Origin of the sequence: Nonomuraea sp. LP-02, from assembly GCF_036289125.1 — a bacterium.
Lineage (GTDB): Bacteria > Actinomycetota > Actinomycetes > Streptosporangiales > Streptosporangiaceae > Nonomuraea > Nonomuraea bangladeshensis.
Genome location: NZ_JAXCLK010000001.1, coordinates 8294649 through 8351074, shown reverse-complemented (window position 1 = coordinate 8351074; position 56426 = coordinate 8294649). Strand labels below are relative to the sequence as shown.

52 protein-coding genes and 1 tRNA gene (1 of these 53 only partly in view) are annotated in these 56426 nt (G+C 72.0%); 34 read left to right on the top strand and 19 right to left on the bottom strand.

Annotated features, from left to right (window positions below; translation table 11 throughout):
* Positions 1-41 precede the first annotated feature (41 nt).
* Positions 42-1148 (bottom strand): FAD-dependent oxidoreductase, encoded by a 1107-nt coding sequence (locus SMD20_RS39235; protein ID WP_329590949.1) that lies wholly within the window; start codon positions 1146-1148, stop codon positions 42-44.
* A 50-nt stretch (positions 1149-1198) separates the two neighbouring features.
* On the opposite strand from SMD20_RS39235, the gene SMD20_RS39230 reads away from it, so the two are divergent.
* The 3 genes from SMD20_RS39230 to SMD20_RS39220 all read left to right on the top strand — a co-directional run bounded on the left by SMD20_RS39230 (position 1199) and on the right by SMD20_RS39220 (position 3789).
* Entirely contained in the window at positions 1199-1762 is a 564-nt protein-coding gene (locus SMD20_RS39230; RefSeq protein ID WP_329590948.1) for a TetR/AcrR family transcriptional regulator, read from the top strand.
* A gap of 88 nt (positions 1763-1850) precedes the next feature.
* Positions 1851-2225, top strand: coding sequence for a hypothetical protein (locus SMD20_RS39225; RefSeq protein ID WP_329590947.1), 375 nt, complete (start codon positions 1851-1853; stop codon positions 2223-2225).
* A gap of 94 nt (positions 2226-2319) precedes the next feature.
* Positions 2320-3789, top strand: a complete 1470-nt coding sequence (locus SMD20_RS39220; protein WP_329590946.1) for a DUF2079 domain-containing protein — start codon at positions 2320-2322, stop codon at positions 3787-3789.
* Here the strand turns inward: SMD20_RS39220 and SMD20_RS39215 are convergent.
* Positions 3768-4880 (bottom strand): glycosyltransferase family 4 protein, encoded by a 1113-nt coding sequence (locus SMD20_RS39215; RefSeq protein ID WP_329590945.1) that lies wholly within the window; start codon positions 4878-4880, stop codon positions 3768-3770. The two genes, SMD20_RS39220 and SMD20_RS39215, sit on opposite strands and share 22 nt — an antisense overlap.
* 23 nt (positions 4881-4903) lie before the next feature.
* Between SMD20_RS39215 and SMD20_RS39210 the strand changes: the two genes are divergently transcribed.
* From SMD20_RS39210 to SMD20_RS39200, 3 genes are all read left to right on the top strand, one after another.
* On the top strand, positions 4904-5722 hold the full coding sequence (locus SMD20_RS39210) for a PIG-L deacetylase family protein (protein ID WP_329590943.1): 819 nt from the start codon (positions 4904-4906) through the stop codon (positions 5720-5722).
* Positions 5723-5771: 49 nt separating this feature from the next.
* Entirely contained in the window at positions 5772-6833 is a 1062-nt protein-coding gene (locus tag SMD20_RS39205; RefSeq protein WP_329590941.1) for a lysylphosphatidylglycerol synthase domain-containing protein, read from the top strand.
* A 63-nt stretch (positions 6834-6896) separates the two neighbouring features.
* Positions 6897-10289: a BTAD domain-containing putative transcriptional regulator gene (locus tag SMD20_RS39200; protein WP_329590939.1), complete on the top strand. Its 3393-nt coding sequence runs from the start codon at positions 6897-6899 to the stop codon at positions 10287-10289.
* Here the strand turns inward: SMD20_RS39200 and SMD20_RS39195 are convergent.
* Positions 10258-10770 (bottom strand): hypothetical protein, encoded by a 513-nt coding sequence (locus SMD20_RS39195; protein ID WP_329590937.1) that lies wholly within the window; start codon positions 10768-10770, stop codon positions 10258-10260. The two genes, SMD20_RS39200 and SMD20_RS39195, sit on opposite strands and share 32 nt — an antisense overlap.
* Positions 10771-10927: 157 nt before the next feature.
* Between SMD20_RS39195 and SMD20_RS39190 the strand changes: the two genes are divergently transcribed.
* Positions 10928-11470: a DedA family protein gene (locus tag SMD20_RS39190; protein WP_329590935.1), complete on the top strand. Its 543-nt coding sequence runs from the start codon at positions 10928-10930 to the stop codon at positions 11468-11470.
* Here SMD20_RS39190 and SMD20_RS39185 read toward each other — a convergent pair.
* Positions 11467-11658 carry a YegP family protein gene (locus SMD20_RS39185; protein ID WP_329590934.1) on the bottom strand — a complete coding sequence of 64 codons (192 nt, stop codon included), beginning with the start codon at positions 11656-11658 and terminating at the stop codon, positions 11467-11469. The genes SMD20_RS39190 and SMD20_RS39185 overlap by 4 nt on opposite strands.
* Positions 11659-11760: 102 nt before the next feature.
* Here SMD20_RS39185 and SMD20_RS39180 point away from each other — a divergent pair, with 102 nt between their 5' ends.
* The gene (locus tag SMD20_RS39180) at positions 11761-12597 is read left to right on the top strand and encodes a D-alanyl-D-alanine carboxypeptidase family protein (RefSeq protein ID WP_329590932.1); all 837 of its coding nucleotides are present in this window, start codon (positions 11761-11763) and stop codon (positions 12595-12597) included.
* Here the strand turns inward: SMD20_RS39180 and SMD20_RS39175 are convergent, their stop codons facing one another.
* Positions 12598-13119 (bottom strand): hypothetical protein, encoded by a 522-nt coding sequence (locus SMD20_RS39175; protein ID WP_329590930.1) that lies wholly within the window; start codon positions 13117-13119, stop codon positions 12598-12600. It abuts the gene before it with no gap.
* 118 nt (positions 13120-13237) lie between these two features.
* Between SMD20_RS39175 and SMD20_RS39170 the strand changes: the two genes are divergently transcribed.
* On the top strand, positions 13238-13531 hold the full coding sequence (locus SMD20_RS39170) for a hypothetical protein (protein WP_329590929.1): 294 nt from the start codon (positions 13238-13240) through the stop codon (positions 13529-13531).
* Positions 13532-13538: 7 nt separating this feature from the next.
* On the opposite strand, the gene SMD20_RS39165 is transcribed toward SMD20_RS39170, so the two are convergent.
* A complete protein-coding gene (locus SMD20_RS39165) occupies positions 13539-13802 on the bottom strand; it encodes a DUF4235 domain-containing protein (protein ID WP_329590928.1) in 264 nt (87 codons plus the stop codon).
* 412 nt (positions 13803-14214) lie between these two features.
* Here SMD20_RS39165 and SMD20_RS39160 point away from each other — a divergent pair, with 412 nt between their 5' ends.
* Positions 14215-14658 (top strand): hypothetical protein, encoded by a 444-nt coding sequence (locus SMD20_RS39160; RefSeq protein ID WP_329590926.1) that lies wholly within the window; start codon positions 14215-14217, stop codon positions 14656-14658.
* Between the two features lie 268 nt (positions 14659-14926).
* Here SMD20_RS39160 and SMD20_RS39155 read toward each other — a convergent pair whose 3' ends face one another.
* Together SMD20_RS39155 and SMD20_RS39150 are read right to left on the bottom strand one after the other, a co-directional pair.
* A complete protein-coding gene (locus tag SMD20_RS39155; protein WP_329590925.1) occupies positions 14927-15745 on the bottom strand; it encodes a TrmH family RNA methyltransferase in 819 nt (272 codons plus the stop codon).
* A 19-nt stretch (positions 15746-15764) separates the two neighbouring features.
* Entirely contained in the window at positions 15765-16535 is a 771-nt protein-coding gene (locus SMD20_RS39150; RefSeq protein WP_329590923.1) for a DUF4184 family protein, read from the bottom strand.
* A gap of 124 nt (positions 16536-16659) precedes the next feature.
* Here SMD20_RS39150 and SMD20_RS39145 point away from each other — a divergent pair, with 124 nt between their 5' ends.
* From SMD20_RS39145 to SMD20_RS39095, 11 genes are all read left to right on the top strand, one after another.
* Positions 16660-17295 carry a cation transporter gene (locus SMD20_RS39145; RefSeq protein WP_329590922.1) on the top strand — a complete coding sequence of 212 codons (636 nt, stop codon included), beginning with the start codon at positions 16660-16662 and terminating at the stop codon, positions 17293-17295.
* Positions 17296-17486: 191 nt separating this feature from the next.
* Complete coding sequence (locus tag SMD20_RS39140; RefSeq protein ID WP_329590920.1) at positions 17487-19259, top strand: substrate-binding domain-containing protein; 1773 nt, start codon at positions 17487-17489, stop codon at positions 19257-19259.
* Between the two features lie 101 nt (positions 19260-19360).
* Entirely contained in the window at positions 19361-20947 is a 1587-nt protein-coding gene (locus tag SMD20_RS39135; RefSeq protein WP_329590918.1) for an RNA polymerase sigma factor, read from the top strand.
* Between the two features lie 287 nt (positions 20948-21234).
* Positions 21235-21606 carry a hypothetical protein gene (locus SMD20_RS39130; RefSeq protein ID WP_091078002.1) on the top strand — a complete coding sequence of 124 codons (372 nt, stop codon included), beginning with the start codon at positions 21235-21237 and terminating at the stop codon, positions 21604-21606.
* Positions 21603-22736 carry a GNAT family N-acetyltransferase gene (locus SMD20_RS39125; RefSeq protein ID WP_329590915.1) on the top strand — a complete coding sequence of 378 codons (1134 nt, stop codon included), beginning with the start codon at positions 21603-21605 and terminating at the stop codon, positions 22734-22736. Before SMD20_RS39130 ends, SMD20_RS39125 begins: the two co-directional genes overlap by 4 nt.
* Positions 22737-22884: 148 nt before the next feature.
* Positions 22885-23718 (top strand): glycosyltransferase family 2 protein, encoded by an 834-nt coding sequence (locus SMD20_RS39120; protein WP_329590913.1) that lies wholly within the window; start codon positions 22885-22887, stop codon positions 23716-23718.
* A gap of 21 nt (positions 23719-23739) precedes the next feature.
* Positions 23740-24681 (top strand): glycosyltransferase family 2 protein, encoded by a 942-nt coding sequence (locus SMD20_RS39115; protein WP_329590911.1) that lies wholly within the window; start codon positions 23740-23742, stop codon positions 24679-24681.
* Entirely contained in the window at positions 24678-25481 is an 804-nt protein-coding gene (locus SMD20_RS39110; RefSeq protein ID WP_329590909.1) for a polysaccharide deacetylase family protein, read from the top strand. Before SMD20_RS39115 ends, SMD20_RS39110 begins: the two co-directional genes overlap by 4 nt.
* On the top strand, positions 25474-26790 hold the full coding sequence (locus SMD20_RS39105; protein ID WP_329590907.1) for a lipopolysaccharide biosynthesis protein: 1317 nt from the start codon (positions 25474-25476) through the stop codon (positions 26788-26790). Before SMD20_RS39110 ends, SMD20_RS39105 begins: the two co-directional genes overlap by 8 nt.
* A 32-nt stretch (positions 26791-26822) precedes the next feature.
* Positions 26823-29711 (top strand): hypothetical protein, encoded by a 2889-nt coding sequence (locus SMD20_RS39100; RefSeq protein ID WP_329590906.1) that lies wholly within the window; start codon positions 26823-26825, stop codon positions 29709-29711.
* 94 nt (positions 29712-29805) lie between these two features.
* On the top strand, positions 29806-30984 hold the full coding sequence (locus tag SMD20_RS39095) for a DUF418 domain-containing protein (RefSeq protein WP_329590904.1): 1179 nt from the start codon (positions 29806-29808) through the stop codon (positions 30982-30984).
* On the opposite strand, the gene SMD20_RS39090 is transcribed toward SMD20_RS39095, so the two are convergent.
* From SMD20_RS39090 to SMD20_RS39075, 4 genes are all read right to left on the bottom strand, one after another.
* Positions 30965-31696, bottom strand: coding sequence for a uridine kinase (locus SMD20_RS39090; protein ID WP_329590902.1), 732 nt, complete (start codon positions 31694-31696; stop codon positions 30965-30967). The two genes, SMD20_RS39095 and SMD20_RS39090, sit on opposite strands and share 20 nt — an antisense overlap.
* 22 nt (positions 31697-31718) lie before the next feature.
* The gene (locus SMD20_RS39085) at positions 31719-33110 is read right to left on the bottom strand and encodes a GH39 family glycosyl hydrolase (RefSeq protein ID WP_329590900.1); all 1392 of its coding nucleotides are present in this window, start codon (positions 33108-33110) and stop codon (positions 31719-31721) included.
* 108 nt (positions 33111-33218) lie between these two features.
* Positions 33219-33971 carry an SDR family oxidoreductase gene (locus SMD20_RS39080; RefSeq protein WP_329590898.1) on the bottom strand — a complete coding sequence of 251 codons (753 nt, stop codon included), beginning with the start codon at positions 33969-33971 and terminating at the stop codon, positions 33219-33221.
* A gap of 33 nt (positions 33972-34004) precedes the next feature.
* On the bottom strand, positions 34005-35030 hold the full coding sequence (locus tag SMD20_RS39075) for a phosphotransferase family protein (RefSeq protein WP_329590896.1): 1026 nt from the start codon (positions 35028-35030) through the stop codon (positions 34005-34007).
* A 157-nt stretch (positions 35031-35187) separates the two neighbouring features.
* On the opposite strand from SMD20_RS39075, the gene SMD20_RS39070 reads away from it, so the two are divergent.
* Together SMD20_RS39070 and SMD20_RS39065 are read left to right on the top strand one after the other, a co-directional pair.
* A complete protein-coding gene (locus tag SMD20_RS39070; protein ID WP_329590894.1) occupies positions 35188-36270 on the top strand; it encodes a GNAT family N-acetyltransferase in 1083 nt (360 codons plus the stop codon).
* Positions 36267-37397: a DegT/DnrJ/EryC1/StrS family aminotransferase gene (locus SMD20_RS39065; protein ID WP_329590892.1), complete on the top strand. Its 1131-nt coding sequence runs from the start codon at positions 36267-36269 to the stop codon at positions 37395-37397. Before SMD20_RS39070 ends, SMD20_RS39065 begins: the two co-directional genes overlap by 4 nt.
* Here the strand turns inward: SMD20_RS39065 and pdxR are convergent.
* Positions 37369-38757: a MocR-like pyridoxine biosynthesis transcription factor PdxR gene (gene pdxR, locus SMD20_RS39060; protein ID WP_329590891.1), complete on the bottom strand. Its 1389-nt coding sequence runs from the start codon at positions 38755-38757 to the stop codon at positions 37369-37371. The two genes, SMD20_RS39065 and pdxR, sit on opposite strands and share 29 nt — an antisense overlap.
* A gap of 71 nt (positions 38758-38828) precedes the next feature.
* On the opposite strand from pdxR, the gene SMD20_RS39055 reads away from it, so the two are divergent.
* The 8 genes from SMD20_RS39055 to SMD20_RS39020 all read left to right on the top strand — a co-directional run bounded on the left by SMD20_RS39055 (position 38829) and on the right by SMD20_RS39020 (position 47562).
* Positions 38829-39467, top strand: a complete 639-nt coding sequence (locus SMD20_RS39055) for a pyridoxamine 5'-phosphate oxidase family protein (protein WP_329590889.1) — start codon at positions 38829-38831, stop codon at positions 39465-39467.
* 85 nt (positions 39468-39552) lie between these two features.
* Positions 39553-41967, top strand: coding sequence for a protein kinase domain-containing protein (locus SMD20_RS39050; protein WP_329590887.1), 2415 nt, complete (start codon positions 39553-39555; stop codon positions 41965-41967).
* A gap of 109 nt (positions 41968-42076) precedes the next feature.
* A complete protein-coding gene (locus SMD20_RS39045; protein ID WP_329590885.1) occupies positions 42077-43747 on the top strand; it encodes a serine/threonine-protein kinase in 1671 nt (556 codons plus the stop codon).
* Positions 43748-43769: 22 nt separating this feature from the next.
* Positions 43770-45215, top strand: coding sequence for a hypothetical protein (locus SMD20_RS39040; protein ID WP_329590884.1), 1446 nt, complete (start codon positions 43770-43772; stop codon positions 45213-45215).
* A 48-nt stretch (positions 45216-45263) separates the two neighbouring features.
* Positions 45264-46352: a DUF2510 domain-containing protein gene (locus SMD20_RS39035; RefSeq protein WP_329590882.1), complete on the top strand. Its 1089-nt coding sequence runs from the start codon at positions 45264-45266 to the stop codon at positions 46350-46352.
* 69 nt (positions 46353-46421) lie between these two features.
* Entirely contained in the window at positions 46422-47015 is a 594-nt protein-coding gene (orn, locus tag SMD20_RS39030; protein WP_329590881.1) for an oligoribonuclease, read from the top strand.
* An 87-nt stretch (positions 47016-47102) separates the two neighbouring features.
* A tRNA-His gene (locus SMD20_RS39025) sits at positions 47103-47178 on the top strand.
* Between the two features lie 159 nt (positions 47179-47337).
* On the top strand, positions 47338-47562 hold the full coding sequence (locus tag SMD20_RS39020; RefSeq protein ID WP_091078046.1) for a helix-turn-helix domain-containing protein: 225 nt from the start codon (positions 47338-47340) through the stop codon (positions 47560-47562).
* 47 nt (positions 47563-47609) lie between these two features.
* Here the strand turns inward: SMD20_RS39020 and SMD20_RS39015 are convergent, their stop codons facing one another.
* The gene (locus tag SMD20_RS39015; RefSeq protein ID WP_329590880.1) at positions 47610-48275 is read right to left on the bottom strand and encodes a helix-turn-helix domain-containing protein; all 666 of its coding nucleotides are present in this window, start codon (positions 48273-48275) and stop codon (positions 47610-47612) included.
* A 139-nt stretch (positions 48276-48414) separates the two neighbouring features.
* Here SMD20_RS39015 and SMD20_RS39010 point away from each other — a divergent pair, with 139 nt between their 5' ends.
* Complete coding sequence (locus SMD20_RS39010; RefSeq protein ID WP_329590878.1) at positions 48415-49635, top strand: NAD(P)/FAD-dependent oxidoreductase; 1221 nt, start codon at positions 48415-48417, stop codon at positions 49633-49635.
* Here the strand turns inward: SMD20_RS39010 and lat are convergent.
* From lat to SMD20_RS38995, 3 genes are all read right to left on the bottom strand, one after another.
* Positions 49625-50917, bottom strand: coding sequence for an L-lysine 6-transaminase (gene lat / locus SMD20_RS39005; RefSeq protein ID WP_329590876.1), 1293 nt, complete (start codon positions 50915-50917; stop codon positions 49625-49627). The two genes, SMD20_RS39010 and lat, sit on opposite strands and share 11 nt — an antisense overlap.
* A gap of 159 nt (positions 50918-51076) precedes the next feature.
* Positions 51077-51724 (bottom strand): PAQR family membrane homeostasis protein TrhA, encoded by a 648-nt coding sequence (gene trhA, locus SMD20_RS39000; protein WP_329590874.1) that lies wholly within the window; start codon positions 51722-51724, stop codon positions 51077-51079.
* A gap of 20 nt (positions 51725-51744) precedes the next feature.
* The gene (locus tag SMD20_RS38995) at positions 51745-53277 is read right to left on the bottom strand and encodes a penicillin-binding transpeptidase domain-containing protein (RefSeq protein ID WP_329590872.1); all 1533 of its coding nucleotides are present in this window, start codon (positions 53275-53277) and stop codon (positions 51745-51747) included.
* 25 nt (positions 53278-53302) lie between these two features.
* Here SMD20_RS38995 and SMD20_RS38990 point away from each other — a divergent pair, with 25 nt between their 5' ends.
* Positions 53303-54148, top strand: coding sequence for a spermidine synthase (locus SMD20_RS38990; protein ID WP_329590871.1), 846 nt, complete (start codon positions 53303-53305; stop codon positions 54146-54148).
* Between the two features lie 138 nt (positions 54149-54286).
* On the opposite strand, the gene SMD20_RS38985 is transcribed toward SMD20_RS38990, so the two are convergent.
* Positions 54287-54862: a superoxide dismutase family protein gene (locus SMD20_RS38985; protein WP_329590869.1), complete on the bottom strand. Its 576-nt coding sequence runs from the start codon at positions 54860-54862 to the stop codon at positions 54287-54289.
* Positions 54863-54958: 96 nt separating this feature from the next.
* Positions 54959-55234, bottom strand: a complete 276-nt coding sequence (locus SMD20_RS38980) for a 4a-hydroxytetrahydrobiopterin dehydratase (RefSeq protein ID WP_329590867.1) — start codon at positions 55232-55234, stop codon at positions 54959-54961.
* Positions 55235-55298: 64 nt separating this feature from the next.
* Between SMD20_RS38980 and SMD20_RS38975 the strand changes: the two genes are divergently transcribed.
* Positions 55299-56426: the 5' portion of an alkyl sulfatase dimerization domain-containing protein gene (locus SMD20_RS38975; protein WP_329590865.1), read on the top strand. Its footprint extends 105 nt past the window's final position; 1128 of the gene's 1233 nt are visible here — the first part of the coding sequence; it begins with the start codon at positions 55299-55301; the stop codon falls past the right edge of the window.

The window sequence follows — 56426 nt, the reverse complement described above, 5'->3', positions numbered from 1 at the left end:
GCGCACCGAGTTGCTCTATCTGCGACATCGTCGGTTGGCGTTCATGAGGCTGTCAAGAGGTAGGTGCTGGCCCGGCGCAGCCAGGCGGTGTTCAGCCAGGTGGCCAGCCGGTCGGGAATCAGCCCGGCGGCCGGACGGTGCATGTCGGTGAGCTCGGTGGCGGCCAGCCGGGCCGGGCGGCGGGCGATCCGCGCGCGGGCGCGTTCGTAGCCCCGCAGGTCGTCCAGCGAGCGAGCGAGCAGCCAGGCGTCCTCCAGCGCCTGGTTCGCGCCCTGGGCCATGGTGGGCGGCATGGTGTGGGCGGCGTCGCCGGCGAGGGTCGTCGGCCCCCGCCCCCACACCTCGGGGATCGGCTGGCGATGGTGCGGGAAGAAGTCGGGCGCCGCAGGGGAGGGCCCGGAGAGGGAGTCCAGGACGGCCGGCACCGGGTCGGCCCAGTCGCCGAAACGTTCGTGCAGCCGCTCGGCGAGGCGTGGGTCGTCCGCCCAGAACGGCTCGCCGGGCGCCGAGCGCACGTCGAACCACCACAGCAGCCGCCCCTCCCCCGCCGGGATGAGCCCGCACAGCCCGGCGAGGCCCGCCATCATCACGGCCGCGCCGCCCCCGGTGAGTGACGTGGGCGCGGTGATGAAGCCCTGCCAGGTCACCCAGCGGGTCAGCTCCGCCCGGTCCTCGCCCCACAGCGCGGCGCGCACCACCGAACGCCGCCCGTCCGCGCCCACGAGGACGTCGCCGCGCACGGTGGTGCCGTCGGCCAGGCGCGCCTCGGCCCGCTCGGGGTCCACGTGCTCGACGCGGGCCCCGTAGGTGACGGGGACGCCTTCGGCGAGCAGCTCGACCAGCTCGCCGCGGGCCACGTGGACGGTGGGGTGGCCGTACTTGCGCTCGGCGGCCGTCAGGTCGACGGTGACCAGCCTGCGGCCGTCGGAGCTCCACGACTCCAGGGTCTCCAGCCGCCGCCCGACGCGGGTGTGGTCGGCCTTGAGCTCCTCCAGGATGCCGGTGCTGCCGGGCCAGAGCGTGACGGAGCCGCCGGCGGTGCGCGGCTCGGGGGACTCCTCGTACACCTCGGCGTCGTGACCGGCGGCGAGCAGGCCGCGCGCGAGCGCGAGACCCGCCACGCCGGCCCCCACCACTATTACTCTCATGGTGTTCCCTGATTGTGAGACTCGGGGTATCAGATACTAGGAGTATCAGTATGTCCGCGCGCGGCCGCAAGCCCGATCCCACCGTCGACCACCGCATCAGACAGGCCGCGACCAGGCTGGTGCTCACGCACGGCTTCGACTTCACCATGGACGACGTCGCCGAGGAGGCGGGTGTGGGCAGAGCGAGCGTGTTCCGCCGCTACCCCACCAAACGCGACATGCTCCTCCAGACCCTCGCCGGCTTCATGAACACGTACGTCGCCATCCCCGACACCGGCTCGTTGGAGGGCGACCTGCGCGTGGTGGTGACCGACACGCTCGCCCTCTGGCAGCATCCCGGGGTCGCCCGCACGGCCCGGCAGATCTACGCCGAGGCCGGCCGCGACCCGGCCGTGGCCGAGATCATCCGCACCGGCATGCGGACCAGGATGGAGCGGTCATGGGTGGTCTACGAACGCGCGATCGAACGCGGCGAGCTGCCGCCGAACGCCGACCTGTGGCTGCTCACCGACCTGTTCACCGGTCTGGTGGCCTATCGCGGCCTGCTCGACCTGCCCTTCCCCGAGCCGGAGGAGATCGTCCAGGTCCTGCTCAACGGCTTTACGCCGGCCTGACGGCCCGGATGTTAGCGGGGTGCAAGTGGAGATCAAGCTCCGGCCCTAATGTTCTCGGTGTTCGCCAACCAACGAAGGGCACCGGAAGATGACTCCCCCTCGCCGTCGCCTGGCCATCGCGGCCGCGACGCTCTCCCTTGCCGTCCTGACCACCGCCTGTGGCGCGCTGGGCCAGGCGGTCGACTGCAACTCCGCTGCCCAAGAGGCCAGCAAGATCATGACGGACTGGAGCTCGGAGGTCACCAAGAACGCCGCCGACACCAAGGCCGTCGGCACCGCCTCCGCCACCGCCGCCGACAAGACCAAGGAGCTCGCCGGCAAGTACGACGGCGAGGTCGCCGCCGCGCTCAACGACCTCGCCGCCGGGTTCGAGAGCCTGGAGAAGGGCGACCTGGCCCAGGTGTCGGAGTTCACCGGCAAGATGAACGGCTTCTCCAGCAAGATCACCTCGGCCTGTTCCTGACGGCCGGACCCGCGGCCGCCGTACCGCCTGCGGGGGGCAGGCCGGCGCGGCGGCCGCGCCACTTTCGCGCAGATTCGTTCTAGTCTTGTCGCCCGTGACGGCTGGAACCGACCTCGCGCCGGACGGCGCCGCTCCCCCCGCACGGCGGGCCTGGAGGGTCTCGCTCAGCGGCCACCGGCTGCGAGTGGGCGTGATGACGCTGCTCGCGGCGGTGGCCTACGCGGTGCTGGGGCTGGTGAAGCTGGCCTCCTTCCGCGCCACCACCCTGGACCTGGTGATCGTGGACCAGGCGGTGCGCAACTACGCGGCGTTCCGCCCGCCGTACGTCCCCGTGCTCGGCATGTTCCACGGGCGGGGGCTGGACTACGTCCAGCTCGCCGACCACTTCTCGCCGATCTACGCGCTGCTCGCGCCCCTCTACTGGATCCACGACGGGCCCGGCACGCTGATCGTGGCGCAGGCGGCGCTGTTCGCCGCGGCCGTGCCGTTCCTGTGGAACTACACCAGGCGGGTGCTCGGGGTCGCGCCCGCCTATCTGGTGGCGGCCGCGTACGCGCTGTCGTGGCCGGTCGCGCAGGCCGTCGCGTTCGACGCGCACGAGGTCATGTTCGTCCCCGTGCTCACCGCGATCATGATCGAGCGCTACCACGCGGGCAAGGAGCGGACGGCGTTCCTCGCGATGCTCGCCCTCCTCCTGGTCAAGGAGGACATGGGGCTCATGATCGCCGGGATCGGGCTGTGCCTGTTCGTCATGGGCGAGCGGTGGCGGGGGACGCTGTGCGCCATGTTCGGCCTCGGCGCCATGCTGCTCATCCGCGGGCTGGTCACCTCGGTCTTCGGCGGCAACCCGCAGGACTTCTGGGCCTACGGGCACCTCGGCCCCGACATCCCCGGCGCGCTCGTGGGCATCGCCCGCGACCCGCTGGCCGCGCTGCTGCTGCCGTTCAGCGAGGAGGCCAAGGTCGACACGCTGTTCCTGCTGACCTGGCCCACCCTGATGCTCTGCCTGCTGTCGCCGCTGTCGCTGGCGGCGCTGCCGCACGTGCTGGAGCGCATGCTGTCGGACCGCCCGCAGTGGTGGCAGGCCGACTTCCAGTACAGCGCGTTCACCGTGGTCATCATCATCTGCGCGGGCGTGGACGGCCTGGCCCGGCTGCTGCGCCGGCTCGAACGCTCCGACGACGCCACGCTCAAGCTGCTCTGGTCGGCCGCCGCCTGCGTGGTCGCGCTCACGCTGGTGCCCAGGTTCGCCTTCGACCAGCTCTACCATCCGTCCTTCTACAAGGAGCCCAAGGCGGCCGCCGCCGCCGAGGCGGTGAGCAAGGTGCCCGACGGCGTGCTCGTCGAGGCGCCCAACTCGGTCGGGCCGGCGCTCACCGACCGCGCCACCGTGCTGCTGTGGGGGCCCACCTCGCACAACGCGCCCTGGGTGATCGCCGACACCGCCCGATGGGAGTTTCCGTTCGGCTCGTTCGACCAGCAGGTCGCCAAGGTCGGCGAACTGCAGGCCCAGGGCTATGTGATCGTCTTCGAACGCGACGGCTACGTGGTGCTGCGCCGCTGATCGCGGGCCCGCTCGTACGCCGACTCGAACCCCTCCAGCACCGCCGGCCACGACCCGGCCGTGGGCGGCGTCGCCCGGTTGTGCGCCGCGATCGCCTCGCGCAGCCCGGCGTCGGCGCACAGCCGCGCCACCGCCCGCGCCAGGTCGCCGAGGCTCCGCCCGAGCAGCCCCTCGACGCCGTCGGCGACGAAGTCGGCCACCCCACTCTGCGCCCGCGCCACCACCGGCACCCCCGCCGCCCGCGCCTCCAGCGCCGCGATGCCGAACGACTCGCGCGGCGCGGGCGCCACGAAGACGTCGGCCGACTCCAGGACCTTCGCGATCTGCTCGCGGGAGTAGCGGCCGGGCAGCGACACCCAGCCGGCCATGCCGTGCCGGGCCAGGAAGCGCTCCATCTGCCCCCTGGCGGGACCGTCGCCGACGATCGTGGCCCGGACGGGGATCGCGGCGGGCACCCGGGCGCGGGCCGCCTGGAGCAGCTTCAGCAGGCGTACGGGCTGTTTGCGCGGCGCCAGCCGGCCGACCGCGACGACGTGGACCTCCTCGCGCCGCTGCGGGGTGCCCGGCGGGGGCGCCCAGCCCGACAGGTCGAGGCCGTTGGAGACCACCTTGACCGGCACCCGCGGCCCGGCGACCGCGCGGATCGGCACCGCCGCCGCGCTGCTCACGGTGGTGGCGACCAGCCCCCACCGCTGCCAGCCGTACGCCGCCCGCAGCAGCCGGTAGAGCAGCCGGGTCAGCGGATCCCACATGCTGTGGACGGTCACCACGCACGGCGCCCCGGCCCGCGCCGCCGCCCGCACGCCCATCCACGCGAACGGCGAGACCGCCCCGGTGTGCACGTGCACCACGTCGGGCCGCCCGGCGGCGATCCACCGCGTCAGATGGCCGACGCCGCGCGGGTGGACCGGCAGGTCGAAGGGCATCCTGGCGACGATCCTGCGCACGCCCTCCAGCGGCTCGCCCCTGGTCGCCGTGGCCACCGTCACCTCGTGACCGGCCGCGCGCTGCACGCGCACGAGATCGGCGACCTGGACCTCGATCCCCCCGAGTCGCGGCAGGTAACAGTCGCTCACGTGAAAGATCCGCACCCCTCCCAGACTAATCTGGGCGTGTGCCTCCACGTACCGCTGTGTTCTTCCATGCCCACCCCGACGACGAGGCCCTGCTGACGGCGGGCACCATGGCGATGCTCGCGGCCGAGGGGCACCGCGTGGTGCTGGTCACCGCCACCGCGGGCGAGCGCGGCCTGGCCGACATGGCGCCGGGCGAGGCGCTGGGCGAGACCAGGCTGAAGGAGCTCTACCAGTCGGCCGCCGTGCTGGGCTGCGCCCGCGTCGAGTGCCTCGGCTACGGCGACTCGGGCCTCAGCCCCAAGGGCGGCAGCGCCGACGAGCGGCCCGACAACGCGTTCATGGACGCCGACATCGAGGAGGCGGCCAAAGCGCTCGCCGCGATCCTCCAGGAGGAGCGGGCCGACCTCCTCGCGATCTACGACCCGGCCGGCGGCTACGGCCACCCCGACCACGTGCAGGTCCACCGGGTGGGCAGGCGGGCCGCCGAGATCGCCGGCACCGAGATCGTCCTGGAGGCGACGGTCAACCGCGACCCGCTGGTCCGGCTGCTCAAGCTCGCGACCAAGTTCTACCGGTTTCCTCCCGAGTTCGACGTACGCACCTTCGAGAGCGCGTACTCACCGGGCGAGGCCATCACCCACCGGGTCAACGTGCGCCGCTACGCCCGCCAGAAACGCGCCTCGATGTCCGCCCACGTCTCCCAGGCGAGCGGCGGCGACAGCGACCGCACGCTCGCCGTCATGCTGAAGGTCCCCGGCCCGCTCTACCGCCTGGTCTTCGGCACCGAGTGGTACGTCCGCCGCGACCTGCCGCCGGGCGCCCGGCTGCGTCATCCTTTCGAGCGGTGGCCCGATTAGTCCCTCCGAGGGATGATCGGCCGCCCGCGAGGGGGCAGACTGGGTGCCGATGAAGAACAAGTGGCTGCAGATCGTCCTTTCCGTGCTCTCGCTCGGGCTGGCGGTGCTGCTCGTGGTCTACCTGCCGCAGATCGTGCGGACGCTCACGGGCAAGCCCGTGTCCTGGACCGAGATCGGCGCGGTGTTCGGCGCGCTCGGCCTCGGCGAGATCGCCCTGATGACGGCGCTGTGGCTGCTGAGCCTGCTGGCCTACACCTTCGTGCTGACCAACTCGCTGCCCGGCCTCAACAACCTGCAGGGCCTCACGCTCAACGCGGCCGGCAGCGCGGTCAGCAACCTGCTGCCGTTCGGCGGCGCGGTCGGCGTGGCGCTGTCGTTCGCGATGACCAGGGGCTGGGGCTTCGGCAACCGGGCGATCGTGGTCATGACGCTGGTCAGCGGCATCTGGAACACGCTGTTCCGGTTCATCCTGCCGGCCGTCGGGATCATCGCGCTGCTCGTCGCGGGCGAGGCGCCCAACGCCACGGTCGCCAACGCCGGCTGGACCGGCGCGATCGCCATCCTGGCGCTGTGCGCGGCCGTGGCCGCCGCGCTCTACTGGGACCGCGCCGCCGACCTGCTGGGCCGCGCGCTCGACCGGATCACCGGGCTGCTGCGGCTGCGGGTCCGGGCCGGCGAGCACTTCCACAAGCTGCGCGCCGACACCGCCGAGATCGTCCGCACCCGCTCGCTCGGGCTGTCGCTCGGCATGGTGTTCTTCCTCGGCTTCCAGTGGGCGATCATGGCCGCCTGCATGTGGGCCACGGGCGCCTGGCCGGGCCTCGCCCAGTCGATCGCCGTCTTCGCGCTGTCGCGGGTGCTCACCAGCGCGCTGGTCACGCCCAGCGGGGCCGGGATCATGGAGAGCGGCGTGGTGTTCCTGCTCACCGCCGCCTTCCACGTGCCGGCCGCTCCGGCCACCGCGACCGCACTGCTTTTCGGCTTCTGGACTTACACTATCGAGATCCCGTTCGGTGGCCTGGCCCTGGGCGCGTGGGCGCTGCTGCGCAGGCGCGGCGGCCGGGGCACCGGCGTGGAGTCCCCGTCGGCGATCTCGAAGGCCCCCCAGTGACAATCCCAAACCCCTCAAAGACCTTGTGCGCGATTCGTAGGCCCGCATAGCGTGGCGGCTGACATGGTGGCGTTCCGAGTTCTGGGGCCAGTCGAGGCGTACGAACACGACGACGGACTCGACCTGGGCGGGTTGCGGCAGCGAGCCGTCCTCGCCCGACTCCTCGTGGCCAGGGGTCAGGTCGTCCCGGTTGACACTCTTCTTTACGATTTGTGGGACGACGACGCGGCCAAGGGCGCGCAGTCGGGCCTTCAGGTCTACATCTCGCGCCTGCGCAGGGTGCTCGAACCCGGCCGTCCGCGCGGCGGCCCCAACCGCCTGCTGGTGACCGTCGCCTCCGGCTACGCCCTGCGGGTGGCCTCCGAGCAGGTCGACGCGCTCCGGTTCGAGCAGCTCGTCCGGGCGGCGGGCGAGCACCTGGAGGAGGGCGACCCCCAGTCGGCGCGCGGCCGCCTGGAGAAGGCGCTCGGCCTGTGGCGCGGCACCCCCTACTCCGACTTCGCCGACCAGCAGTGGGCCGAGGCCGAGGTCAACCGGCTGACCGAGCTGCGGCTGGTGGCCCGCGAGCGGCACGCCGACACCGGGCTGCGCCTGGGCCTGCACGCCGAGACCGTGCCCGACCTGGAGGCGCTGACCACCGAGCACCCGCTGCGCGAGGAGGGCTGGCGGCTGCTGGCGCTCGGCCTCTACCGCTGCGGCCGGCAGGGCGACGCGCTGGCGGCCCTGCGCCGCGCCAGGAACATGCTGGCCGACGAGCTCGGCATCGACCCCGGCCCCGCGCTGCGCAAGCTGGAGTCCGACATCCTCGCCCAGTCGCCCGAGCTGGACCTGGCGCTCCCGGCGCGGCCCGCGCGCCCGGCCCCGGCCGCCGGCGACACCTGGCCGCCCCGGCCGGCCGCCGCGGTCGAGCCGCCGCCGCTCGACCCCGAGCCGTTCGTCGGCCGCGACGCCGAGCTCGCCCGGCTCACCACGGCGGCCTCGCGCACCGGCCGCTTCCAGGTGGCGGTGGTCACCGGCGTGGCGGGCGCGGGCAAGACCACGCTGCTGCGCCGCCTGGAGGGCCAGCTCGGCGGCGACGGCTGGATCACCGCCTCCGGCGCCTGCCCCGACTCCAGCGCCACCCCGCCCGGCTGGGCCTGGGTGGAGATCCTGCGCGCGCTCGTCGGCATGACCGGCGCCGGCGAGTACGCCCAGCTCCTCGCCCCGCTGCTGGACGACGCCGCCCCCGACCCCGACGAGGACGAGGTCTCCGGCGGCTTCCGCCTGCACCGCGCGGTCGGCGGCTACCTCGCCGGGGTGGCCAAGCGCGCCCCGGTGCTGCTGACGGTCGAGGACCTCCACTGGGCCGACGACCAGACGCTCGCGCTGCTGCGCGCGCTGCCCAGTCTGCTCGCCACCAGCCGGGTGCTGCTGGTGGTGACGTGCAGGGAGAGCGAGCTGGACGACGCCCAGTCCGACGTGCTCGCCTCGCTGGCCCGGCTGGGGCCGGTCCGCGTCGGCCTGTCCGGGCTCGACCCGAAGGCCGTGGCCGAGCTGGTCCGGGCGACCTGCGTACGCGAGATCGACGAGGACGCGGTCGAGTCGATCGTCGAACGCACCGCCGGAAACCCGTTCTTCGTGCGCGAGACCGTGCGCCTGCTCGACGCCGAGGGCGCGGCCGACCGGGCCAGCGCCACCGAGGTGCTGTCGCGGGTGCCCTCCGGCGTCCGCGACGTGCTGCGGCGGCGCATCTCGCGGCTGCCGTCCGGCGCGCAGCAGATCCTGCTGCAGGCGGCGGTGATCGGCCGCGACGTCGACCTCGACGTGCTGATCGCGGTCGCGGGCGACGAGGACGCGGTGATCGAGGCCGTCGAGGCCGCGCTGCTCGCCGGGCTCGTCACCGAGCCGGGCCCCGGGCTGCTGCGCTTCGACCACGACCTGGTGCGCGACACGATCTACTCCGACGCCTCCCGCCTGCGCCGCGCCCGGCTGCACGCGGCCGTGGCGGCGGTCATCGAGCAGCGCACGTCGTCCGACGTGGCCGCGCTCGCCCACCACTACTTCCTGGCCGACGCGGCCGACAAGGCGGTGCGCTACGCGGGCCTCGCCGCCGAGCAGGCCGAGCGGCGCTTCGCCCACCGCGAGGCCGCCTCGCTGTGGGAGCAGGCGATCGCCGCGTTCGACCGGTCCCGTGGCGACGAGCAGACCGAGCAGCCCGAGCGGGCCAAGGAGCGGCTGCGGCTGATGCTGCGCCAGATCAGGGCCCTCGCGGTGTGCGGCGACATGACGGCGGCGCGGCTGCTGCGCCGCCAGGCCATGGACGCCGCGCTGCCGCTCGGCGACCTGGAGCTCACCGCCAAGGTGGCGGCCTCACTGGCCGTGCCGCACAAGGGCATGGCCCGCGACTTCACCCGCACCGCGTGGGAGATCGTGGACGTCACCGAGCGGGCGCTCGTCGAGCTGCCGGCCGGCGAGCAGCGGCTCCGGGCGAGCCTGCTGACGACGCTGGCCCTGGAGCTGGAGGGCTCCTCCTCGCCCGAACGCGGGCGGGAGGCGTCGCTGCAGGCGCTGGAGCTGGCCAGGGAGAGCGGCGACCCGACGCTGATCGCGGCGGCGCTGAGCGGGCGGCTGCGGCAGTCGTACGACATCCCGGCCGTGGACGCGCGCGAGAGCATCGGCAGGGAGCTGCTGGAGGTGGCGCAGCGCTCCGGGCAGATGGCCACGCAGGCGCTGGCCCACCTGGTGCTGCTGGAGTGCGCGGCGGCGCGGGGCGAGTTCGCCGCGGCCGACACGCACGCGGCCGCCGCCGACCAACTGGCCAGGCAGTACGACCTGTCCGCCCCCGCCGCGGTGGTCGTCTGGTACCGCGGCATGCGGTTCATGATCACTGGCGACTACGCGGGCGCCGAACGGGCCTACCGCGACGCCGCCAGGATGACCCAGCGCGCGGGCATGCTGGAGGGCCGCCAGGACCTCCCGCTGATCACCATGTTCTGCCTGCACCTGGTCGACGGCCGGGCCGCCGAGATGGTCGACGTGCTGGCCGACGCCCATCACCGGGGCGCGAAGTGGACGCTCGACGCCTACGCGCTCGCGCTGGCCTCCGCCGGGCACGTCCCCGACGCCAAGGCCGTCGCCTCCGTCCGCCCGCCGGTGCGCCCCGACTTCCTGTACGAGCTGGCGATGACCTGGCGGGCCCTCGCCGGGATGCTGCTCGACGACCGCGAGCGGATGGTCGACTGCTACGACAAGCTCAAGCCGTTCGCCGACCGGGTGGCGGGCGCGGGCACCGGCGTGGTCGCGCTGTGGCCGGTGGCGCTGACCCTCGGCGACCTGGCGGTCCGCCTCGGTCAGCCCGACGCGGCCCGCGAGCACTACGAGAAGGCTCTGGAGGTGGCCGAGCGGATCGGCGTGCCGCGCTGGGTCGAGGCGGCGCGGCGCTCGGTCAGCAGCTCACCTGGAAACGCTCGCTCCTGACGGCCCCGGCGCCCTCGGCCAGCACCTCGACGCGATACCAGCCGGGGTTGCCGGCGATCCGGGGGCGCCACTCGACCTCCCGCTCGCTCGCGGCGAAGCCGCCGTGCTCGGCCAGGAAGGTGCGCCAGGTCTCGGTGGCGGGGCTCCAGCGGGACAGCCGCCAGCGGTAGACCACGCCCTGGCCGGGAGCGGCCTCGGCGAGCAGGCTGCGGGCGACGTACGAGGTGGCGCAGCCGGACGCGCCGCCGGCGGTGACGGTGACCGCGCTGGCCCGCGCGGACGTGGCGACGTCGAGGGGGCGGGCGATCGGCATCTCGCGGGCCGACAGCGTCACGGTCCGCACCGGGGCGGCGGCCGAGCGGGCGTTGCCGTAGGCGGACAGGCCGACGTAGGCGCTGGTGAAAGCCAGCGCGGCCACGAACAACCTGGCCGCGTTCGCGGTGCCACCGGCCAGGGCGGCCCTGCTTCTCGTCGTCGACATCGTCAACACCCCTTCTTGCTCACACCTAGAGTGGAGCGGGGCGGTTGATCGCCGCTTGTTCCCTGGTTGCACCCGTTGCGAGCCGATTGCAGGCAGGTGTGGCACTCGGCTTGGTGCGCGAATAAGGTTAGGGTTACCTAACGATTAGTGGAGGGTGGTGAGCCGGGACATGTCGGCCGCGATGATCGCCGTTCCCGCCCCCGACACGCCCTACTGGCTCAACCTGCCCTACTGGCTGGTGGGCGTCGTCCTCATCATCGCCCTGTTCGGCGCGTTCCAGGTCTACTACTGGGTCGGCCGCAGGCTCGGCGAGAAGCTCTACGACTCGCGCATCGGGCGCAAGGTGGGCCGGGCCCGCATCGAGGCGGTCGAGCGGGTCGTCGAGAAGTGCGGGGCGCTCGCCGTCTACGGGTGCTTCTGGGTGCCGGGGCTGCGCCACACCCTGCCCTGGGTGGCCGGCGCCCTGCGGGTCTCCTACCCCTGGTACGTCGTCGCGAGCGCGCTCGGCTGCCTGACCTGGGCGCCGCTGTGGTGGTTCGGCGGCGCGGCGGCCCTCTGGGGCTACGTGCAACTCGCCTCGCACTCGCCCGTCGCCGCGGCGGCCGTGGCCGTGCTGGTCGTCGGCGCGGTGGCCGGGTTCGTGATGTGGCGCAGGAGGCGACGGCGCTCCACGGCGGACGAAAAGCCCGTGCCCGCCTAGGTCTGCGCGTGGCTGCGGTCGTCGATGACGGCCTCCGGGGCGCTTCTCCGTACGGTCTCGATGCCGTTCACGCAGGCGGCCTTGCTGGTGAAGCCCTCGCCCACCGCCAGCGTCTGCCCGTTGCCCGCGACCAGCGCGAACCGGTAACCGCCCCGCCCGTCCTCGGTGATGATGAACCTGCCCGCCACGGCTGTCCCTCCTTCGATCTAGCATTCATTTACCCCCACTCAATGGGGCTTTATGGCGAAGCTAGGCAAACGAACTCTTGATCTCCTGCCACCATGTTTGGCATGCGTATTGCGGGATTGATGGGCTCTGCCGCGCTCGCCGTGCTTGTCGGCTTCGCCACCCCAGCCGTGGCGGCCGACGCTCCCACGGTGAAGGCGGCCGAGGCGTACGTGGTCGACTCGTCGGGAACGATCCACTTCGGCAAGCGGCAGACCCGCCGGGTGCCGGTCGCCAGCCTGGTCAAGGTCATGACCGCGTACGTCGTGCTACGCGAGGCCCGGCTCACCGACACGATCACCGTCACCGAGTCCGACGTGAAGGACGCCGTCAGAGACGGCGCCACCACGGCCGGGCTGCGCGCGGGCGAACGCCTCACGGTCAAGGACCTGCTCCACGGGCTGCTGCTGCCGTCGGGCGCCGACGCGGCCAGCGCCCTGGCCCGGCGCTACGGGCCGGGCAAGACGGCGTTCGTCGCGAAGATGAACCGCACCGCCCGCGCCCTCGGCCTGGCCGACACCCGCTACACCAACGCCGACGGCATGCCCACGCCGGGCAACGGCGGCTACTCGACCGCCGCCGACCAGGTCAAGCTGGCGCAGCGGGCGCTCGCGAACAGCACCTTCCAGGCCATGGTGGGGGCGAGGACGTACAAGGTCGGCAAGACCGCCGCGCACCGGGCGCACACCTGGCGCAACTCCAACGAACTGCTCTCCCGCTCCGCGGGCGTGCTGGGCGTCAAGACCGGCTACACCAGGGCGGCGGGCTACTGCCTGCTGTTCGCCGCCGAGCGGAACGGCGTCCAGATCGTGGGCGCGCTGCTGCACGACGGCAAGGACCGCCGCTTCAGCACGGCCGAGCGGCTGCTCGACTACGCGGAAAGGCGGATCGCGGCAGGCTGATCAGCCGAACCTCATCGTCCCGGTGCCGGACAGGCGGCTCAGCCCGTCGGTGGCGCAGGAGATGAGACCCGCGCCGGGCGTCAGGCCGCCGCTCGCCCGGCGGCCCTTGAGCGGACCGTAGGTCACCGTGCCGGACAGCAGGCTGTCGGCGGGCCGATGGGTGGCCAGGCTGCCCGGGCCGCCGCTGATCGTGGAGGTGCCGAGGGGACGGCCGTCCCAGCCGAACCAGACGACGGTCGCGCGGCCGCGTACGCGGGCGGTGCTGGTGCAGGAGGCGTCGGCGGTGACGCGCAGGGACACCCAGCCGGACCGCAGGGCGGAGGCCGAGCCATCCGGCGAGACACAGCCGGTGAGCTGGAGGTTGCCGCGCACGGTGACCGGGTGGGGCGTCAGCCCGACGCTCGGCGTGAAGCTCAGCGGCCGGGCGGCCGGGGTCGCGACCGCGCAGGTCAGCGCGGCCGGCGGAGCAGCGGGCGGGGCGCTCGTCCCGACCGCCGTCACGATGATCCACCCCAGGTCCATGAGCCCTCCCTGTCACCCACCGTCATGGCGGAGTCACAGGGAGCAGCATATGCCGAACCCCGTTCGCTTCGTGCGCTCCACAGGTAGGGTGGGCCTCCCCCTGGACAAAGGAAAACCGATGGCGGCATTCATCGAGGTCCGTACCACGGTCGAAGGCCACGAGAAGGCGGCAGTTCTGGCGCACGAGATCCTGGGGGCGGATCTCGCCACCTCCATCGACATCGACGAGGCGCCGGCCCCCTCCTCATCCGCCGAGACGTCCGCCTGGCGGCTCACCCTGATCACCACGGACGCGCACGCCCCCGCGATGGAGGCGCTGATCAGGTCGGCAGGCCATACCGGCCCGATCGAGAGCAGGCCGGTCACGTACGACATCGACAACTACCCCGACTGGATGCCCGGCCACCCCTGACCGGGCATCACCCCTTCGCGCCGTTCCTCACCGCCCGGCGGTGGAAGGTCTGCGCGCCCGCGCGGTGCACCGCGGCCTTGACCAGGCCGAAGATCGCGCCCTGCAGCGCGGCGGCGACCAGGATCTCCGTCCAGCCGCGCTCCAGGTCGTCGGCGTCCGGCGCGTCCTCCTCCCCCGACGCCATCGTCCACACCCGCTTGAACAGCGCGGCGGCCAGCGCGGCGCTGAGCATGCCCATTCCGAGCGACAGCGTTTTCTCTACGGCGTGCATCTCATCCTCTCCTCGACGACGCCGTCTGCCCGTGCCCCGTGTGAGCCGCCTAAACCCGTTCGAGCCGGCGAGTGCAGACGTGGATCCGCCGGAAGCCCCGTGTCTGTCGGGGTTGCCGGGCATGATGGTCAGTTATGCCAGCGCGTCGCTCGCCCAATACCCGGCCGTCACGTGACGAGCTCTCGGATGATGCCGTTCTGACCCAGTTCGGCAACAGACTCAACCCGGGGTTCTGCATCTTCCCCTTCCGAAGTCAGCTTCGTATCGGGGAGAAGGGCCTGTCCCTCACCATCGGTGAGCGCAGCGTCAAAGAGATGGTTGACCTGATGTACCGCGGCCGGCGAAGCGCGAGCATGCACGACGGTGCGCTTTAGTGAGTGCTTTGGCCAACCGGTTTGGATGGAGGACGGCGATGCCTGAGCTGGTACATCTCCAGTTCGGCGCGAAGCCCTGGGAGCCCTCCGAGACCTCCAAGGTCATCGCGGTGTACGACAAGCACGACCGGCCGACCTGCGGGCTCATCGAGCAGCAGGGCCACATGTTTCTCTTCGACTGCGTCGAGGGTCATGCCTGGGACATCAATGTCTGGGCCTACGTCGAGGTGACCGAAGATCAGATCGCGGAGCTGACGGCAGCCGAGGGCGCAGAGTTCGCGGCCACCGTCGACCGTGCCCTCAAACGCGTGCCGCTCGTAGCGGCTCTCGCCGTGGGGGACCGCCTGGAAATGGCCCACGTCCTGGGGCCCGAAGAAACGGGACCGAACGTGTACACGAGCATCATGGAAGCCGTGCTCGCGAAGATCGAGCGTGGCACGAACGCGGCCGAGACGCTGCGCAGAGTTCAGCTTGTCACTTGATTCGGCGTGCCGAGGTGAAGAGCCCCTGCCCGACCGGCCTCCTTGCCGGCGGTTGACCGAGCAGGGGCTCTGCTCTGCGGCAGTCGAACCTCGGTCTCGTGCGCGGCTAGCTCCATAGCTGGGCATCGTGCCCGGCTGCTGTCTCCTTGAGCGGTTCGACACACCCTCCGCGGCAAAGGCACGGCCTGTTGCCCGGCCGATCCGATGTCCATGCCGTCATCGTCCAGCGTTGCCGGCGGCGGCAAGGTCAATGTCTCATCGGATCGAGCTACGCCTGGCCGCCGTTCCGCATGAGGCCGTGGCAGGCGATGGCGGCCGCGGCCACCACGTTGAGTGAATCGACGCCGGCCGCCATCGCCGCCGTGCTCATCGGGATGCACACCGCCTGGTCGGCCTCCTCCAGCCAGTGGGACGACAGGCCGTCTCCCTCGGAGCCCAGGAGCAGCGCCACCCGGTCGGACAGCTGCACCGTGTCGATCGGCGTGACCTTCTGGTCCGGCGTCAGGGCCAGCGTCTGGAAGCCCGCCTCCCGCAGCCGCGACAGCCCCTCGAACCAGTCGTCCATGCGCGCGTACGGGATCGAGAACACCGCCCCCATCGACACCTTCACGGCGCGCCGGTAGAGGGGGTCCGCGCAGCGGGGGGACAGGATGACCGCGTCGACCCCGAGCGCCGCCGCGGAGCGGAAGATCGCGCCGATGTTGCTGTGGTCGACCAGGTCCTCCAGCACCAGCAGGCGGCGGGCCCCGCCCTTCAGCAGGCGCTCCACGGACGGCAGCGGGAGGCGTTCCATCGAGGCGAGGGCGCCGCGGTGGACCTGGAAGCCGGCGATGCCGGACATGATCTCGTCGTCGACGACGTACACGAGGGCGTCGCCGAGGACGTCGGCGAGTGAGGGGAGCCAGCGGCGGGTGGTCAGGACCGAGCGGATGGGGTAGCCGGCGCCGATGGCCCGCCTGATGACCTTCTCGCCCTCGGCGAGGAAGAGGCCGCGCTCGGCCTCCAGGCTCTTGCGCAGCTCGACGTCCCGCAGCCGGGTGTAGTCGGAGAGGCGGGGGTCGTCGGCGTCGGTGACGTACTCAAGCACCTCTCGATAGTGCCAGTGGTCAGGCGCGGCCAGGGACGGCGCGGCGGCGCCTGAGCTGCCAGAGCGTGGCGTGGCAGGTGAGGACCAGGCACAGGCCGACGACGGTGCCCGCGCCGGTCTTGGTGAGCACGCTGGGCAGGCCGAGCGCCGGGTTCGGCTCGTCCACCAGGGGCCAGACGAGCGCCCCCGCGACGACGCCCGCCGCGCAGGCCGCGAGCACGCCGGCCCGTACGCGGGCGGAGATGGCAAGCCGCTCGGGCACCGGCGCGGGCGCCATCCGGGCGAGGCCGCGCCAGGCCCACCACACGACGGCGGCGAGGCCGGCGGCCGAGGAGGTGTACTGCAGGACCCGGAAGAGCGGCAGCACCCCGAGGACCTCCACCGACAGCCAGCCGCCCCAGAGGGCGGGGCCGGTGGAGTGGGTGAAGGAGTCCCAGCCGACGTGGGTGGCCGCGCCGATCAGGGCTCCGGCCAGGATGGGCGCCGGGCGGAGCCGTGCGGGGGCGAGCAGCGCGGCCCGGCCGGCCAGCGCGGGCGGCAGCAGGGCGGTCAGGGGATCGCGCAGGACGTGGTGGAACAGCGCCACCAGCAGCACCGCCGCGGCCAGGTCGAGGGTGAGCACGCCGGTCCAGGAGTGCCAGTCGGTGTAGTCGGGCAGGAACGGCAGGAAGATCGGCAGGTCGGGCACCATCGCGCCCACGGCCAGCGCCCAGGGGTCGGCGAAGCGGCGCACCCGGGCCGCCGAGACCAGCGGCAGCACCGCCGCGATGTGCGCGGGCGTGAACGGCATCGGTTTCTCCCCCTCGTCGCTCCCATTATCGGCCGATCTTGACCATCCTTTGGCGGGCCGGACGCCGTTCTCGCTTAGGGTGACGGGTACGTAACTCTTCGTCGCCGGGCCCTGGAGGTTCGTCATGTCTGAGCAGCGGATCCATGAGCTTCCCGTGGTGTCGGCCGAGTGGCTGGGCGACGCCCGCGCGGCCCGCGCGCTCTCCCTGGTCACGCTCGGCTGGCTCGGCGTGGAGAGCACCCTCGGCCTGGTGGCCGGGATGGCGGCGCATTCGGTCGCGCTCATCGGCTGGGCGTTGTCCGCACTGGTGGAGGCGGCGGCCAGCCTGATCGTGCTGTGGCGGTTCACCGGCTCGCGCACGCTGTCGCCGGGCGCCGAGGGCACGGCCAGGCGGGCGGTCGCCGTGAGCTTCTGGCTGCTGGCCCCCTATCTCGTCGCGCACGTGGCGTACGACCTGGGCGAGGGGCAGCGGGCGGCGCCGAGCGCGCTCGGCATCGTGGTGACGGCCGTCAGCCTGATCGGCATGCCGGTGCTGGGCCTGGTCAAGCGCAGGCTCGGCCGCAGGCTGGGCTCGGCGGCGACCGCGGGCGAGGGCGCACAGAACCTCATCTGCGGCGCGATGGCGGCCGGGGTCCTCGTCGGGCTCTGGCTCAACACGCTGGGCTGGTGGTGGGCGGACCCGGCGATGGCGCTGGCGCTCGCGGCCGTGGGCGTGCGCGAGGGCGCGCGGGCCTGGCGCGGCCACGCCTGCTGCCACTGACCGCGTACGGTCGAAGATTCTCGCACCGCCTGTCACCGGTCCCGCAGCGGCTTGGTTCGGTCACTATGCGTTATCGCCGCACCAAAAGGGCTGTTTTGCACCACTGACCGCACCGAGTATCGTTCCCGGAGTATTGCGGAGCAACTCCCGCTAGGGTCTCCGGAAGGTCACGACACACCGAAGAGGACATCGTGGGGCGACACCGCACAGACGAGCTCGACGGCGGATACCGGGCCGCCGAACCCCCCTCGCGCCGCAGAGCGCGCAGCAGCCGGGGCCGCGTGCTCGTGCCGCTGGCCGGCGCCGTGGCGCTGGCGGTGCTCCTCGGTGTGGCCGCGTTCGTCATCTTCAACCGCGACCACGACTGCTCGGACGGCAAGCTCGCGCTGCGCGTCGTCGCCACGCCCGACATCCAGCCGGCGCTCAACAAGATCGCTGGCAACTATAACAAGGCCATGCACTCCGTCGACAGCAAGTGCGTGGACGTGACGGTGACCAAGGAGTCGGCGGCCAGGACCGCCAACGCGATCGCTGCGGGCAAGTCGAGTGCGGACTTCTGGGTGGCCGACTCCAGCCTGCTGCTGGAGAGCATGCGCGCGGCCGGCGGCGGGGACGCGCTGCCGCGCCCGGACGGCTCCGTCGCGCTCTCCCCCGTCGTGCTGGCGACGGCCAAGACGTCCGCGGCGAAGCTGGAGGGCACGCTCAAGCCGAGCTGGACCTCCCTGATCACGGCGGCGAACGTGGCCAACGTGGACGGGCCGGGCAGGAAGGTCCGCGTGCTCGCCCTCGACCCGCAGAAGAACTCGGCCGGACTCACCGCGCTGCTCGCCGCCGCGGGCACGGCCAAGGCCGCCAAGCAGGACAAGGCGCTGGTGGGAGCGCTCAAGGAGCTGTCGGGCCAGCTCGCCTCCGACTCCTCGGCGCTACTGGCCAGCCTCACCGTGAAGTCGGGCAGCCGGGTGCCGGTGGGCGTGGCCTCCGAGCAGGCGGTCTACGTCCACAACACGCGCAAGCCCGAGGCGCCGATCGTCGCCCTCTATCCCGAGGAGGGCACGCTCAGCCTCGACTATCCGATGACGGTCCTCACCAAGGACGCCGCCACGCTCAAGGCGGCGGCGGGCTTCAAGAAGGAGCTGTCCGGCGACTCGGCCAAGAAGATCCTGCGCGAGGCCGGGTTCCGCAGCGCCGACGGCAAGGCGGGCGACAACCTGTCGAAGGAGAAGGGCTTCGCGCAGGAGACGCCGCAGGCGCTGACCCCGCCGGACGCGGCGACCGTGACGCGGATGGTGCAGACCTGGTCCCGGCTGAACCTCGGCACCCGGCTGCTCACGCTGCTCGACGTCTCGGGGACGATGGCGCTGCCGGTGCCGGGCACGGGCATGACCCGCATGCAGGCCATCAACAAGATCGCCACCGAGGGGCTGGCGCTGTTCCCCGCCGACTCGGAGCTCGGGCTGTGGACGTTCTCCACCCACCTGGACGGGCAGGGCAAGGACTGGCGGGAGCTGGTGTCGGTCGGCCCGGTCAGCGAGTCGATCAACGGCGTGCTGCGCAAGGAGACGCTGGTCAGGACGTTCGCGCAGGTGCAGGCCAAGGCCACCGGCGACACCGGGCTGAACGACACGGTCAAGGCGGCCTACGGGCAGCTCACCAAGACGTACAAGGAAGACAAGATCAACACGCTGCTGATCCTGACGGACGGCGCGGGCAACGACGACCCCGACGGCGGCCTGTCCAACGCCGGGCTGCTGGACTACCTCAAGAAGACCTACAACCCGAAGCGGCCGATCAGCATCCTGCTCATCGCGTTCGGTCCTGAGGCGGAGAAGGGCAAGCAGCAGATGGACGCGGTGGCGAAGGCCACGGGCGGCGAGGCGTACATCGCCAAGGACGTCCTCCAGGTCCGCGACTTCTTCCTCCAGGGCATGGAACGCCGCCTCTGCACGCCCAACTGCGACGGCTGACGTTTCATGCCCATCGGGCATGACGGGCGAACCCCCACGAACAAGGGCGCGTCCTCTCCGCGTGGGGCTCAAGGGCCCGTCTACCCGCGGGGAGGGAATCCGTGCCTGGATGGCCGACCGTCGATCGCGCCGCTGACCACGACCTGGTGGAGGCGTTGCGGCGCGCGGACGCCGACGCCCCCGCCGCGCTCTTCGACTCCTACGGCGAACGGCTGCACGACTACGCCTACTGCCTGACGGGCGAGCCTGACCTGTCGGCCGACGCCGTGCACGACGCCCTGGTCAGCGCCCAGGGCTGGATCGAGCGGCTGAAGGAGCCGGGCCGGCTGCGACCCTGGCTGTACGCGCTGACCAGATCCCAGGTCGGAGCCCGGCTGGCGCACCGCGGCACGCCGCCGCAGGGCCCGCCGCTGCCCGACCTCGACGAGCAGCCCGATCCCGAGCTGGCCGACCTGGTGCACGAGACGCTGGGCGAGCTGACCGGCGTCGACCGCGAGGTGCTGGAGCTGTCGCTGCGCCACGGCCTCACCTCGTCCGAGGTCGGCGCGGTGCTGGCGCTGACCTCGCGGCAGGCCGTGGCCCGGCTGGCCAGGGCCCGCGACCACCTGGAGATCGCCGTCGCGGCCGTGGTGCTGGCGAGGACCGGCCGGGCGCACTGCCCGGACCTGTCAGCGATGGTCGACTCCTGGGAGGGCCCGCTCACGCCCCTGCTGCGCCGGCGGCTGTCCGGGCACATCGGCGGCTGCGAGGTGTGCGGCGAGCGGCGGCGCGGCCAGGTGGACGGGGGGCGGCTGCTCGACCTGGTGCCGGTCGGGTACCCGCCGCTCTCCCTGCGCCGCCGGGTGATCGAGACCAGCGTGAGCCCCGGGCGTGACCAGGCCCGCACCCTGATCCTGGAGCGCGGTGAGGGCTTCGACCGGGGCGGTTTCCCGGTGGCGGGCGAGCGCCGCTCCCGCCGGCGCAGGCCGCGCCGCCTCGCCCCGGTGGTGCTGGCGGGCGCGTGCGTGCTGGCCGCCACCGGCGCGGTGGTCGTGATCAACGGCGGCGAGGCGGCGGACAAGACCTCGCTGCGGTTCGCGCCCGCGCCGACCGCGTCCGTCGCGTCCGCCGAGCCGCCCGCGTACGACGAGACCCCGGAGCCGGTGCCGGACCAGGACGGGGTGACCCCGTCGCCGGAGCCGAGCCCGTCGGCCTCGCGCCGGTCCGCGCCGGAGGACCGGCCGGCGGCCACGCGGCCGACCACCCGGCCGGCGACCCTGCCCTCCACCCCGCCGAGACGGGCCCCGGTGCGGAACACCCGCCGCCCCGCCCCTGTGCCCCGGCTCGGCGCGTCCTGCCCGAAGGCGATCGACGGCGTGGCGCAGATCGGGCTGAGCGCCCGGGGCGCCGCCGTGTCCTGGGTGGCGACCGCCTCCCAGGGGCTGGAGGTCTCCCCCGCGAGCGGGTCGATCAAAGCCGGCGGCTCGGTACGGGTCCGGGTGACGGTGACGGACCCCGAGGAGGAGGGCGACGGGCGGGTGTCGTTCACCTCGAACGGCGGCACCTCGACCTGCTCGCTGAACTGGGACGGCAGCCAGCCCGACGACCCGGGTCCGCCCGACCACGACCCTGGCCCGACTCCCACAGAACCCGTCGCGACACCTTCAGGAATGGCGAGTTCTACATCGGATGACATGAATCGGGAATAAAGCGGGCATGTACGGACGGTAGATTGCATTTTTCTCGACAAACGGGGATGTAACGGACCCCGACTCGTGGATCCTGTGTCGCATAGGGCATTCTGGTGTGCTTGGGGACCGCGTCGGGGCCGGAGATTGCTCAAGTGTGTGCCGAAGGTCACACAAGAAACCTCTTCCTGCCGGTAAACCGAGGCGCGTCGCCAAGCGTCGGCATTGACGTGTCCGGGCATGGATTGGTCCCATGAACTGCGATCAATCGTGCTGTGACCAGTTGAGAGCAGGAGAGAGTCAAGGAAATGCTCAAGCAACGCCGCAAGGCCCTCGCCTGGCTGGTGGGGCTGGCCTGCGTCGCCGGAGCAGCGGTGGCGCTGTTCGACATCGAGACGCCGCTGCGCCCCTTCCTCATCTCCCTGTTCCTGCTCGTCGTGCCAGGAGCGGCGGTAGTGGGACTGTTGCGCGATCGTGACCCCCTCGCCGCGCTGTCGGTGGGAGCCGCGGCAAGTCTCGTCATGAACGTTCTGCTCGCCGAGGCCATGCTCCTGTTCGGAGCCTGGTCCCCGAGGGCCGGTGTCGCCACCGTGGCCGTCCTGGGCGGGTTCATGTACGTGCTGCGCGTCTTGTACCGGGGGAAGAGCATGCAGACCGAACAGGGGGCCAGGGCAAGGTGAAAATCCAGGTAGTTCGGCCGGGAGAGCTCGGCGAGGCCGAGCGCGACCGATGGCGTGAGCTGCAGAAGGCCGACCCGAGTCTGGACAACCCGTTCCTGTCGGTCGAGTTCGCCCTGGCGATGGACCGCCTGCGCGACTACGTGAGGGTGGCCGTCATCAGCGACGGTGGCCGCGTCGCCGGGTTCTTCCCGTACGAGCGGCACAGCTTCGGCATCGGCAAGCCGCTCGGCGGCTTCCTGACCACGTGCCACGGCCTGATCGCGAGCCCGGAGCTGAAGCTCGACGCCAAGGCGCTGCTGCGTGCCTGCAAGCTCAGCGTGTTCGACTTCGACCACCTGGTGGCCGGGCAGCCGACGTTCGCTCCCTACGAGCAGGACGTCCGCCCCGCCCCCGTGATGGACTTCACCCAGGGCTTCGACGCCTGGCTGGAGCAGGTGAAGTCCAACTCGCCCAAGAACCTCAAGACCGTTCGCTACAAGGAACGCAAGCTCGGCCGCGAGCAGGGCGAGCTGCGTTTCGCGTGGTCCACGCCCGATCCGGAGGTCCTGCGGATCCTGCTGGCCTGGAAGTCCGACCAGTACCGCCGCACCGGCCGGGTGGACCGCTTCGCCCAGCCGTGGATCGTCGAGCTGACCGAGATGATGCATGCCGAGAACGCATCGGACTTCGGGGGCGTTCTGACCATGCTCTATGCCGGTGACGTACCGGTGGCCGGGCATTTCGGCCTCCGTACGGCGACCACGCTTGTAGGGTGGTTCCCCGCCTACGACACCGAGTACGCCCGCTACTCCCCCGGCATCGTCCACCATCTGCAGATGGCCGAGGCCGCCGCGAAGTCGGGTCTGCACATGGTGGACATGGGCAAGGGGGGCAAGGAGTACAAGGACTGGCTCAAGAGCGGCACCCTCTATGTCGCCGAGGGCCGGGTGTCACGGCCGTCCGCGTCAGCGGCCGTGCACTGGATGGGCCGAACTCCTTTGAACAAAGCCCGAACAATTGTCCTTGACCGGCCGTCTCTCTATAGAGCGGCCGACCGCGTCCTCAAGGGCTTCGGTCGGGTGCGCACCTCGATGCAGCAGCAACAGGAGTCACCCAACGCAGTAGCGAACGAAGCGACGGGAGCGCGCTGACCGCTCCCACCCAGCAGTCCGGCATCCCGTACACCCTCACTCCACAGGCACCTCCGATGCACCCTTCACCGGCATCGCCGTTTCCGCAGCACCCGGGAACGGTGCAGGCCGGCTCGCAGGGGAGGGCCACGGAAGGATATCCCTCGCCATGAGTCCCGAGATCACCAAGCACAACGGCAAGGCTCACACCTCGCCCCTCCGTTCCATGCCTCCGCCCAGCAGCTTCACGCCCGTCACCCCGCACCTCGCCATCTCTCCGACGGTGAGCGTGGTCGTGCCGGCGATGAACGAGGCGGAGAACCTCCCGCACGTCTTCGCCACGATCCCGCAGTGGATCGACGAGATCGTCCTCGTCGACGGCAACTCCACCGACGACACGGTGGCCGTGGCGAAGCGCCTGCGCCCCAACGTCAAGGTGGTCACCCAGACCGGCAAGGGCAAGGGCGACGCCCTGGCCGCCGGCTTCGCCGCCTGCACCAGCGACATCATCGTGATGATCGACGCCGACGGCTCCACCGACGGCCGCGAGATCATCAACTTCGTGGGCGCGCTGGTCACCGGCGCCGACTTCGTGAAGGGCTCGCGCTACGCCTCGGGTGGCGGCAGCGACGACCTGACGGTCAACCGCCGTCTGGGCAACAAGGTCCTCACCGGCATCGTCAACGTGATGTACAACACCAAGTACACCGACCTGTGCTACGGCTACAACGCCTTCTGGGCCCGGCACCTCGACGTGCTCAACCTCGACTGCGACGGCTTCGAGGTCGAGACGCTGATGAACGTGCGTGCGGCCAAGGCTGGGCTTAAGGTTCATGAGGTGCCCAGTCACGAGCGCAACCGCATCCACGGTGAAAGCAACCTGCACGTCGTGCGGGACGGCTTCCGCGTGCTCAAGACCATCCTGAAGGAGTGGCGCCGCCAGCCCAGCGCTCCGCAGCCCGAGCCCACGGCCCGGCCTGCCGCCGACCGGGGCGTCGCGTAATTTCCCGTTAAGAGGCCTGTTGTGAACACGTCTGTTGTCATCTGCGTCTACACCGAGGACCGGTGGGAGGACATCAGGCAGGCAGTCGAGTCGGTCGAGAACCAGACACGCCCGGCATACGAGCTGATCCTGGTGGTCGACCACAACCCCGAGCTGCATCTCAAGCTCAAGCGCGAATACCCGCAGGCCATCGTCGTGGAGAACACCCACGACAAGGGGCTGTCCGGTGGCAAGAACACCGGCGTCGCGACCGCGGCAGGCGAGATCGTCGCCTTCCTCGACGACGACGCGGTCGCCGACCCGGGATGGCTGGAAGCTTTGGAGGAGGGCTTCCAGGAACCCGGCGTGGTGGGCGTTGGCGGCCGCACCGAGCCCATCTGGGCCTCGGGGCGGCGGCCGGGGTGGTTCCCGTACGAGTTCGACTGGACGGTCGGCTGCAGCTACCGCGGCATGCCCGCGGTGCGTGCGCCGATTCGTAACGTCATGGGCGGAAACGCCGCGTTCCTGCGCGACGCCGTGTCCGAGGTGGGCGGTTTCCACAGCGGCATCGGGCGCGACGTGCAGGGGCGCAAGTCGCGCCCGCTGGGGTGCGAGGAGACCGAGTTCTGCATCCGGCTGAGCCAGCGCAAGCCCGGCTCGGTCATGCTGTTCGAGCCGCGTGCGCTCATCGGTCACAAGGTGTCCCTGCAGCGGGAGCGGTTCGCGTACTTCCGGTCGCGCTGCTACGCGGAAGGGCTGTCGAAGGCGCTGGTCACGAAGGAGGTCGGCACCCAGGACGGGCTGTCGAGCGAGCGCGCCCACGCCATGAAGACGCTGCCGCTGGGCGCGCTGCGCGGCCTCGGCGAGGCGCTGCGCGGTGACCTCGGCGGGCTCGGCCGGGCGTTCGCGATCGTCATCGGGCTGGCCTGGACGACCTGGGGCTACGTGGTCGGCTCCGCGCGATTGAAGGCGGCGCGGTCATGACCCGCGTACCGATCCTTATGTACCACTCCGTCACGGACACTCCCAACGACGAGACCAAACCGCACGCGGTGCGTCCCGGCGACCTGGAGGAGCAGCTCGACCACCTGAAGAGCACCGGCTTCACCCCGCTCACCCTGGGCGACCTGGTGGCCGCGCTCAACGGGATCGACGGTCACAGCGTGCCGGCCAAGCCGGTCGTGCTGACCTTCGACGACGGCTACGCCGACTTCCACACCCACGCGCTGCCGCTGCTGGAGCGTTACGGCTTCCCCGCCACGGTCTTCCTGACCAGCGGCTGGGTCGCCGACGCCGGAGCCGAGGCCGCGGGCCGCCCCCTGGACGCCATGCTGTCCTGGGGGCAGGCCCGCGAGGCCGCGCAGACCGGCATCGAGATCGGCGGCCACAGCCACAGCCACCCCCAGCTCGACCAGCTCCGCGACGACGAGCTGCGCCAGGAGCTGCGCAGGAACAAGGGCCTGCTGGAGGAGAAGATCGGCGCGCCGGTCGCCACCATGGCCTACCCCTACGGCTACAGCAGCGCCCGCGTACGCCGCGAGGTGCGCAAGGCGGGCTACTTCGCCGCCTGCGCCGTCAGCAACTCGATCGCCGCCGATCGCCACGACATCCTCGCCATCCCCCGGCTGACGGTCGGCAAGGGCCAGACCATCGGCATGTTCAAGCGCGCCGTCGAAGGCAACGCCGTACCCCTCATCTACCTGCGCGAGCGCATCCTCACCAAGGGATATGCGGTCGTGCGGCGCACGAGGTACGGGCTGCGGCGGGTGCGCGGAAATGTCTAGCGTCCGGGCCAGGATCCTCCACGACCTGCGCAACCCGCTGTTCCGCCAGGGCTACGCCCTCATGGCCAACACCGTCGTCACCGGCGTGCTCGGCATGGGCTACTGGCTGCTCGCCGCGCACTACTACACGCCCGAGGAGTTCGGCCGCGGGCAGGCCGTCATCACCGCGATGCGGCTGTTCGCGTCGCTGACCGCGCTCGGCTTCGTCGGCGCGCTGGCCCGCTTCCTGCCGGTGGCGGGCCGCCGCACCCCTGAACTGATCCTCAGGGGGTACGGGCTGGCCGCCGCCACCGGGGGGGTGGCGGCGCTCGGCTTCCTGCTGACCCTGCCGATGTGGGGGCAGACGTACCAGGTGCTCGGCGGGTTCGGGCCCGGGCTGTTCTTCCTGGGGTCCGTGCTCGTGTGGGCGGTGTTCACGCTCCAGGACGTGGTGCTGACCGGGCTGCGGCGGGCGACCATCGTGCCGTTCAACAACCTCGTGTTCGGCCTGGTCAAGATGGGGCTGCTGGTCGCGCTGGCGGGCGCGCTGCCCTCGGGCGGGATCTTCGTCTCCTGGATGATCCCGACCGCGCTCGCGCTCATCCCGATCAACTGGCTGATCTTCGGCTTCGTCGTGCCGCGGCACGTCAAGCAGGCCGATCCGGCGCAGGAGCCGCCGCAGCTGCGCGAGGTCGGGCGGTTCCTGGCCGGCGACTTCCCCGGCACGCTGTCGATCCTGGCGATCGTCTACCTGGTGCCCGTGGTGGTCGCCACGCAGGTGGGCGAGGCCACGTTCGGGCGCTTCTCCATGGCCCACACGCTGGCGAGCATGATCGAGCTGCTGGCCATGAACATGGCCGTCTCGCTCACCGTCGAGGGCTCCTTCGACCGGGCGCGGCTCGCCGAGAACTGCCGGCGGGCGCTGCGGCGGGCGTTCATGATCGTGACGCCGATCATCACCGTGGTGATCCTGGGCGCGCCGCTCATCCTGACCATCTTCGGCTCGGAGTTCGCCGAGGAGGGCACGCTGCTGCTGCGGCTCATGTCGCTGGCCGTGCTGCCGAGGGTGCTGATCGAGGTGTATCTGAGCGCGCTGCGGGCGCAGAGCCAGGCGCGCACGCTCGCGGCCGTGCAGATCGGGCTCGCCGCGCTCGTGCTGATCTCCACGATGGCCCTGTTCCCGTTCGCTAATGTGAACGCGGTGGGGTACGGCCTGCTCCTCAGTGAGCTCCTCATGGCTCTTTTGATCTTTGGAAAGCTACGTAAGATTCTCAAAATTGACGAGACCGGGCGTGAGACTGTCACCCAGGGGTTGTCCGGGGCCTCATGATGGTCAGCGTGAGGCAACCGGACGGCGATGGCGTGAGAATGGTGAACAGCGGCTCCTCGGACGTGCGTGGGGACAAGGAGGAGTCGGAGGTGCCCTTCGACCCGGACGCTACGGGGGTCATCCCCAGACTGACGTTCGACGAGGAACCTTCCGGCCGCGGTCCCGGGCAGAGCTCCGGCGAACCCGCCGGCGACGAAGCCCCCGCTGAGCGCGCTGACGACAAGGGCGACGGGGCTGTCTCCGACGGGGAGGCCTCTGCTGACGACGGGGACGACGACCGCGCGGCGGATCAGACCGCCACTTTCCGCATCCCCTCCGCTCTCCACATCGGCCGCCCGCCGACGGCGAAGGAGGCGGCCGACCTGTCGACCGCCGGAACGGTGTCCATGCCCGTTCTCTCCGAGCCGGAGACGGCCGAGGACGGCCCCGGCCCAGAGGACGACACCGCTGCGGGGGCTGCGGAGGCAACGCGGGCTGTGTCGCGGGCGTCCGTCGCTCTTGGCGCGGACGCGCCGGGCGGGCCGCAGGCGGAGGACGGTTCGAGCTCGGCGGCTCCCGTCGCGGAGCCTGCGCCCACTCCCGCGTCCACGCCCGCGCCCGCTCCCGCTGCGACGCCTGAGCGCGCGCCCGAGTCCGGTGCCGCGTCCGCGCCCGCCGCCGCTCCCATTGTCGCGCCCGCCGCCGCGCCTGAGCCTGCCGTCGAGCCCGTGCCCGTCGCCGCGCCGGCACCCGCCGCCGCGTCCGCGCCCGCCGCTGCTCCCAAGGGTGGCGTCATGGGGCGCATCGGGGCGTTGGTGGCCAGTGCGCCCAAGTGGCTGCCCGTGCTGCTGGTGCTGGAGGGCCTGGTCATGTACGTCCTCGCCCTGAAGGTCCCCCCGGGGCCCTTCCGTGGCGTGGATCCCTCCAAGATCGACGGCCTGGGGCTGATCTCCGCCCTCCCGCCCACGGCGTTCCTGGCGATCCTGATCATGATCGTGTCGTTCTTCGTCACGGTCGCCCAGAGCACCGACCGCAAGTTCCTGCTGCTGTTCCAGATCGCCGCCATCACGTTCGCGCTGCACGGCGCGGGCGCGCTGGTCGCGTCGGAACCGCGGTTCCCGACCGCGTACATCCATGCCGGTTTCGTGGAGTTCATCAGCAGGACCGGCGAGTCGGCGATCAGCATCGACGCCCGCATGGGCTGGCCGGGCTTCTTCGCGTTGTTCGCCTTCGTCACGAAGGCGGCCGGCATCGAGGACATGACGACGATCCTCCAGTGGACGCCGCTCCTGTCCAACCTGCTCTATCTGCTGCCGTTCGTCCTGATCCTGCGTCAGGTGGTGGCGACGACGCGGGCGCGCTGGTTCGCGGCGCTGCTGTTCGTGCTGGTGCAGTGGATCGGCCAGGACTACTTCTCGCCCCAGGGCTTCACGTTCGCGCTCTACCTGGCGTGGGTGGCGATCCTGCTGCGCTGGTTCGGGCGGGTGGAGCCGCGCACCAAGCCGATCCCGCCGAAGGGGCTGCGCAAGCTCATCGGCCGGCTGGACGCGATGACGCCGGGCGAGCTGGCCAACACGGGGACCTTCCGCGCCGACAAGCTGCTCATGTTCATGCTGCTGGTGGCGCTGTTCCTGGCGTCGGTGGCCTCGCACCAGATCACGCCGTTCATGATGCTGGGCGTGCTGACGGCGTTCCTGATCGTCAAGCGGACGTCGCTGACGTGGGCGCTGCCGTTCTTCCTCGGGCTGGCGGTGCTGGCCTGGATCAGCTACATGACGGTCGGCTTCTGGTCGAGCCAGATCGACGCGATCTTCGGCGGCCTCGGCAACATCCTGCAGAACCTGCGCAGCAACACCGGCGACCGCATCGAGGGCAGCGACCCGGCGCACGCCCTGGTGCTGCAGGCCCGGCTCGGCATCCTCGTGGTGATCCTCAGCCTGGCCGCGACCGGACTGGTGCGGCGGCTGCGGCGCGGGGTGTTCGACCGCTCGGCGCTGATCCTGCTCTGCGTGCCGGTGCTGGCGCTCGGACTGCAGAGCTACGGCGGCGAGATCGGCCTGCGCATCTACATGTTCGCGCTGCCGGGGGCGTGCCTGCTGGCCGCGTACGCCTTCTTCCCCAACCTGCCGGCCGACAGCGCGGACGTGCGCGAGGAGACCGTGCCGCTGCGCAGGCGCAACGTGCGCTTCGACCCGCAGCTCACCAAGAAGCTCTCGGTGGTGCTGGCGGCCTGCTTCGCGGTGCTGTTCGCCTTCGCGTTCCTGATGGCCCGCTACGGCAACGAGAAGTTCGAGCGGGTCACCACCGGCGAGGTGGAGGCCCTGCACCACGTCTACGCCAACGACAAGCCGAGCGCCCGCGTGCTCTACCTGGTGCCCAAGCTCGGGCGCGAGGTGACGCCCACCATGCCGTGGGGCGAGCGGGACGTCGAGATCGTCAGCTTCAACGTGCAGGCGCTGGTCCACAAGGACCCGACGCAGATCGCGGACGCGGTCAAGGCGCTGCAGGAGCAGCCGCGCAACTCCTACCTGATGGTGAGCCGCGGCCAGGTGAGCTACCTGCAGCTCAACGAGGGCTACCCGGCGGACTGGGGCGAGCGGTTCCGCGCGGCGCTGGACGCCTCGCCCGACCTCAAGCGGGTCTACTCCAACCCCGACGCGGCGCTCTACACCTGGAAGAAGTTCGTCCGCGGCACGGAGACGCCGGAGCCGAGGCCGTACAAGACCCCACGGGGCGAGCCCACCTCGCCGTGGACCCCGGTCGGCATCGCCGCGCTGGGCCTGACGTGGGCCACCCTCTTCGGGTACGAGGTCATCCGGCTCAACGGCCCGAACCGGGCGAGGAAGGCCAGGCGGCGGCTGCTCTACCTGGCGATCCCCTCGTTCGTGGTGGCGTTCGCCGTGATTATTGAGAGGTTCCTCTATATCGCGGCAAATAACTAACTTCATTCACAGGAAACCCTCAGGATGTGCGGAATGATGGCCCGTGATGAGATCACAGCAGGCACGTTCCACCATCCCGGACGCAGCACCCGTAATGGGTAGAGGCACGCGGATCGCCTCAGTCGACGCGCTGAGGGGCTTCGCGCTGCTGGGCATCCTCCTCGTGAACATCGCCTTCCTGGCCTCCGGCTACCGGATGGCCGGGCAGGCGGAACCGGCGTTCAACGGCCCACTCGACTGGGCCGTGCGCTGGGTGGTCACGTTGTTCCTGGAGAACAAGTTCTATCTCCTGTTCTCCTTCCTGTTCGGCTACAGCTTCACGCTCCAGCTGGGCTCGGCCGCCCAGAAGAGCCTGCGCTTCACGCCGATGTTCCTCCGCCGGCTCGGCGGGCTGTTCGTGCTGGGACTGGCGCACGCGGTGCTGCTGTTCCCCGGCGACATCCTGACGACGTACGCGGCGGTGGGCGTCGCCCTGTTGGTGCTGCGCCGGATCACGCCCCGGGCGGCGGTCCTGCTGGCCGCCGGGCTGACGGCGCTGCTCGCGCTGGCGTTCGTGCTGCTGGCCGTCCTGACCTCGGCCGGGCTCGACATGAGCCACACGGTCGCGGACACGGCCGCCGAGGCCGCCCGCTCAGACGCGGCGCTGGTCGGCGGGTTCGGGCAGATCGTCGAGGAGCACGTACGCAAGCTGTCGCTGATCCTCGTTCTGCGGGTGTTCTTCCAGGGGCCGGCGGTGCTGGCCGCGTGCCTCATCGGGCTCGCGGTGGGCAAGCTCGGCCTCCTGCGCGACCCCACGGCCCACTGGAACGCGCTGCGCAAGCTCCAGTGGATCGGCTTCACCGTGGGGCTGTCCGGCGCGCTCTTCTACACCGTCTCGGCCTGGACCGGCATGGCGCACAAGTTCTGGGGCGAGGCGGTGGACCTGGTGACGGCCCCGCTGCTGGCGGCGGCGTACGCGGCCACGTTCCTGCGGCTGCTGCCGCGCCTGCCGGGCCTCGGCCGCGTCCTGGCCGCTCCCGGCCGGATGGCCCTGTCCAACTACCTGGCGCAGTCGCTGATCTGCTCGCTGATCTTCACCGGGTACGGCTTCGCGCTCATGGACCGGGTCAGCCCGCCGATGGAGGTGCTGATCGCCTGCGTCGTCTTCGCCGCCCAGGTCGGCTACAGCCGGTGGTGGCTCGGAAGGCACAGGTACGGGCCGGTGGAGTGGTGGCTGCGGCACCTGACGTACTGGCGCCGCCCCACCTCCACGGTCATGCAGCCGGGCGGATGAGGCGGGGCCGGTCGAAGGCGGTGTTGTCGACGATCGCGTCCACGCGCCCCAGCGGGTCGGCCTCGGCGAGGTAGACACGCGCGGCGACGAGGTAGCGGTCGCGGTGCACCGCCTCGGCCGCCGGCCCAGCCCAGTCCTGGTCGCGGGCGGCGCCGCGGCGGACCGAGAGCTCGGCGTCGACGTCGATCCAGATCCGGTAGTCCCAGTAGGCGTCGAGCTCGGGGCGGAAGGCGAACACGCCGTCGGCGACGAGCACCGCGTCGGCGGTCAGCGGGGTCGTGGTGGCCGAGTGGTCGACCTGGGTCAGGGGGTCGATGGAGCACAGGGCGCACTCGGCCGCCCGGGGCGAGCGGAAGGGGTCGAGCAGGACCCGCTTCAGCGTGTCGTAGTCGTAGGCGTTGCGGTAGTAGCCCTCGCCCGACTCGCGGTCGTACAGGTGGCGGTCCTTCCACGGCTGCTTGAAGTCGTCGAGCGTGGCGCGCAGGACCGTACGGCCACGTGCGGCGAGCTCCGCGGCCAGCTCGTGGCCGAAGCTGGTCTTGCCGGCCGCGGTGAGGCCGTCGAGGCCCACCAGCAGCCGGCCGGAGCCGCGGGCGAGCACGCGGCCGGCCAGCTCGGCCACGAGCCGGGCGCGGTCGGCCGAGGCCGGCGGCGGGACCGGCTGCCGCCAGGTCGAGACCGAGTAGTGGACGTCACGCGACTCCTGTGGCACGCGCCTCACGATAGCGACGGGCCTACGCGCCGCCCCGACCGGCCCACTTGATCTCGTACGGGGCGAAGGAGACCTGCCGGCCGTCCACGGTGGCGGTCAGCTGCTCACCGGTCGTGTTGACCATCACGACCTGGCGTTCCTGGCCGAGCGCCTTCACCCTCGGGTCCGAGGACTGGACGTCGGTCAGGCGGGTCCCGTTCGGGAACCATCGGGTGAAGCCGCTCAGCAGCCCCGCCATCGGCAGCTCGCCGCCCACCTTGGGCGCCCACAGGCAGCCGGGGCACTCGCCCTCGTCCTTCTGCTGCGGGTTCCAGTAGAGGGCCGTCGTCACGCCGCTGCGCGCGAACTCCATGAGCGCCGCGGCCTGGACCGCCGTGCGCTTGTCCTCGCTCCAGCCGGAGTTCTCCGGCTCGACGTACCACTCGGCCCACCACACCGGCAGGTCGCCGCTCTGCTGCCGCAGCCAGCCGGTGATCGCGCTGAACTTGCCGAGCGCGGCGAAGTCGTCGGGAACGTTCCCCTTCTCGGTCGTCATCGAGGCGCCGTCCACGACGATGAAGTCGGCGCCCTTCTTGTGCTGGAGCCAGTATCTGATCGCGTCGAGCGCCCGCTGGTCCACCGTGCCCCACGGGCCGCTCAGCTCGGAGCGGGCGTCCGCTCTCGTGCTGCTGCTGATCGACATGTACGGCCCGCCGACCTGGATGTCCTTGTCGACCTTCTTCAGCGCGTCGTAGACCTTGTTGTACATCTCGGTGTAGCCGCGGGCGTCCCACTTGTTGGTGGTCGGGTCCCAGAAGCCCTTGAACTCGTTCCACACCATGTAGTGCTTGACCGTCGGGTACTGCTTGGCCACCCGCGCCGCCAGCGCGGCGAAGTCGTCGAAGTGCTCGGGCTCGGGCGCGACCGTGTGGTTCTTGCTCCAGTCGGTGCGGCCGGCCTGCCCGCCCTTCATCCAGTCGGGCGCGCAGCACAGCGTGATGACCGGGACCGCCCGCGCCGAGGACATGAACGTCAGCCGCCGGTCGAGGTCGCGGAAGCTGAACCGGCCGGGGCTCGGCTCCGGGTTGCCCACTCCCCAGCCCATGATGTGCTGGTTCTGCAGCATCGGCACCCGCCCGAGCACGCCCCTCGCCTGCTCGACGACCTCTTCGGGCTCGTTGTCCGCGCTGTACTGGGTGTGGGTGACGCCCCAGCGCGGCCAGGCGTCGAGCGCGGGCGGCGCCTCCAGCGTGGGGGCGGGCGCCTCGGGCTGGGCCGTGGCCACGTCGCTGCCGGAGAACCCCTCGCGGGACTTCGAGCGCATCGAGGCGTAGACCATGATGCCCGCCACCAGGACCACCGCGAGGATTCCCGCTCCCACGGCGATGGGCCAGGGCGATCGTCGGCGCGCGTGCCGGCCGTCGGTCGGAATCACGGAGGGCTCCTCACGGAAGGTGGCGGAACGTTCGAGGGCCGGGCGACAGGCCCGGCCCTCATTAAAGTAATGGCTCCGCTTGCATGCGGCTTGCCGTGCGCAAACCTGCTACTCGGCCTGCGGCGGCCGCTGGCCGCTCGCGGGGCCGGGCACCCCGGCGTAGCGGTAGGGCACCGGCTGCCGTCCCGGCTGGACGATGAGGAGCGTGCCGGGCGTGTCGGTGTAGAAGGCCGACTCGACGGCGGCGGCCACGTCCTCGGCCGTGAGGAGCGGGAACCCGGCGCTGGTGAACATCTCCTTGGCCGCCGCCACGAGCGGCGTGTCCGTGAAGCCGGGGCAGACCGCGCTGATCCGGATGCCGCGCGCCGCGAGCGGCTCGGCGAGCGCGCGCACCAGGCCGACCACGGCGTGCTTGCTCATCGTGTAGATCGGGTCGCCGGCGAAGCCGACCAGCCCGGCCAGCGACGCGGTGACCACGATCGCGCCGCCGCCGGAGCGTTCGAGCAGCGGCACGGCGGCCCGCGCCCCGAACACCACGCCGTCCACGTTCACGCCCATGACCTGGCGGTAGCGGTCGAGGTCGAAGTCGGCCAGGTCCACCCGCCCGGTCATGCCGGCGTTGAGGTGCACGAGGTCCAGCCGCCCGTAGTGGCGCTCGGCCAGGGCCACGGCCTCCAGCGAGGCATCCGGGTCGCTGACGTCGGCCGCCAGCCACGCGCCGTCGACCTCCTTCGCCAGCCGCTCGACGCCCTCGGCGTCGAGGTCGACGAGGACGCAACGGGCGCCGGACGCCGACAGGCGGCGGGCCGTGGCGGCGCCGATGCCGCTCGCGGCGCCGGTGATCAGTGCAACAGTGCTCATGACGCTCCCTGAGGGTCTGGCCTGGCGGCTGGTTCAGATCTGGTCAAGCGTGCGGTGCGCGCGGGCGATCAACGTCGGCACCGCCGCGCCGATCCGGTCGAACCCCTCCCCCACGGTCTTACCCTGGCGGAAGCGCGCGTGAATGCCTTCGATGATGACCGCGAGCTTGAAGTTCCCGAAGGCGACGTAGAAGCCGAGGTCGGTGATCTCCCGGCCGGACGCCTTCGCGTAGTGCTCGGCGAACTCCGCCGCGTCCAGGAACCCGGGCGTGAGCGTGGCGTCGCCGGCCACCGGGATGCCCGCCCGCTCGTCGTCGCCGCGGCTGTGCCAGTACGTCAGCGTGAGCCCCAGGTCGGCCAGCGGGTCGCCGAGCGTGGACATCTCCCAGTCGACCACGGCCAGGATCTCCAGGTCGCCGGCGCGGACCAGGGTGTTGTCGAGCCGGTAGTCGCCGTGCACCAGCGTGCCGGGAGCCTCCGGGGGCAGCCGGTCGCGCAGCCGGCGTACGAGCTGGTCGTACTCCGGCAGGTCAGCCGTCTTCGACCGCTCCCACTGCTGGCACCAGCGGTCGAGCTGGCGGGTCATGTATCCCTCTGGGCGGCCGAAGTCGCCGAGCCCGACCTCGCGGTAGTCGACGGCGTGGATGGCGGCCAGCACCTCGGCCAGCCGCTCCGACAGCCGGCGTACGTGCTCGGGCGGCGGGTCGCCCAGCTCGTCCCTGGTGCGCATGGCCGTCCCCGGCACGTGGCCCATGAGGTAGAACGGCGCGCCGATCACGTCCTCGTCGCCGCAGAAGGCGACCGGCTCGGGCACCGGCACGGGCGTCGGCGCGAGGGCGGAGATGACGCGCCATTCGCGCCGCATGTCGTGGGCGGTGGGCAGCACGTGGCCAAGCGGCGGACGGCGCAGCACCAGCCGGCGCTCGCGCGCCTCGACGAGGTAGGTCAGGTTCGACCTGCCGCCCGAGATCAGGGACACGGACAGGGGCTCGCCGGCGTCGGGCACGTTGCGGCCCATCCACTCGACCAGCCGGGGCCACTCGATGCCAGGTACGGTCATGGACCTACATTAGAACGTCACTCGGTTCTGAACGATACCTGAGAGTTTTGTAACGTTCCGGACCTGCGGCGATGAGCATTCGGTAGGGTCGCTTACCCTGGCAGTTACCTGGTCCGATCCCTTGCTACACACAGAGTGCGGTCATCTGTAGGAGCACATGCGCGTCACCCTCGCCCTCCCCCGTGAGCTCGGACCGTCCGAGGTGAGCCGTTGGCGCGCTCTGCAGGAGTCGGACCCCGCCTACGACAATCCCTTCCTGTCGCCCGAGTTCACGATCACGGTAGGCGAGTTGCGCGAGGTCGTCCGGGTCGCCGTCCTCCACGACGGCCCCGACATCGTGGGCTTCTTCCCCTTCGAACGCCATCCGCTGGGCATCGGCAAGCCGGTCGCCGCGGGGCTGACCGACGCGCAGGGGCTGGTGTGCGCCAAGGACCTGGAGATCGACGCGCACCGGCTGATCAAGGACTGCGGGCTGGCCGTCTACGAGTTCGACCACCTGGTCTCCGGGCAGCCGCTGATGAGCCCCCGTGCCGAGCGCTACCCGTCGCCGATCATCGACCTGCGCGACGGCTACGAGAACTACACGGAATTCCTCAAGGACAACTCCGGCAAGACGTACAAGAGCACGCTGGCCAAGTCGCGCAAGCTCCAGCGCGAGGCCGGTGAGCTCCGCCACGACTACGCCGTCACCGACCTGGAGCCGCTGCGCACGCTGCTCGCCTGGAAGACCGACCAGTACCGCCGCACCGGCCGCACCGACCGGTTCGCCCACCAGTGGATCGTCGAGCTGGTCGAGCGGCTGCTCGCCACCAGGACCGACTCCTTCGCCGGCGTGCTCGACATGATCTACGTCGACGGCCGCCCGGTGGCCGGGCACTTCGGGGTGCGCACCCGCACCACGCTGGCCGGCTGGTTCCCCGCCTACGACACCCACTTCGCCAAGTACTCCCCCGGCCTCATCCACCATCTCGCGATGGCCGAGCAGGCGGCCGCGTCCGGGATCGAGGTGATCGACATGGGGCGCGGACAGAAGGAGTACAAGGAGAAGCTGAAGAACGGCGAGCTCGAGGTGGCCGAGGGCCGCCTCGCCAGGGCGAGCGCGGGAGCGGGCGTGCACTGGATGATGCGCGTCCCGGTGCGTAAGGCCCGCGCGACGGTGATGGCGCATCCGCTTCTTCTGCGCACTGCCGACAAAGCATTGAAAACGTACGGACGACTCCGTAGCGTTATGCCCCGGTGAAACACATCGAAAAGCGCACGGGACGTCACTGTCTGTCGTTACCGTCCAATCGGCTCGGTCTCTACCTGGCACTACGGCACTGGTGCACGCCCGGGCAGCGGCTGCTGATGTCGCCGATCTCGGCCGACGAGATCCTGTTCCTGGTGCTCGCCGCCGGGCTGCGCCCGGTGATCGCCCCGCTCGACCCGCGCGACGGCAACATCGACGCTGCCCGCGTCGACCTCGCCACCATTGACGCCGTGCTCACGACCAACCTCTACGGCCTCCCCGACCGCGTCACCGCCTTCACCGGCAAGATCCTCATCGAGGACGTCGCCCACGCCATGGAGAGCGATCTCGACGGGCGGCCGCTGGGCACGTTCGGCCAGGCGGGCGTCTTCAGCCTCTCCAAGCACCCGGGAGCGGGCTCGGGCGGCGTGCTGGCCGTCGAGCACGCCGCCGACCTGCGGGCGCTCGAACGCGCCCGCGACGAGGTGCTGGCCCCCGGCTCGCTCCGCGCCGACCTGCTGTCGGTGTCCACCTCGATGGCCCGCCAGGTCGCGCTCAGGCTCGGCCAGGTGCGGCCGGCGCTCGCCGTCGCCCGCGCGATCGGGCTGGAGGAGCCGCGCGACGGCTTCCGCATCCCGCTCAACCCCGACGCGCTGGATCTGGCGCTCAAGGAGATCCCCGAGCTGCCGCCGTTCGACCCGTGGGTCCGCGCCGACCTGCATGCCTACCGCTCGCGCCGGGGCCGGCTGGCCCGCTGGTACCAGGGGCGCAGGACGGCCAAGGTGCCCGGCGAGCGCGCCCGGCGGCTCGCGGGGGTGGCGCGGCTGGCCGAGCTGCCCGCCGTCGCGCCGGCCGTACGCGACCACCTGGACCAGCCGCTGTTCCGCGTCCCCCTGCTGGTACGCGAGCGGGACGCGGCCATCGCCGAGCTGGAGCGCCACGGCGTTTCCACCGGCTACCTGTACGCCCCCGCCTACGACGACTACGCCCCCGGCTTCGCCGAGCCGTCGCCGGACCCCGCCCAGGCGCGCTGGTGGGCCCGCCACGTCCTTCCCGTGGACCCGATGTACGTCCACCGCTCCCTGCCCGTCCTGCGCGCCCTGGAGCCCGCTACGGCGCCGCCGCCACCGCTTCCCTGATGATCGCGGCGAGGATCCGGCAGCCCCGGCGCACGTCGGCCAGCGACGCCGAGCCGTAGCCGATCACCAGCCCGTGCAGCCGCTCGCGGCCGTGATGGTGCCGGCCGGTGGCGTCCAGCAGGACCCCACGCTCCCTGGCCCGCTCGACCACGACGGGCACCACGGCGGCGGGCAGCTCGGCGAGGACGTGCAGCCCCGCGGTGTCGCCGCGCAGCCGGCAGACCGGCCCCAGCAGCTCGACGACGACGGCCCTGCGGCGGGCGTACTCCAGGCGCATGCGCCGCAGGTGCCGGTCGAGGTCGCCGCGCTCCAGCAGGGTCGCCACCGCCTCCTGGACCGGGCCGCTGGTGCGGTCGGCGACCGCGCTGCGCAGCCCGGCGATCCGCGCGACCAGCTCCGGCGTGCCGACCAGCCAGCCGACGCCGACGTCCGGCGAGAGGGTCTTGGACAGCGTGCCGAGCAGCACCACCCGCGACGGGTCGAGACCGTAGAGCGCGGGCAGCGGGGCGACGTCGTAACGGAACTCGGCGTCGTAGTCGTCCTCGACGATGGTCGCGCCGGTGCTCCGCGCCCAGGACAGCAGCCGCTCGCGGCGCGGGATCGGCAGCCGGCCGCCCAGCGGGAACTGGTGGGCGGGGGTCGTGTAGAGCACGCGGAGGTCGCCGGGGAGGTCGTCGACGATCACGCCGTCGGCGTCCACCGGGCAGGGCACGATCTCGGCGCCGCGGGCCGCGAACACCGTGCGGGCCACGTGGTAGCCAGGGTCCTCGACCCCGGCGCGGGCGCCCGCGCCGAGCAGGGCGAGCGCGCACAGGTCGAGGCCGTTGCCGGTGCCCCTGGTGACCAGGATGTTCTCCGGGCCGACGGCCATGCCCCGCGCCCTGCGCAGGTGGTCGGCCAGCAGCTCGCGCAGCCGTGGCAGGCCGTACGGGTCGGGCTCGGCGCCGGGCGGCGACTCGCCGGCCCTGCGCCAGGCGCGCTTCCAGGCGGCCCGGTCGTAGTCGCGCACCCAGGGCCGGCCCGCCGTGAGGTCGACGAAGGCGGCGGCGGGCTCGGGCGGGCCCTGGTCGGAGGGGGTCTCGCGCGGCGGCGTGACCACCCGCTCCATGTCCGCCACGAAGGTGCCCGAGCCGTGCCGGCCCTCCAGCCACCCCTCGGCGTAGAGCTGCTGGTACGCCTCCGTCACGACGGTCCTGCTCACCTTGAGCTGGGCGGCGAGCGCCCGGCTCGACGGCAGCCGCTCGCCGGGCGGCAGCGTGCCGTCCAGCATGGCCCGGCGCAGCCAGCCGGCGAGCTGGGCGGTGAGCGGCACGGCGGCGTCCCGCGAGAGGGAAACCGGCAGGTCGACGGAGCTACGCACGCAAGTGGTCCCTACGAAGGGGTCGATAGTGGCCATCCAGACTAGGTCCACTTCATGCGTACGGTCGAATCATGCTCTCCGCCACTCCCCGCACCACGCTCGGCCGCTCCAAGGAGCGCGGCAGCACCGACAGGGACGACCTGTACGACGTGCTCGACTCCGGCCTGATCTGCCACCTGGGCGTCGTCGTGGACGGCTGCCCCATGGTCGTGCCCACCGGCTACGGCCGCCTGGACGACATCCTCTACCTGCACGGATCCACGGGCGCCAGGTCGCTGCGCGCGGCGGACGGCGGCGAGGTCTGCGTGACGGTCACGCACCTGGACGGCGTCGTGCTGGCCCGCTCGATCTTCCACCACTCGGTCAACTACCGCTCGGCGATCGTCTACGGCCGGGCCCGGCTGGTGACCGACCCCGACGAGCGGCTGGCCGGCCTGCGGGCCCTGTCGGAACGGCTGGCGCCCGGCCAGTGGGACTACGTCAGGCGGCCGAACCGCAAGGAGCTCGCCGCCACCGCCGTGCTGGCCCTGTCGCTGGAGGAGGCGTCGGTCAAGACGCGCCGCGGCGGGCCGTCGGACGAGGAGGAGGACTACGCGCTGCCGGTGTGGGCCGGCGTGCTGCCGCTGGTCACGGCATGGGGGGCGCCCGAACCCGATCCGGTGCTCCCAGAAGGTATCGATCCCCCCGTTCACATCCTCAATCGGGAGTAGTTCCATGAATCAGGGCCACCTGGCAAACCCGCGCTCTTGATCGTACGTCTCATCAGGTGGGCCGGATCCTGATGGGAGTTGGCATATGGACTGGACCGCCCCCGGCTACACCCAGATCAGACAGCTCGGCGCCGGCGCCGGCGGCCGCGTCGTGCTGGCCGTGCACGACGAGACCGGGGTCGAGGTCGCCATCAAGTACCTCGCCCCGCACCTGCTCCAGGACCCGGCGGCGGTGGCGCGGTTCCAGTCGGAGGCGCGGCTGCTGACCACGCTGCGCCACCCCCACATCGCCACCATGTGGGAGTACGTCCAGGACGCCGGCGGCGCGGCCATCGTCATGGAGCTGGTCAACGGCGTGCCGCTGCGGGCGCTGCTGCGCGAGCACGGCACGGCCGAGCCCGAGGCGGCGCTGGCCGTGCTCAAGGGCTCGCTGCTCGGCCTCGGCGCGGCGCACGCGCGCGGCGTCGTGCACCGCGACTACAAGCCCGAGAACGTGCTCGTCCGCCACGACGGGGTGAGCAAGCTCGTCGACTTCGGCATCGCGGTGCGGCAGGGCTCGGCCGGGCTGCCCGAGGGCACGCCGCCGTACATGGCGCCGGAGCTGTGGGAGGGCCGGCCCGCCTCGCCCTCGACCGACGTGTACGCCGCCACCGCCGTCTTCTTCGAATGCCTGACCGGGCACCGGCCCTACCGCTCGACCGAGCCCAGCGTGCTCGGCTACCAGCACGTCCACGCCCCGGTGCCCTTCCATGAGGTGCCCGCGCCGGTGCGCGAGCTGGTCCGGCGCGGCATGGCCAAGGACCCGCTGCGGCGGCCGGCGGGCGCGGAGGCGTTCGTGGCCGAGCTGGAGGCCACGGCCGTGGCCGCGTACGGGGAGGACTGGGAGGAGCGCGGGCGGCGGCGGCTGGCCGCGCTGGTGGGCCTGCTCGCGCTGCTGCTGCCCACGCCGCCCGCGGCCACGCCGGAGGTGTCCACGTCGTTCGCCCGTACGGTCTTCCGCGGCCTGCGCGCCAACGCGGCCCGGGTGGCGATGGGCGGCGGGCTGGCCACGGCGGTGGCGGTGGCGTCGGTGATCCTGCTCACGAACCGGGAGCAGCCGCCGCCCTCCGGGCCGATCGGCGCGGCGGTGGTCGTGCCGCCGACCACCATCACGCCCGAGGCCGCCGCGGCCACCCCGAACCTGGAACCGACGCCCGAACCGACCACTGAACCGACCCCTGAACCGACCTCGGCGTCGACTCCGGAGGTCTCGCCCGAACCGCCTCCCGAGAGCACCCCCGCCACCACGCCGAAGGCCGTCGTCCCGGTGGACGAGCCTTCTGACCCGCCGCGGACCACCTCCCGCCCGGCCACCTCCCGCCCGGCCACCTCCCGCCCGGCCACCTCCCGCCCGGTCACCTCGCCGCCGACGCGCGCCCCTTCCAGGACCCCCACCCGCACCCCCACCCCCACTCCCACACCGACCCCGACGCCCACACCGACCGTGACCACTCCCTCGCCGGCCACGTCCGTGCTCGGGGTGAACGTCGGCGAGCCGACCATCGGCGCTGACGGCGTGGCCGCCGCGACGATCACCGTCCGGGCGAGCGGCACCGCGCCCGTCACCGCCACCGCCGCCTGGTCGGTCCCCGGCGGCCCCGGCAGGACCCAGCTCCTCGCCTTACGCGGCTCGACCTCCTACACGCGCACGCTGACCTGGACCCCCGGCGAGCGCGCCTGCGGGCGTACGGTCACGCTGACCGTCACCACCACCCCGGCCGCTCCTGGCGGCGCGCGGACCGCGTCCGTGTCCGTGCCGCCCTGCCCGGCCCGGGTGACCGGCCTGCGCGTGTCCCTGGACATGCCCGCCGCGCCCGGCCGCGCCGCGCGGGCGGCGATCAGGGTGACGGCGAGCGGCACCGGCGAGATCCCCGTCACGGCCCGCTTCGCGGTGAACGGCGACCAGGTCGCCACCAGGAACCTCACCCTCTCCGGCCGCACCACCTACAGCCGCGCGCTCACCCACGCCTTCCGCTCCCGCCCGTGCGGCTCGACGGTCTCGGTGCGGGTGACGGCGGGCGGCCGGACGGCCACCGCGCGGGCCGCCGTGACCTGCCCGCCCGAGGTGCGCCAGGTCACCGTGCTGCGGGCGAGCGCGAGCGAGGGCCTCACGGCGACGATCCGGGTGCTGACGTCCAGCACCGAGCCCGTACGCCTCACCGTCAGGTACACCACCGGCGGCGAGGGCGGCGGCTCCGACACGGCGACGTTGTCGGGCGAGACCTCGTACGTGCGGACCTTCACCTTCCCGGTCAGACTGGCCTGCGGCACGCGGTGGACGGTGACCGCCTCGACCGATCCGGCGGCGGGCAACGGCGGCGACTCGGCGAGCGGGACCACCGCCGCCTGTCCTCCCCGCGAGGAGGAACCGCGGGAGGAGGAGCCCCGGGAGGAGCCGTCGAAGACCCCGCGACCTGAGGCTTCGCCTGAGACTTCCGACACACCGGTGGAGATCGACTGAAGTCGTCCGTCACACTTATCGCCATATCGGCAGGGAATCCGGTTAGGTCCCGTTAAGCTACGGACCGTTTGATACGGGTGGGGGCCCACACAACGCCAGAGGAGACCGTATGTACGGCGAGGGCCAATGGGGGGTCCCCGGCTATACCGAGGTTCGCGAGCTGGGCTCGGGAGCCGCCGGACGAGTCGTGCTGGCCACGCGCGACCACGACGGCGCCGAGGTGGCCATCAAGTACCTCAGTGACGAGCTGAGGTCCGACATGGGGTTCGTCGCCCGCTTCCGGCACGAGGCCCGGCTGCTGGGCACGCTGCAGAGCGCGTACCACGCCCGCCTCATCGACTACGTCGAGTCCGGCTACGGCGCGGCGATCGTCATGGAGCTGGTCAACGGCGTCTCGTTACGCGAACTGCTCCGCTCCCAGGGCCCGACCGGCCCCGAGGCGGCGCTGACCGTGCTGAAGGGCTCGCTCCGGGGCCTCGCCTCGGCGCACGCCATCGGGGTCGTGCACCGCGACTACAAGCCCGAGAACGTCATGGTGCAGGAGGACGGCACCAGCAAGCTGGTGGACTTCGGCATCGCGGTCCGGGCCGGCGAGGACGCCGGAGCCGCGGGCACGCCGCCGTACATGGCGCCCGAGCAGTGGTCGGGCTCGCCCGCCGGCCCCGCCACCGACGTGTACGCCGCCACGGTCGTCTTCTTCGAGTGCCTGACCGGCGGCCGGCCGTACCGCGGCACCAACCTGGTCGCGCTGGCAGCCCAGCACCAGAGCGCGCCGGTCCCGGCCGAGGAGGTGCCGGCCGCGCTGCAGGGCCTGATCGAGCGCGGCATGGCCAAGGACCCCGCGGAGCGGCCGCCGTCGGCGGAGGCGTTCCTGACCGAGCTGGAGGCGGTCGCGGCCGGCGCGTACGGCCCCGACTGGGAGGAGCGCGGTCGCCGACGCCTGGCCGCGCTCGCCGGCATGCTGATCATGGTGTTCCCGACCTCGCTGGACGAGCCGGTCGAGACCGAGACCTCGTTCACCGAGAGCCGCTTCCCCGACGCGGCCGGGCTGCTGCGCAAGGTGCCGGCGAAGATCGCCGTGGCGACGGTCGGCGTCGCCGTGGTGATCGGCGCGGCCGTGTTCGCGCTGTCGTCGTCCGGCGACGAGGCCAAGCTCTCCGCGGGCTCCACCCCGGTCACCCCGAGCGCGGTCGTCCCCGCCACCGAGGAGCCCGTCGAGGAGGACGCAGAGCCCACGGAGGAGAGCACCCCCGAGGAGACCACGCCGGAGACGACGCCGACCGCCACGGAGAGCCAGGCGCCGCCTACCACCGCGCCCACCGCCGCGCCCACCACTGGGCCGACCGCCGCGCCGACCAGGACCACCGCCAGGCCCCGGCCCACGCGCAGCCCGATCAGGACGCCGACGCGGACCCGCACGCCGTCCCCGACCGCGACGGACAAGGACGAGGACGAGCCGAACGGCAGGGTGGAGGTGCCGTCGAACACCCGGCGCCCGCAGACCTCCGCCGCCCCGACCAGGAGCAGCAGCGCGCCCAACACCACCCGCCCGACGACGCGGCCCTCGGAGCAGCCCAGCACGTCCCAGCCGCCCACGTCCACGCCGCCGACCGACCCGTCCAGCCCGACCGGCGACACCACGCCGAGCGACGACCCGCGGATCGACCGCGCCGCGGCCCCCGGCGCGCTGCTCGCCCTCGGCCTGGTGACGTCCGGCGTCGTGCCGGTCACACTTGCGGTACGGGGCCGCATGGCGGGCCGCCACAGAAGGAAGCGCTAGACGCGCCGGGGGGCGAACGGCGATGAACAACTCTGAGCACGGTATCGCCGGTTTCCGGCTGACCGAGCACACGTGGATGACGGAGCTGGGCAACTGGATCGACGCCATCTCGCCGGACGGCCGCAGGGCGGGCGCGCTGCTGTTCGACGCGCGGCTCATCGGGCTGCCCGGCGTGCGCGAGCGGGTGGTGGCGGCCGTACTCACCGACCAGCGACTGGTGCTGGGCGGGCTGACCGGGCTCATCCCGGTCGCGGACGTGGTGGCGGCCGGTGACCAGGTCTGGCTGCTCACCGGCCAGGCGGTCAGCCCGACGCTGGCCGACCTGCTCACCACCGCGCCGATCGAGCCGGCCGGCGCGGCCTCGGCCCTGGTGGAGACCGCGCAGACGCTGATCGCGCTGCACGCGGCCGGGGTCACGCACGGCTCCGTGCACCCCGGCACCGTGGTCGTCACGTCCGAGGGCGCGGCGCTGCTGTCGGAGCGGGGACTGTCCGACGCCATCCGCGGCCTGGTGTCGCCGCCGGAGCGGGACGCGGCCGGATGGGCGGCGCTGGCGCGCGGGCTCGCCGCGTCGTTCGTGGCGCGGGCGCCGCAGGCGGCGCAGCTCTTCGAGCGGGCCGCCGGGCTGGCCGGGACGCTGGGCCTCGCCGCCGCGCGCGGCGCGCTGCTCGCCGAGCAGGCGTCGCTGCCCGGCGGGACGATCGGCAGGGAGGGGCTGGCGCGGGCGGCGCGAGGCCGTTCGGCGTTCGCGCAGCCGCCCGCGCACGCCGCGGCGGCGGCCCTCCCGGCGCTGCCACGCGACGAGGGCGACATCGTGACGCTGCTCGCCCCGGGCCGCGTGTGGCCGGGACAACCAGGGCCGGGGCAGGCAGGGTCGGAGCAGGCGGGGCCCGGACATGCGGGGCCGGGGCAGGCGGGGCGGTCCGAAGCCGTGCAGTTCGGGCCCGGTGTGAGCACGCAGGAGCAGCGGCCGGCGACCACCGCCGAGCAGATCTGGCGCTCCGGCCGGCCGGAGGCCGAGACCGTGCAGCGCGGCGCGGGCGGGCGCCGGGTCAAGGCGGCCCGGTCGCGGCGATGGCGCACGATCGGCTCCACGGCGCTCTTCGCGGTGATCATGGTGGGGGCGATCCTGGCCTGGTTCAAGCTGAGCGACGCGCCGGACCTCGCGATCGGGTCCGTGGACGTGAAGGTGGCCAAGAAGTCGTACGGATGCGATGCCACGGCCCTGGTCACCGGCATGGTCGTCACCAACGGCGGGTCCGGCGTGATCGCCTACGAGTGGCACAAGAACCTGGACGACGAGGTCGTCAAGGGCACGCTCCAGACGCGGTCGGACCAGACGTCGTACCAGCTGCCGCTGCGCTGGTCGCTGAACGGCAAGACCACCGCCAAGGCCACCGCCACGCTGCGCATCGTGAGCCCCGAGCCGCCGCGTACGGACAAGGTCAGCTTCACGTACAAGTGCTGATGCCCCTCGGCCTGCATACCGGAGCGGTTTCTTACTAATCTGGCCAACATGACCACCCAGACCCCCGCGGGCTGGTATCCGGACCCCTATGGCGAGCCCAAGCTCCGCTGGTGGGACGGCAGCCAGTGGACCGACGCCACCCACGTCCAGGAGCAGGGGCCCGCACCGCAGTCCCAGCCCCACCCCCAGCAGCAGCAGCCGGCCTCCGGCCCGCAGCAGCAGGCGCGGCCGGACTGGTCGGCGACACCCGCGAACCCGACGTCGCAGTACGGCGGGCCGACCTACGGGCAGTCCGCCTACGGCCAGCCGGCGCCCACGCAGCCGCACTGGAGCCCCGGCGGTCCGCCTCAGGGGCCCGGCGGCTACGCCCCGCCGCCCAAGCAGGGCAACCCGATGCCGTGGGTGTTCGGCGGCCTGGCGGCGCTCGTGGTGGTCGCGCTGCTCGTCGCGGGCGGGATCTTCCTCGTCAACCGCGGCGAGTCGAGCGCGCTGCCCCCTCCGGGCGACACCTACGTGCCGCCGGAGCCGACCGAGGAGCCGCCCTCCGAGCCGCCTTCCGGGCAGCCGTCGCCCGGCCAGAACTCCCCGCCGCCGCAGCCCGCCGACGGCCGGATCGCCGACACCCGGACCGGGATCTCGTACGAGGTGCCCGAGGGCTGGTCGGTGCCTCCGCAGCTCAACCCGGACAACCCGCCGCCCACCCGCCAGCTCTGGTCGTCGAGCGTGGAGAAGACCTCGCACGAGAACTACGACGGCAAGGGCGGCACCTGGGTGGGCAACGTCTCCACGGGCGTGCTCAACGAGCTCTACCCGTACACCGGCGCCTCCGGTCTGCGCGCCACCGCGCAGGCCGTGTTCATGGACTTCGCGCAGTTCTACTCGGTCGCGCACGAGACCAAGATCGCGGCCGACAAGGCCATCAAGATCGGCGACCGCGAGGGCTGGCTGCTGCAGTTCGAGCTGGACTTCACGAAGGCGGCGAAGGAGAACGGCTACAAGTGGAAGAAGGAGACCGGAGCCATCGTGCTCATGGACCGCGGCGCGAACGAGCAGCCGGCCCTCCTCTACGTCTCCGTGCCGGACAATCTCGGCACCGACGTGGTCGGCAAGGTCGTCGGCTCGCTCAAGCCCGCGTGACCAGTGGCACTAGGCTGTTGGGGGTAACAAGCGGGCGGATCGCTCCGAGCCGCTGGGCGAGGAGATCGTATGAGTGACTTGCTGGTCTGGATCGACTGCGAGATGACCGGGCTCGACCTCGGGCGCGACGCCCTGATCGAGGTGGCCTGCATCATCACCGACAGCGAGCTCAACCAGCTCGACGAAGGCGTCGACGTGATCATCAAGCCGCCGCCGGAGTCACTGGAGCAGATGTCGCAGGTGGTGCGCGAGATGCACACCGCCTCCGCGCTGCTGCCCGAGCTGGCCGGCGGGATGACGCTGGCCGAGGCGGAGTCGCTCGTGCTCGACTACATCCGCCGCCACGTGCCCGAGCCGAAGAAAGCCCCGCTGTGCGGCAACTCCATCGGCACCGACCGCACGTTCCTGGCCCGTGACATGCCCGCGGTGGACGGCCATCTCCACTACCGGATGATCGACGTGTCGTCGATCAAGGAGCTGGCCCGCCGCTGGTATCCACGGGTCTACTTCGCCGCGCCGGAGAAGCAGGGCGGGCACCGCGCGCTCGCCGACATCACCGAGAGCATCAGGGAGTTGCGCTACTACCGGGCGGCGATCTTCGTGGAGCAGCCGGGGCCCGATTCGGTGACCGCGCGAGGGCTCGCGGAGCGGGTCAGCGGCTGAGCCGGGCGTGTCAGCGGATAAGGAGTGGCGTAAAGACTCCCGAACCCCGCTACACTTTTCCTGTGCCGCCTCGCGCGGGCGGCCATGGTGGGTGTAGCTCAGTTGGCAGAGCACCAGGTTGTGGTCCTGGGTGTCGAGGGTTCAAGTCCCTTCACTCACCCCAAGCGCACGACGGCCGGTCCTGATGGACCGGCCGTCGTCGTTTTTCTCCCGACAATCGCCACCAAATCACGACAATGCGGGTTATGCTCGCTGTCTACCGCTAACGCCGGAAGCGCGGGGGCCTCGGCGATCTGACCGTCTTCGCGCCCCCGGAGGCCGGATGAGAGTCGACGACGCAGCGTTCGAGAGCGTGTTCACGTCCCTGAGCAAACGCGAGATCGAGGTCATGGACCTCATCGCCGACGGGGAGTCCAACGGTCAGATCGCGCGGCGCCTGTTCCTCAGCGAGAAGACCGTCAAGAACCACGTGAACCGGATCTACGCCAAGCTCGGCGTGGACAGCCGGGTCACCGCCATCGGCCTCTGGAGGTCCCGCCACCAGTAGCCGGCCACCGGCCGGAGTGCCGGCCGGGGCAGGGTGCGGGCGGTCGCTCAGGTGCCCGGGACGATGCGGCGGCCGGTCACGCGGGTGGGCGTGATCTTGAGGTATTGAGCGCGGTCACCGCCCGCCCACGGCTCGACGCCCGTGGACACGGCCGCCGCCCGCTCCTCCTCGTCCGTCACGTGGTGCAGCGAACCCTGCACCAGGACGCTCCAGCCGCCCCGCGTGCGCTCCTCGATCCGGTCGACCTCGAAGGCCACGATGTACTCGACGTCGGCCACGCCGGTGCGCAGGTCCTCGTCGGTGGACCCGCCGGTCGCGGTGCGGAAGACGATCGCGCCGTCCAGCAGCCGGAAGTTGACCGGCAGGACGGTGAGCCCGTAGCGGCCGGCGAACGCGATGCGGCCCACGCCGCCGGGCTCCAGGAGCCGCAGGCTCTCCTTCTCGTCCAGCACCACCAGCTCGGGGTGCGCGGCGGCGGGCCCGGCGCCCGCAGGCGGCTCGGCGAGCAGCTCCTCCACGGTCGTCTCCAGGGCTCCGGCCAGCCGGGCGAGCGCCTCGCGCAGTGGCAGCCCGCCCCGTCCTTCGAGGTAGGCGACGTAGCCGGCCTCGACCTTCGCGCGTTCGGCCAGCTCCTCGCCGGTGAGGCCGAGCGCTTCGCGCCGTTCGGCGATGCGGTGGCCGAGGCGCTCGATGGTGGTCACTTGCTGCGACATCGGTGATCTCCTCCCAAGGATCACCGTAGCCCCATTTCCCGGCGGGCAGGGAAAGGGGGCCTTTCTTCGCACGGTGGTTTAACCGACGCTGACGGAGTCATAGGAGTCCATGGCGCCGTCGAGGGGGAGGAAACCGGTCATGGTACGGAGAGCGCGGGTCGTGGTGGTCGGGGCCGGTTTCGCCGGCCTTGCGGCCACCCGGGAGCTGGCCAAGGGCGGGGCGCTGGTCACCGTGGTGGACCGCAACCCGTACTCCACCTTCCAGCCGCTGCTCTACCAGGTCGCCACCGCCGGCATGGGCACGGCGGACGTGTCGTACCCGATCAGGACCTTCGCCGCCAAATGGCCGAACGTGCGGGCGCGCCGGGCCGCGCTCAGCAAGGTGCTGCCGAACGAGCGGCGGGTGGAGCTGGAGGACGGCAGCTCGCTGGAGTACGACTACCTCGTGCTGGCCACCGGCGTGACCACGAACTGGCTCGGCGTGCCGGGCGCCAGGGAGAACGCGCTGCCCATCTACTCGCTGAACGACGCGGCCACCCTGCGGCGGCGGCTCCAGCACTACCTGGAGGACACGGCGGCCGGGCGGCGCGAGAGCACCCACGTCGTGGTGGTGGGCGCGGGCGCGACCGGCGTCGAGGTGGCCGGCACGCTGGCCGAGCTGCGCCGCCGTACGCTGCCGCTGACGCATCCTGAGATCCGGCCGGACCAGACGAGCGTGACTCTCGTGGAGCGCTTCGACTATGTGCTGGCCCCGTACAAACCGCGGCTGCGCCAGGCGGCGGAGAACGCGCTGCGCCGGCGCGGCGTGCGGATGCGCCTGGGCTCGACGGTGGCCTCGGTGGAGCCGGACGCGGTGGTGCTGAAGGACGGCACGCGGCTGCTGAGCGACGTGACCGTGTGGGCGCTCGGCGTCACCGCGCCCGACCAGGTCGCCGACTGGGGGCTGCCGCAGGGCAAGGGCGGGCGGATCACGCTCACCGAGGCGCTGAACGTGCCGGAGCATCCGGAGATCTTCGTGGCCGGCGACCTGGGCGCGCCGCCGAAGCCGCTCCCCCAGCTCGCCCAGCCGGCGTTGCAGATGGGCAAGCATGTGGGGCGGCAGATCATCGCCGCGGCCAAGGGCGAGCCGCTGCGGCCGTTCCGCTACAGCGACCCCGGCATCATGGCGACGGTGGGCAAGGCGGAGGCGGTGCTGGAGCGGCCCAGCGGGCTCACCATGCGCGGGTTCCCCGCCTGGCTGATCTGGATCTTCGTCCACATCGCCTACCTGCTGGGCGGGCGCAACCGGGTGAGCGTGCTGCTCAACTTCTTCTGGCGCTACCTCGGTCCGCGCCGCACCGCCACCAGCGTCACTCAGTGACCGGCGTCCCGGCGTCGAGCGCGGCCGCCAGGGCGCGCAGCCCGTGGTCGAGGTCGGCCTCCGGGATGTTGAGCGCCGGGCGCAGCCGCACCGAGCGGGGCCCGCAGGCGAGCACGAGCACGCCGTGATCCTCCCTGAGCCGGGCCACCAGGGCGTCCCTGGCGGCCGGTGAAGGCAGGTCGAAGGCGGCCATCAGGCCGCGCCCGCGCACGCCGGAGACGGTCTCCGGATGCTCGGCCTCCAGCTTGACGAGCCGTTCGAGCAGTACGGTGCCGAGCGTCCCGGCGCGCTCGATCAGGCCGTCGCGCTCGATGATCTCCAGGATGCCGCGGCTGCGGACCATGTCCACCAGCCCGCCGCCCCAGGTGGAGTTGATCCGGCCGCTCACCTGGAACACGTTGTCGGGCACCAGGTCGATCCTGCGGCCGGCCATGATGCCGCCGACCTGGACCTTCTTGGCGAACGCCACGACGTCGGGCTCCAGCCCGAGCTGCTGGTAGGCCCACGGCGTGCCGGTCGTGCCGCCGCCCGTCTGGACCTCGTCCAGGACGAACAGGGCGTCGTACTCGTGGCACAGGCGCTGCATGGCCTGCAGGAACCTGGACGTCATGTGGTTGTCGCCGCCCTCGCCCTGGATGGGCTCGGCGATGAAGCAGGCGATGTCGTGCGGATGCCGTTCGAACGCGGCCCTGGCCTGGGCCAGGGCGCGCTCCTCGGCCGCCTCGACATCGCCGAGATGGGTGGCGGGCACCTCGACGCGCGGCCAGTCGAAGGTCGGGAAGCGGTCGGTCTTGCCCGGCTCGGTGTTGGTCAGGCTCATGGTGTAGCCGCTGCGGCCGTGGAAGGCCCGGGTCAGGTGCATGACCTTGGTGCCGAGGTCGCGGGAGCGGCCGGCCGCCTCGTTGCGCCGGCTCTTCCAGTCGAAGGCGGTCTTGAGGGCGTTCTCGACGGCCAGGGCGCCGCCCTCGACGAAGAACAGGTGCGGCAGGGCGGGGTCGCCGAGCACCCGGACGAAGGTCTCCACGAAATCGGCCAGGTGCTCGGTGTACATGTCGGGGTTGGCCGGTTTGTTCCGCGCGACCTGGCCGAGCAACTGGACGAAATCAGGGTCGAAGGGCGGGTTCACGCCCAGCGGGGCGGAGGCGAAGAAGGTGTAGAAGTCCAGGTATCGGCGGCCGTCGCGCGCGTCGACGAGCCAGGATCCGCGGCTCAGCTCCAGGTCGAGCACGAGGCGGTAGCCGTCGACGAGCAGGTGGCGGGCAAGGCGGGTGTGTACGTCCATGTCGCCTCCACTGTGGGCGGACAGGTCGCGCGCATCTCCGGTGAAGCGCCGACCCACACGTAAAAATTACGGTATATGTACCCATTAAGTGAAGTTCTTCAACGGCCGCCGCCGTGCCGATCAGACGCGCCGATCAGACGGGCCGATCAGACGGGCCGATCAGACGTGCGAGTAGACCACGATGGACACCGCGATGTACTGCACGAGGTACGCGGCGAGGGTGAAGGCGTGGAAGACCTCGTGGAAGCCGAACCAGCGGGGCGAGGGGTCGGGGCGGCGCAGCCCGTAGACCACCGCGCCGGCGGAGTAGAAGACGCCGCCCACCGCGACGAGCACCACGGCGGCCACCCCGGCGCCCTCCAGGAGCTGCGGCATCACGAAGATCGCGGTCCAGCCGAGCAGCAGGTAGAGCGCGGTGGACAGCCAGCGCGGCGCGTTGAGCCAGAACAGCCGGAACAGCACGCCCGCCGACGCCCCGCCCCAGATGATGCCGAGCACCGCCACCTGCGCCGCGCCCTCCAGGGCGAGCAGCGCGAACGGCGTGTAGGTGCCCGCGATGATCAGATAGATGTTCGCGTGGTCGAAGCGGCGCAGGACGGCGGCCAGCCTCGGCCCGAGCGTGCTCCGGTGGTAGGTCGCCGAGATGCCGAACAGCAGCGCCGAGGTGATCGCGTAGACGGCGGAGGCCAGGCGGGCCTGCAGCGTCGGGCCGAGCGCCACGAGCACGAAGCCCGCGACCAGGGCCACGGGCAGCGCGCCCGCATGCAGCCAACCGCGCAGCCTGGGCTTAACGGTCAAGGTCGTCATGAAAGCTACGGTACCGTAGGTTAGAGGCCGTTGATGAAGCGGACGGCGATGGGCACGGCGGCGCCGCGCCCCGATCCCCCGTGCCGGACGAACACGCAGAAGGCCAGGTCATCGCGGTATCCGATGAACCAGGCGTGCGACCGGCCGTCCGGCGTCTCGGCCGTGCCGGTCTTGCCCGCCACGCCCGCGGGCAGCCCCATCCCGGACGCCGTGCCGTGGTCCACGACGGCCGCCATCATGTCCCTGAGCGCCTGCACGACGCGCTGGTCCATGCGGACGTCCTCGCTCGTGACGCCGTCCACGCGGCGCACCTGCTCCTTCGACAGCAGCCGGGGCGAGCGCCAGGTGCCGCTCTCCACGGCGGCGGCCAGCGCGGCCATGCAGAGCGGCGTCGTCACCACCTCGCCCTGGCCGATCACGTCCTCGGCGAAGGTGTCCACGCTGTCGGTCACCGGGACGGTGCCGCAGCTCCCGCCGATCCCGGTCACCAGCTGCCGGCCGAATCCCCACGCGGCCGCCGTCTCCGCCAGCGCCGCCGAGGTCAGCCGGTTGGTCGCCTGCTCGACGAACGTGGTGTTGCAGGAATGGGCGAAGGCGTCGGTGAACGTGATGATCCCCCGGTCCACCTCGCCGTCGTTGCGGATCGTACGGAAGCCGGGCACGGTGTACGAGCCGGGGCACGGCACCTCGGCCAGCGGATCGAGGCCGTGCTGCACCAGCGCCGCCGCGGTGACCGTCTTGAAGATCGAGCCCGGTGGGAAGACGTCGCGCACGGCGCTGAAGTTGTCCTTCAGCCGGTCGGCCAGGCCCAGGATCTCGCCGGTGCTGGGCCGGACGACCACGATCGTGGAGTCCTCCACCGCGTCCAGGGCGCGGGCGGCGGCCGCCTGGACCGGGCGGGAGAGGGTGGTGCGCTCGACGTTCGCCTCGGGCTGCTTGCTGAGCAGCGACCGGTCCGGCTGCCCCGGCGTCTTCAGCAGCAGCTGCCAGCCGGTGTGCGCCTCGGCGAACTCGGGCTTGAGCGGGTCGAGATAGGCGTCGGCGTAGCTGTCGTGCGGGATGCGGTCGCCCTCGCTGGTCACGAACTCGGCCGAGGTCGTCTCGATCTCCCCCAGCTCCAGCCGCGCGCCGTCCTTGAGCAGCGGGTGCAGCGTCTCGGGCGTCCACAGGACCTTCCACGCCCGGTCGCGGACGGCCAGCCGCAGCGTGCCGTCGAACGGCCACGCCCCTAACTCCGCGAGCCGGCGCACGCCCGCGAACGGCACCTCCGCCGACTCCTCCCCCGTCCGCCTCAGCGGTCCTGGCGTCAGGGCCAGCGACTCGACGTGCAGTTCCTCCGACAGCGCCCGGTGGCGGGTCACGAAGTCCGCCGGCGGCTGGTGGACCAGCCGCTCCATGCCCAGGACGTCTCCTTTGCGCCAGGCCGCGAAGTAGGCCGCCGCCGTCCCGGCCGCGCTCCCCTTCACCCGGTCCGCCGCGAAGACGGCGAACGCGCCGGCCCCGACTATCGCGGCCACCGCGACAACGAGCACAATCAGCTTCCGGCGTCGCATACGGTTTCTCCCGGGAGGGATCAGCGTGACACGTGGACAGCGGGAACCGGCGCCTGGGGTCTATCCGGTGACGTTCGGCGAGGTCGAACTTCTCCGGGACCTGGACAGGCAGGACGGCTGGGTGCTGTCCAAGGATGGCGTACCTCAGTCTTATGTGGATCTCAAAGACCCCACATTTCTGGAATTCGAGTACGTACGCCTCATGGCGGACGTCATCGACCTCCTCGACGAGGGACCGCTCAGCTGTCTCCACGTGGGCGGCGGCGCCTGCTCGATCCCGCGCTACGTCTCCGCCACCCGCCCCGGCTCGCGCCACATCGTGGTCGAGCCCGACGGCCTCCTCGTCAATCTCGTACGCGAACAGCTCGACCTGCGTTCGGTGCCGCGGCTGAAGGTGATCGTGGAGGGCGGGCGCACGGGCACCGGCAAGGTGTGGGACGACACCGCCGACCTGGTGGTGCTGGACGCCTTCACCGGCGCGACCATGCCCATCGAGCTGGCCACCGCCGAGTACATGGGTGACCTGGCCCGCGTCCTGCGCCCGGAGGGCACCCTGCTGATCAATCTCGCCGACGGCAAGGGCCTCGCCTTCGCCCGGCGGCTGGTCGCGACCGTCACGGAGACGTTCCGGCACGTGACGCTGCTGGCCGAGCCCGGCATCCTGCGGGGGCGGCGCTTCGGCAACCTCATCGTCGCCGCCTCCCGCGCGGAGCTGCCGGTGGACCTGCTGACCCGCCGCGCGGCCGGCGGCCTGACCCAGGCCCGGTGCGTCCACGGGGAAGCACTGACGAACTTCATCGCCGGCGCGCCCCCCATCAGGGACGGCGACCACGTGCTGACGCCGGTCCCGCCACCCGCCGTCTTCGGCTGAGCCCTCAGGCGAGCGGGCGCGCGGCTGCCGTCTGCCGGGCCTGGTAGAAGATCACGTCGTCGCCCGTACGGACCCAGACCAGCTCGTCCACCTGCGGCTGGCTGGTCACTGCGCTGCCCTTCTCCCGGGTTTTCGCGGTCAGCGCAGGGTCAGGCAGGCGACCCGGTCGCCCGCGGTGCCGGCCTGCGGGCCGCTGGTCACGGTGGGCTTGGCGTGGATCACCAGCGAGCCGGGCAGGCGGGCCGGGTCGAACGCCCAGTCCTGCTTGGCCGTGGACCGGCCCGCCCCGTCGGCATCGGTGGTGAAGTCGAGCCAGACCTCACTCGCCGGGGTGATCTGGCCGGGGTGGTGCTGGTAGTGCGGACCGGCGTCGTCGGGCTTGCCGCCGCAGGGCTTGGCGTGCAGGTGGGCGCCGTAGTGGCGGCCGGGCAGCAGGCCCTCGGCGACGAGCGAGGTGCGGGTCGCGCCCTCCGACGACTCGACGGTGACGCTGACCTGGGCGCCCTCGGGGACGAGCGCGCGGTCGTAGGCGATGACGCCGGTGTCGGTGGTCGTGAACTCGCCCGCCGACGAGAGGTTGACCGCGCCCGCCTGCGCGGCGGCGCCAGCCGGGGCGGCGGCGCGCTCGTCCGGCCCCGCGGCGTGCATGGGCGGGGGCGAGCCCGCGCAGCCGGCGGCGGCGAGCAGAACGAGCAGGAACGCGGGCACGCGCATGTGAACTCCCCCAAGGTCCGGAGCCGGCGGCTGCCGAGAGGCCACCCACTCTAACGAGTGACCACGAAACTACGGGGAGTATTTGCGAGAAGCCCGTCAGGCGCCGTGCTCGGCGGCGATCGCGTCGATGACGGCCGCCAGCGTGAAGTCGAGCTCGGTGAGTCCGCCCTGGTCGTGCGTGGTGAGCGCCAGGTGCAGGGTGCGCCAGCGGATGTCGATGTCGGGATGGTGGTTGAGCTCCTCGGCCTTGACCGCGATCGCGTCGACGATGCGAATGGCCGTGGGGAAGTCGGGCGCCTCGACGGTGCGCCGGATCTCCTCGCGCTCGCGCCGCCAGGCGGGAAGGTCCTTGAGCCTGCTCTCGACGTCCATGAGGTCACCCTATGGCAGGGCTGGGTCCTTGCCGGGGACGCTCCCCCGGACGCAGAGTGGTCGCATGATCGAGGAGTACGCGGACCGCGTCTGGCGCGGCGAGTCGGACGACAGCATCGTGGACGCGGGCCTGGCCGGCGGCGGCGTCCACCCGATCGCCGACGGGGTCGGCTGGTGGCAGGGCTTCGGCAACGCGGTCGCCTTCGCGGGCGAGGGCGAGCTGGCGCTCTTCGACACCGGCAGCCCGTTCTCGGCCGGTCGGCTGCACGAGGACGTACGGGCCTGGAGCCGCGCGCCGCTGACCACCGCGTTCTACTCGCACGGGCACATCGACCACGTCTTCGGGCTGGGGCCGTTCGAGGAGTCGGGGCCGCGCGCCACCGTCTTCGCCCACGAGGCCGTCGGCGACCGCTTCCGGCGCTACGTGCTCACCAACGGCTACAACGCGGTGATCAACCAGCGCCAGTTCCAGGCGGACGACCTGCGCTGGCCGGCGGAGTACCGCCATCCCGACGTGACCTACCGCGACGCGCTGACCGTCCGGCGGGCCGGGGTGACCTTCGAGCTCACGCACGCCAAGGGCGAGACCGACGACGCCACGATCGGCTACGTCCGCGAGCACCGGCTGCTGCTGCCCGGGGACCTGTTCATCTGGGTGACGCCCAACTGCGGCAACCCGCAGAAGGTGCAGCGTTATCCGCGCGAGTGGGTGCACGCCCTGCACCGCATGGCCGCCATGGACGCCGAGATCATGCTGCCCAGCCACGGCGCGCCGATCTTCGGCCGCGACCGCATCAGGCGGGCCCTGCTGGAGACCGCCGAGTGGCTGGAGTCGCTGGTCGCCCAGACCCTGGACCTGCTCAACGCCGGGGCCCGGCTGGACGAGATCATCCACACCGTGCGCCCGCCCGCGCACCTCGCCGACCGGCCCTACCTGCGGGCGCGTTACGACGAGCCGGAGTTCGTCGTACGCAATCTGTGGCGGCTCTACGGCGGCTGGTACGACGGCAACCCGGCCACGCTCAAGCCCGCCCCCGACGCCGTGGTGGCCGAGGCGGTCGCCCGGCTGGCGGGCGGCCCCTCGGCGCTGGCGGACGCGGCGCTGAAGGCGCTGTCCGACGGCGACGAGCGCCTGGCCGGGCACCTGGCCGAGATGGCGGCCCTGGCCGCGCCGGACGACGCGGGGGTGCAC

Coding starts and splice junctions, on each gene's coding strand:
- SMD20_RS39015 (WP_329590880.1), bottom strand. CDS start 48,275: ATGTCGCAGCAAGTGACCACCATCGAGCGCCTCGGCCACCGCATCGCC.
- SMD20_RS39045 (WP_329590885.1), top strand. CDS start 42,077: ATGTACGGCGAGGGCCAATGGGGGGTCCCCGGCTATACCGAGGTTCGC.
- SMD20_RS39105 (WP_329590907.1), top strand. CDS start 25,474: ATGTCTAGCGTCCGGGCCAGGATCCTCCACGACCTGCGCAACCCGCTG.
- SMD20_RS39050 (WP_329590887.1), top strand. CDS start 39,553: ATGGACTGGACCGCCCCCGGCTACACCCAGATCAGACAGCTCGGCGCC.
- SMD20_RS39225 (WP_329590947.1), top strand. CDS start 1,851: ATGACTCCCCCTCGCCGTCGCCTGGCCATCGCGGCCGCGACGCTCTCC.
- SMD20_RS39165 (WP_329590928.1), bottom strand. CDS start 13,802: ATGCACGCCGTAGAGAAAACGCTGTCGCTCGGAATGGGCATGCTCAGC.
- SMD20_RS39200 (WP_329590939.1), top strand. CDS start 6,897: ATGGTGGCGTTCCGAGTTCTGGGGCCAGTCGAGGCGTACGAACACGAC.
- SMD20_RS38995 (WP_329590872.1), bottom strand. CDS start 53,277: ATGCGACGCCGGAAGCTGATTGTGCTCGTTGTCGCGGTGGCCGCGATA.
- SMD20_RS39145 (WP_329590922.1), top strand. CDS start 16,660: ATGTCTGAGCAGCGGATCCATGAGCTTCCCGTGGTGTCGGCCGAGTGG.
- SMD20_RS38980 (WP_329590867.1), bottom strand. CDS start 55,234: ATGGACGTCGAGAGCAGGCTCAAGGACCTTCCCGCCTGGCGGCGCGAG.
- SMD20_RS38985 (WP_329590869.1), bottom strand. CDS start 54,862: ATGCGCGTGCCCGCGTTCCTGCTCGTTCTGCTCGCCGCCGCCGGCTGC.
- SMD20_RS39160 (WP_329590926.1), top strand. CDS start 14,215: ATGCCTGAGCTGGTACATCTCCAGTTCGGCGCGAAGCCCTGGGAGCCC.
- SMD20_RS39180 (WP_329590932.1), top strand. CDS start 11,761: ATGCGTATTGCGGGATTGATGGGCTCTGCCGCGCTCGCCGTGCTTGTC.
- SMD20_RS39095 (WP_329590904.1), top strand. CDS start 29,806: ATGGGTAGAGGCACGCGGATCGCCTCAGTCGACGCGCTGAGGGGCTTC.
- lat (WP_329590876.1), bottom strand. CDS start 50,917: ATGGACGTACACACCCGCCTTGCCCGCCACCTGCTCGTCGACGGCTAC.
- SMD20_RS39110 (WP_329590909.1), top strand. CDS start 24,678: ATGACCCGCGTACCGATCCTTATGTACCACTCCGTCACGGACACTCCC.
- SMD20_RS39075 (WP_329590896.1), bottom strand. CDS start 35,030: ATGACCGTACCTGGCATCGAGTGGCCCCGGCTGGTCGAGTGGATGGGC.
- SMD20_RS39055 (WP_329590889.1), top strand. CDS start 38,829: ATGCTCTCCGCCACTCCCCGCACCACGCTCGGCCGCTCCAAGGAGCGC.
- SMD20_RS39120 (WP_329590913.1), top strand. CDS start 22,885: ATGAGTCCCGAGATCACCAAGCACAACGGCAAGGCTCACACCTCGCCC.
- SMD20_RS39150 (WP_329590923.1), bottom strand. CDS start 16,535: ATGCCGTTCACGCCCGCGCACATCGCGGCGGTGCTGCCGCTGGTCTCG.
- SMD20_RS39070 (WP_329590894.1), top strand. CDS start 35,188: ATGCGCGTCACCCTCGCCCTCCCCCGTGAGCTCGGACCGTCCGAGGTG.
- SMD20_RS39020 (WP_091078046.1), top strand. CDS start 47,338: ATGAGAGTCGACGACGCAGCGTTCGAGAGCGTGTTCACGTCCCTGAGC.
- SMD20_RS39230 (WP_329590948.1), top strand. CDS start 1,199: ATGTCCGCGCGCGGCCGCAAGCCCGATCCCACCGTCGACCACCGCATC.
- SMD20_RS39170 (WP_329590929.1), top strand. CDS start 13,238: ATGGCGGCATTCATCGAGGTCCGTACCACGGTCGAAGGCCACGAGAAG.
- SMD20_RS39175 (WP_329590930.1), bottom strand. CDS start 13,119: ATGGACCTGGGGTGGATCATCGTGACGGCGGTCGGGACGAGCGCCCCG.
- orn (WP_329590881.1), top strand. CDS start 46,422: ATGAGTGACTTGCTGGTCTGGATCGACTGCGAGATGACCGGGCTCGAC.
- SMD20_RS39195 (WP_329590937.1), bottom strand. CDS start 10,770: ATGTCGACGACGAGAAGCAGGGCCGCCCTGGCCGGTGGCACCGCGAAC.
- SMD20_RS39130 (WP_091078002.1), top strand. CDS start 21,235: ATGCTCAAGCAACGCCGCAAGGCCCTCGCCTGGCTGGTGGGGCTGGCC.
- SMD20_RS39010 (WP_329590878.1), top strand. CDS start 48,415: ATGGTACGGAGAGCGCGGGTCGTGGTGGTCGGGGCCGGTTTCGCCGGC.
- SMD20_RS39040 (WP_329590884.1), top strand. CDS start 43,770: ATGAACAACTCTGAGCACGGTATCGCCGGTTTCCGGCTGACCGAGCAC.
- SMD20_RS39035 (WP_329590882.1), top strand. CDS start 45,264: ATGACCACCCAGACCCCCGCGGGCTGGTATCCGGACCCCTATGGCGAG.
- SMD20_RS39205 (WP_329590941.1), top strand. CDS start 5,772: ATGAAGAACAAGTGGCTGCAGATCGTCCTTTCCGTGCTCTCGCTCGGG.
- SMD20_RS39080 (WP_329590898.1), bottom strand. CDS start 33,971: ATGAGCACTGTTGCACTGATCACCGGCGCCGCGAGCGGCATCGGCGCC.
- SMD20_RS39235 (WP_329590949.1), bottom strand. CDS start 1,148: ATGAGAGTAATAGTGGTGGGGGCCGGCGTGGCGGGTCTCGCGCTCGCG.
- trhA (WP_329590874.1), bottom strand. CDS start 51,724: ATGACGACCTTGACCGTTAAGCCCAGGCTGCGCGGTTGGCTGCATGCG.